44 protein-coding genes and 1 tRNA gene are annotated in these 57,671 nt (G+C 45.3%); 25 read left to right on the top strand and 20 right to left on the bottom strand.

Going from position 1 to position 57,671, the window contains the following annotated elements; all coding sequences use genetic code 11:
* Nucleotides 1-680 precede the first annotated feature (680 nt).
* The 5 genes from QUB61_RS14075 to QUB61_RS14055 form a co-directional block, all read right to left on the bottom strand.
* Complete coding sequence (locus tag QUB61_RS14075) at nucleotides 681-1,625, bottom strand: FTR1 family protein (RefSeq protein WP_333127203.1); 945 nt, start codon at nucleotides 1,623-1,625, stop codon at nucleotides 681-683.
* A gap of 409 nt (nucleotides 1,626-2,034) precedes the next feature.
* Nucleotides 2,035-2,469, bottom strand: coding sequence for a ferritin-like domain-containing protein (locus QUB61_RS14070; RefSeq protein ID WP_333127201.1), 435 nt, complete (start codon nucleotides 2,467-2,469; stop codon nucleotides 2,035-2,037).
* A gap of 116 nt (nucleotides 2,470-2,585) precedes the next feature.
* Complete coding sequence (locus tag QUB61_RS14065) at nucleotides 2,586-2,906, bottom strand: hypothetical protein (RefSeq protein ID WP_333127199.1); 321 nt, start codon at nucleotides 2,904-2,906, stop codon at nucleotides 2,586-2,588.
* Nucleotides 2,907-2,921: 15 nt separating this feature from the next.
* Nucleotides 2,922-3,290 carry a hypothetical protein gene (locus QUB61_RS14060; protein WP_333127197.1) on the bottom strand — a complete coding sequence of 123 codons (369 nt, stop codon included), beginning with the start codon at nucleotides 3,288-3,290 and terminating at the stop codon, nucleotides 2,922-2,924.
* A 641-nt stretch (nucleotides 3,291-3,931) separates the two neighbouring features.
* Nucleotides 3,932-4,072, bottom strand: coding sequence for a hypothetical protein (locus QUB61_RS14055; RefSeq protein ID WP_333127195.1), 141 nt, complete (start codon nucleotides 4,070-4,072; stop codon nucleotides 3,932-3,934).
* Between QUB61_RS14055 and QUB61_RS14050 the strand changes: the two genes are divergently transcribed.
* The 3 genes from QUB61_RS14050 (at nucleotide 4,067) to QUB61_RS14040 (ending at nucleotide 6,989) form a co-directional block, all read left to right on the top strand.
* Complete coding sequence (locus QUB61_RS14050; RefSeq protein WP_333127193.1) at nucleotides 4,067-4,996, top strand: energy-coupling factor ABC transporter permease; 930 nt, start codon at nucleotides 4,067-4,069, stop codon at nucleotides 4,994-4,996. The genes QUB61_RS14055 and QUB61_RS14050 overlap by 6 nt on opposite strands.
* Complete coding sequence (locus tag QUB61_RS14045; protein WP_333127191.1) at nucleotides 4,989-5,645, top strand: energy-coupling factor transporter transmembrane protein EcfT; 657 nt, start codon at nucleotides 4,989-4,991, stop codon at nucleotides 5,643-5,645. The genes QUB61_RS14050 and QUB61_RS14045 overlap by 8 nt, the downstream gene beginning before the upstream one ends.
* Before the next feature lie 609 nt (nucleotides 5,646-6,254).
* A complete protein-coding gene (locus tag QUB61_RS14040; RefSeq protein WP_333127189.1) occupies nucleotides 6,255-6,989 on the top strand; it encodes an ABC transporter ATP-binding protein in 735 nt (244 codons plus the stop codon).
* A 294-nt stretch (nucleotides 6,990-7,283) separates the two neighbouring features.
* On the opposite strand, the gene QUB61_RS14035 is transcribed toward QUB61_RS14040, so the two are convergent.
* Entirely contained in the window at nucleotides 7,284-8,288 is a 1,005-nt protein-coding gene (locus QUB61_RS14035) for an ion transporter (RefSeq protein ID WP_333127187.1), read from the bottom strand.
* 134 nt (nucleotides 8,289-8,422) lie between these two features.
* On the opposite strand from QUB61_RS14035, the gene QUB61_RS14030 reads away from it, so the two are divergent.
* Nucleotides 8,423-9,430, top strand: a complete 1,008-nt coding sequence (locus tag QUB61_RS14030) for a 2-hydroxyacid dehydrogenase (RefSeq protein ID WP_333127185.1) — start codon at nucleotides 8,423-8,425, stop codon at nucleotides 9,428-9,430.
* Between the two features lie 194 nt (nucleotides 9,431-9,624).
* Nucleotides 9,625-10,062: a CAAD domain-containing protein gene (locus QUB61_RS14025; protein ID WP_333127183.1), complete on the top strand. Its 438-nt coding sequence runs from the start codon at nucleotides 9,625-9,627 to the stop codon at nucleotides 10,060-10,062.
* 179 nt (nucleotides 10,063-10,241) lie between these two features.
* Here the strand turns inward: QUB61_RS14025 and aroA are convergent, their stop codons facing one another.
* The gene (gene aroA, locus QUB61_RS14020; protein ID WP_333127181.1) at nucleotides 10,242-11,597 is read right to left on the bottom strand and encodes a 3-phosphoshikimate 1-carboxyvinyltransferase; all 1,356 of its coding nucleotides are present in this window, start codon (nucleotides 11,595-11,597) and stop codon (nucleotides 10,242-10,244) included.
* Between the two features lie 554 nt (nucleotides 11,598-12,151).
* Here aroA and QUB61_RS14015 point away from each other — a divergent pair.
* Nucleotides 12,152-12,655 (top strand): hypothetical protein, encoded by a 504-nt coding sequence (locus QUB61_RS14015; protein ID WP_333127179.1) that lies wholly within the window; start codon nucleotides 12,152-12,154, stop codon nucleotides 12,653-12,655.
* 139 nt (nucleotides 12,656-12,794) lie between these two features.
* Here QUB61_RS14015 and QUB61_RS14010 read toward each other — a convergent pair whose 3' ends face one another.
* A complete protein-coding gene (locus QUB61_RS14010) occupies nucleotides 12,795-13,274 on the bottom strand; it encodes a hypothetical protein (protein ID WP_333127177.1) in 480 nt (159 codons plus the stop codon).
* A gap of 280 nt (nucleotides 13,275-13,554) precedes the next feature.
* Here QUB61_RS14010 and QUB61_RS14005 point away from each other — a divergent pair, with 280 nt between their 5' ends.
* The 3 genes from QUB61_RS14005 (at nucleotide 13,555) to QUB61_RS13995 (ending at nucleotide 15,844) form a co-directional block, all read left to right on the top strand.
* Nucleotides 13,555-14,232: a hypothetical protein gene (locus QUB61_RS14005; RefSeq protein WP_333127175.1), complete on the top strand. Its 678-nt coding sequence runs from the start codon at nucleotides 13,555-13,557 to the stop codon at nucleotides 14,230-14,232.
* A gap of 388 nt (nucleotides 14,233-14,620) precedes the next feature.
* A complete protein-coding gene (locus tag QUB61_RS14000; protein ID WP_332954976.1) occupies nucleotides 14,621-14,920 on the top strand; it encodes a putative quinol monooxygenase in 300 nt (99 codons plus the stop codon).
* Between the two features lie 114 nt (nucleotides 14,921-15,034).
* Nucleotides 15,035-15,844, top strand: a complete 810-nt coding sequence (locus tag QUB61_RS13995; protein WP_333127173.1) for an MOSC domain-containing protein — start codon at nucleotides 15,035-15,037, stop codon at nucleotides 15,842-15,844.
* Between the two features lie 417 nt (nucleotides 15,845-16,261).
* Here the strand turns inward: QUB61_RS13995 and QUB61_RS13990 are convergent, their stop codons facing one another.
* The 3 genes from QUB61_RS13990 to QUB61_RS13980 form a co-directional block, all read right to left on the bottom strand.
* The gene (locus tag QUB61_RS13990) at nucleotides 16,262-17,110 is read right to left on the bottom strand and encodes a Uma2 family endonuclease (RefSeq protein WP_333127170.1); all 849 of its coding nucleotides are present in this window, start codon (nucleotides 17,108-17,110) and stop codon (nucleotides 16,262-16,264) included.
* 40 nt (nucleotides 17,111-17,150) lie between these two features.
* The gene (locus QUB61_RS13985) at nucleotides 17,151-18,020 is read right to left on the bottom strand and encodes a calcium-binding protein (protein WP_333127168.1); all 870 of its coding nucleotides are present in this window, start codon (nucleotides 18,018-18,020) and stop codon (nucleotides 17,151-17,153) included.
* 84 nt (nucleotides 18,021-18,104) lie between these two features.
* Nucleotides 18,105-19,778 (bottom strand): methyltransferase domain-containing protein, encoded by a 1,674-nt coding sequence (locus QUB61_RS13980; protein ID WP_333127167.1) that lies wholly within the window; start codon nucleotides 19,776-19,778, stop codon nucleotides 18,105-18,107.
* Between the two features lie 369 nt (nucleotides 19,779-20,147).
* Here QUB61_RS13980 and QUB61_RS13975 point away from each other — a divergent pair, with 369 nt between their 5' ends.
* The 8 genes from QUB61_RS13975 to QUB61_RS13940 all read left to right on the top strand — a co-directional run bounded on the left by QUB61_RS13975 (nucleotide 20,148) and on the right by QUB61_RS13940 (nucleotide 35,116).
* Nucleotides 20,148-23,999, top strand: a complete 3,852-nt coding sequence (locus QUB61_RS13975) for a glycosyltransferase (protein WP_333127165.1) — start codon at nucleotides 20,148-20,150, stop codon at nucleotides 23,997-23,999.
* A gap of 319 nt (nucleotides 24,000-24,318) precedes the next feature.
* The gene (locus tag QUB61_RS13970) at nucleotides 24,319-25,068 is read left to right on the top strand and encodes a peptidylprolyl isomerase (RefSeq protein ID WP_333127163.1); all 750 of its coding nucleotides are present in this window, start codon (nucleotides 24,319-24,321) and stop codon (nucleotides 25,066-25,068) included.
* Nucleotides 25,069-25,200: 132 nt separating this feature from the next.
* A complete protein-coding gene (locus tag QUB61_RS13965) occupies nucleotides 25,201-28,206 on the top strand; it encodes a peptidase domain-containing ABC transporter (protein WP_333127161.1) in 3,006 nt (1,001 codons plus the stop codon).
* Nucleotides 28,207-28,264: 58 nt separating this feature from the next.
* On the top strand, nucleotides 28,265-30,265 hold the full coding sequence (locus QUB61_RS13960) for a chromosome partitioning protein ParA (protein WP_333127159.1): 2,001 nt from the start codon (nucleotides 28,265-28,267) through the stop codon (nucleotides 30,263-30,265).
* Nucleotides 30,266-30,537: 272 nt separating this feature from the next.
* Nucleotides 30,538-32,637, top strand: a complete 2,100-nt coding sequence (locus QUB61_RS13955) for a hypothetical protein (protein ID WP_333127157.1) — start codon at nucleotides 30,538-30,540, stop codon at nucleotides 32,635-32,637.
* A gap of 3 nt (nucleotides 32,638-32,640) precedes the next feature.
* Nucleotides 32,641-33,402, top strand: a complete 762-nt coding sequence (locus QUB61_RS13950) for a glycosyltransferase family 2 protein (protein WP_333081288.1) — start codon at nucleotides 32,641-32,643, stop codon at nucleotides 33,400-33,402.
* Nucleotides 33,395-34,459 carry an NAD-dependent epimerase/dehydratase family protein gene (locus QUB61_RS13945; RefSeq protein WP_333127155.1) on the top strand — a complete coding sequence of 355 codons (1,065 nt, stop codon included), beginning with the start codon at nucleotides 33,395-33,397 and terminating at the stop codon, nucleotides 34,457-34,459. The genes QUB61_RS13950 and QUB61_RS13945 overlap by 8 nt, the downstream gene beginning before the upstream one ends.
* A 393-nt stretch (nucleotides 34,460-34,852) precedes the next feature.
* The gene (locus QUB61_RS13940) at nucleotides 34,853-35,116 is read left to right on the top strand and encodes a hypothetical protein (RefSeq protein WP_333127153.1); all 264 of its coding nucleotides are present in this window, start codon (nucleotides 34,853-34,855) and stop codon (nucleotides 35,114-35,116) included.
* 93 nt (nucleotides 35,117-35,209) lie between these two features.
* Here QUB61_RS13940 and QUB61_RS13935 read toward each other — a convergent pair whose 3' ends face one another.
* On the bottom strand, nucleotides 35,210-35,827 hold the full coding sequence (locus tag QUB61_RS13935) for a hypothetical protein (RefSeq protein ID WP_333127151.1): 618 nt from the start codon (nucleotides 35,825-35,827) through the stop codon (nucleotides 35,210-35,212).
* Nucleotides 35,828-35,922: 95 nt separating this feature from the next.
* Nucleotides 35,923-36,528 (bottom strand): Uma2 family endonuclease, encoded by a 606-nt coding sequence (locus QUB61_RS13930; RefSeq protein WP_333127149.1) that lies wholly within the window; start codon nucleotides 36,526-36,528, stop codon nucleotides 35,923-35,925.
* A gap of 191 nt (nucleotides 36,529-36,719) precedes the next feature.
* On the opposite strand from QUB61_RS13930, the gene QUB61_RS13925 reads away from it, so the two are divergent.
* Nucleotides 36,720-37,265 carry a Uma2 family endonuclease gene (locus QUB61_RS13925; RefSeq protein WP_333127147.1) on the top strand — a complete coding sequence of 182 codons (546 nt, stop codon included), beginning with the start codon at nucleotides 36,720-36,722 and terminating at the stop codon, nucleotides 37,263-37,265.
* A 62-nt stretch (nucleotides 37,266-37,327) separates the two neighbouring features.
* Here the strand turns inward: QUB61_RS13925 and QUB61_RS13920 are convergent, their stop codons facing one another.
* Entirely contained in the window at nucleotides 37,328-38,002 is a 675-nt protein-coding gene (locus QUB61_RS13920) for a methyltransferase domain-containing protein (RefSeq protein WP_333127145.1), read from the bottom strand.
* Between the two features lie 50 nt (nucleotides 38,003-38,052).
* Between QUB61_RS13920 and rfbC the strand changes: the two genes are divergently transcribed.
* The 4 genes from rfbC (at nucleotide 38,053) to QUB61_RS13900 (ending at nucleotide 42,565) form a co-directional block, all read left to right on the top strand.
* Nucleotides 38,053-38,598 (top strand): dTDP-4-dehydrorhamnose 3,5-epimerase, encoded by a 546-nt coding sequence (gene rfbC, locus QUB61_RS13915; protein WP_333127143.1) that lies wholly within the window; start codon nucleotides 38,053-38,055, stop codon nucleotides 38,596-38,598.
* 2 nt (nucleotides 38,599-38,600) lie between these two features.
* Nucleotides 38,601-39,473, top strand: coding sequence for a dTDP-4-dehydrorhamnose reductase (gene rfbD, locus QUB61_RS13910; RefSeq protein ID WP_333127141.1), 873 nt, complete (start codon nucleotides 38,601-38,603; stop codon nucleotides 39,471-39,473).
* 207 nt (nucleotides 39,474-39,680) lie between these two features.
* Nucleotides 39,681-41,498 (top strand): hypothetical protein, encoded by a 1,818-nt coding sequence (locus QUB61_RS13905; RefSeq protein ID WP_333127139.1) that lies wholly within the window; start codon nucleotides 39,681-39,683, stop codon nucleotides 41,496-41,498.
* A 92-nt stretch (nucleotides 41,499-41,590) separates the two neighbouring features.
* Nucleotides 41,591-42,565, top strand: coding sequence for a glycosyltransferase family 2 protein (locus QUB61_RS13900; RefSeq protein ID WP_333127137.1), 975 nt, complete (start codon nucleotides 41,591-41,593; stop codon nucleotides 42,563-42,565).
* Between the two features lie 266 nt (nucleotides 42,566-42,831).
* On the opposite strand, the gene QUB61_RS13895 is transcribed toward QUB61_RS13900, so the two are convergent.
* The 6 genes from QUB61_RS13895 to QUB61_RS13870 form a co-directional block, all read right to left on the bottom strand.
* Complete coding sequence (locus tag QUB61_RS13895; RefSeq protein WP_333127135.1) at nucleotides 42,832-44,676, bottom strand: DUF6798 domain-containing protein; 1,845 nt, start codon at nucleotides 44,674-44,676, stop codon at nucleotides 42,832-42,834.
* 12 nt (nucleotides 44,677-44,688) lie between these two features.
* Nucleotides 44,689-46,869, bottom strand: a complete 2,181-nt coding sequence (locus tag QUB61_RS13890; RefSeq protein WP_333127133.1) for a hypothetical protein — start codon at nucleotides 46,867-46,869, stop codon at nucleotides 44,689-44,691.
* A gap of 81 nt (nucleotides 46,870-46,950) precedes the next feature.
* A complete protein-coding gene (locus QUB61_RS13885) occupies nucleotides 46,951-47,973 on the bottom strand; it encodes an SGNH/GDSL hydrolase family protein (protein WP_333127131.1) in 1,023 nt (340 codons plus the stop codon).
* A 290-nt stretch (nucleotides 47,974-48,263) separates the two neighbouring features.
* Nucleotides 48,264-49,280 (bottom strand): PRC-barrel domain-containing protein, encoded by a 1,017-nt coding sequence (locus tag QUB61_RS13880; RefSeq protein WP_333127129.1) that lies wholly within the window; start codon nucleotides 49,278-49,280, stop codon nucleotides 48,264-48,266.
* A 68-nt stretch (nucleotides 49,281-49,348) separates the two neighbouring features.
* Nucleotides 49,349-53,239 (bottom strand): chromosome segregation protein SMC, encoded by a 3,891-nt coding sequence (smc, locus tag QUB61_RS13875; RefSeq protein ID WP_333127127.1) that lies wholly within the window; start codon nucleotides 53,237-53,239, stop codon nucleotides 49,349-49,351.
* 139 nt (nucleotides 53,240-53,378) lie between these two features.
* Complete coding sequence (locus QUB61_RS13870; RefSeq protein WP_333127125.1) at nucleotides 53,379-54,632, bottom strand: transposase; 1,254 nt, start codon at nucleotides 54,630-54,632, stop codon at nucleotides 53,379-53,381.
* A 338-nt stretch (nucleotides 54,633-54,970) separates the two neighbouring features.
* Between QUB61_RS13870 and murA the strand changes: the two genes are divergently transcribed.
* The 3 genes from murA to QUB61_RS13855 all read left to right on the top strand — a co-directional run bounded on the left by murA (nucleotide 54,971) and on the right by QUB61_RS13855 (nucleotide 57,505).
* A complete protein-coding gene (murA, locus tag QUB61_RS13865) occupies nucleotides 54,971-56,389 on the top strand; it encodes a UDP-N-acetylglucosamine 1-carboxyvinyltransferase (protein ID WP_333127123.1) in 1,419 nt (472 codons plus the stop codon).
* Between the two features lie 186 nt (nucleotides 56,390-56,575).
* Complete coding sequence (locus tag QUB61_RS13860) at nucleotides 56,576-57,445, top strand: M48 family metallopeptidase (RefSeq protein WP_333127121.1); 870 nt, start codon at nucleotides 56,576-56,578, stop codon at nucleotides 57,443-57,445.
* A tRNA-Leu gene (locus tag QUB61_RS13855) sits at nucleotides 57,424-57,505 on the top strand. Before QUB61_RS13860 ends, QUB61_RS13855 begins: the two co-directional genes overlap by 22 nt.
* Nucleotides 57,506-57,671: the final 166 nt, after the last annotated feature.

Below are 57,671 nucleotides of genomic sequence, written 5' to 3'. Positions count from 1 at the left end.
GATGGGGGAGGCTACAGCCTTCTGGGGGTTCCAGGTAACTTTAACAAGCAATTTTTTAATTTTAAGCTTCATTTAAGAATTATAAGGTTGATTAAGAACTTTTTGAGCTATGTAAAAATTGTTGTATTAATTATAAGCGCCTTCAGTGGCTATCAGAAAGACTGTTCGCCAGAAATCTGGGCTGGGGTAGATTTTTTGTTTGCGGGCGCGACTTCTGTGGCGACGATTGATGATGGGATTTGAGATTTTAGAGGCACCCTGCGTTTGTTTGCTGGTAGTGGGTCATCGCCCCTCTTGTCGATCGACACCTTTGCGGGCCTGACTACCAGCAACTTCGGCTCTCTGCGAGTTACATATTTTCGACGATCGCCCACTCTACGACTTGTGATTTATAAAGTTGGTGAGGTTGAGAAAAATTTTGTTTTTTTTGAGGGTTAGCCCTTGCTTTTTTTAGCTCTTGACTGTATTATTAAATAATAGAAATCTAACTATTTTAAAAAAAAAAAAGCGCTGTTCCCATTATTAAATAATATCATACAAATGTCAAAGAGTCTATCCTGAAACCCTAAAATTTTGGGCTGATTTTGGAAAATCAGGCAATTTTTTTGGTGCCTCAGAAGCAGTGAAAGCAGGGAAATAATCTGTAACCATAGCCGACACAACTACTGAGAAAGAGTTGATTATTGAGCCGACTGAGTATTTTTTGGGGAAACAGTCGCCTGAGAGGCTAATTTTTGGAAATAAAGACGGCCGATGGTGGCTAAGAATATTGTGTAAGCAGCGGCTTGGACGAGATAAAGTCGATCTCTGTATCCAAACAGTGTTTTGAGAATCACTCCCGGAAATTGCCGATCGGGCAAACTGGACGCTGCATTCCACACCATCGGGCCTAAGATACAAGAGTGGAGTGGTGCGAGGCGATCGTAATAAAAACAAATCGCTGCATACTTGCTATTCATCTGCGACAAAATCCCAGCCGCTCGATCGAAATGTTTCAGCGCCGATACTGCCAAACCTGCTACGATTAACAGCAACAAAATCCCCATAAACTTGAAAAACAGTCGGATATCAATTTTTACGCCCCACTTGAACAGTAGCGCCCCAATTATTGCCGCCCCAGTCAAACCGCCCAAAGCTCCCAAAGCGGGACTCACACCTTGTTGAAACTGAGCGCTGACAAATAAAACTGTTTCAAAACCTTCGCGCAGTACCGCAATAAAAATTAAGCCAAATACGCCCCAGCCGGCATTGGTATTTTCTGTCAAAGCTGCTGTAACGGCTCCTTCAACTTCAGCTTTGAGAAAGCGCGCTTGCTGAGTCATCCAAATTAGCATCCAGCTTAGCATTGCGATCGCCACAATTCCCAACACGCCCTCTAATAGCTGTTTAATTATCGGTGCGTAAGGCTGCTCGGATGTTGATAGTGCTGCGAGCAATCCATTGAATATAACACCTACAATACCGCTAGCAGCAATGCCGGCTGCGACACCTGCATAAACCCAAGAATTGAGGTGACTTTGCTCGGCTTTTTTCAAGCAAGCTAGTACAATTCCGACGACTAAGGCGGCTTCTACCCCTTCGCGCAGGGTAACTAAAAAAGTCGGTAACGCTTCACTAAAATTCATTTTTTATAATTATGGGGTATGGGGTATGGGGCATAGACATCGGGCTTTGGTCACTGGTCATTGGAAATAAAAACTAACAACTAACCAATCACCAATCAACACTTCGGACAGTTTTTGATGGCATACCTGAGAATAAGGGTTTCAGGGCGCTCCAATAGCTGCAAGCAACGCTTAGGAAGCACACTATCAGGCGAAGTGAAAATCAAGGGTGTGATGCTAGGACATAAAAACGCAAGCGGGGGCGGACGCACGCAGACCTCATAAACTTGGTTTCTTCCTAAATTTCTCGTGACTCGTCGCAAATTTCTCGTGACTCGTCGCAAATTTCCTAGAAACCGGGTTTCTAGCCCCCCGATGGGCAATGAAACTGCCCGAAGTATTGACCAATAACAACTAACTAATGATTAAATCAACTATAATCCCGCAGCATTTTTTTCAGTTCTACTTGGTGCAGTTCTTCTTGTCCAATCAGATTGCGGGCATATTCTTCCAAATAAACGCTGGAGTCTGTCACGACTTCAAGTAAAGATTTATACTTTTTGAGCGCTTTTTTCTCGTGATTTAAACTTTCTTCCAACAAGTCTTTCACGGCGTGTTTGTAGGTTTCTTCGATGGGAGCAATTTTCTGACTGGGATGCCCCTCTAAACCGGTGAGAATTTCTCCTGCTTGTTGGGCGTGGAGTAGGGATTCCGTTGCTTGTGCTTTAAAAAACTGCACGATGGGAATCCGGTTTGGCCCTGTCACCATTAGTGCATAGTGGGTGTAGCGCACGACACCTGCTAGTTCCCATTCCATGATGGTGCATAGCAGTTCTTGGGTTTTTTTTTCGTCAAGTTCTTTCATTTGTTGTTTTAGATGTAGAATGCCTTAGAGGGCGCTGTTTATAATATCACATTTAAGTTAAAAATGAAAAGTAAGGTGCTGATGGCGCACCTTACCGGAGAGATGTTGTCTGTGAGTTACGGGTTAACTTCTAAGGTTCCAGTAGGAGCAAACACTACAGTAAACTTAGCGACTGGTGCTGCACTGTTGCTGCTAGTTTTGGAAGATTTGAGCAGATGTGGCAAAGGAGTTTCTTGGGCGTAATCCTTGGTTGGTTGATTGAGGGGCTCGAAATTGCCGATCGCCCCACCTTGACTGACGCTGACTCGATCGACTAGATTTTGAGTGAAGGTAGGGCTAGTTTGCCAACTTCGATCGATGCGATCGTAAACTTTCAGAGCTAACTCATCTAGTTTGAGGCGATCGGTAATTTCTGCTGTCTGATTTGTTCCATCCACCACCTGAACTTCCTGCTAGCCTGCTGATACAGGTACAGCTTGGACAGTCTTATCTGTAGGGCTACTGGCAATAGCCGTTTCAGTAGACGTATTAGTGATAGGTACAACCTCTGGAAAATTGTGAGGCAGCTTTTTTTTGCTGTCAAGAGCTAAATAGGAATTATTTGCAGCCGCAAGCGCACTGCTACTCGCAATAGCTGGTTGAACCAGCCCCTTAGCAACAGCATTAGCAACAGGATTAACGGGACTTTGCCCCTCGATTGTCAAAGACTTGATGTGAAAACCGCGAAACTTTTCTTTTTGGCTAGCGCGCCACATTGCGATGGGAAAAGTCATAAAGAAAAGAGTCAAAACTCCGACGCTAACCCAAACTATTTTGTGCATCTCCCTGGCTGGGACCGGCTTATTTTTTGTCTCCATTATCAAACCTCACATTACTTAAGTTAACGGCAAATAGGGAAATAGAGGATGCCAGCATATAGCTGTGGAAGCAACCAACAAAGCAAACATCCAGAAAAATATGGTGCGGCTTTTAAGATTCTTATTTTTCCATAAAACATGACGAATTAACCAACTGATCGGGCAACCCACAAGCAAGATAGTTTCTTTGCCTGTGTAACTGCCGATATTTCGCCGCAATTCGCTATCAGTTTTGTTTCCGGGAATCCAAGTACCGAGATTCCAAACAATTTTTTATGTGGCTTTAGATGTGTTTGACAAGTGGTGAGTCACCATCATTGTTACACAACCAATTGCTGCACTAATTACTGCGGCGGAGGCCGGCTAGGCCACACTAGGTGCTGTTTCCGATCCTAGAGATTTTCAGTTGATTCTTTATATTTTTTTTATATTCTTGTTTGAGCTTGACGGTGAATACATTTTGCGTGTGAATGTGTCAACAAATATTGATAATTTTTATCAAAAAGCTTCAAGGTGCGGGTTGTCGGTAAAATATCCGAATAATTCTTCAGGATTATTTAATGTAAAATTTCTGCTGCTCAAAATTCAGCCCCTGAGGCGCTAATCTATATCGAATAAGCGATCGCCCGCTGCCAATCTCCCGATCGCTCGATCGCAGCAATGCCCCCAGAGGGGATGGTAAATTTTTGTAAAAAATAGTTGACTAAAGGGCTGGAAGTTCTCTCGTTTGGGATACATGAATGCACATACCTGATGGTTTTCTTTCACCGCCAGTAGCCATTGCTACCGGCATAGCAAGTGCAGCAGTAATTGCAGTTGCCCTGAATCGAACCCGCGCGAGTCTTGGACTCCGACAAGCCCCAATCATGGGCTTAACCACAGCTTTCGTGTTTGCAGCCCAGATGATCAACTTTCCCGTAGCCGGCGGTACCAGCGGGCACTTGTTGGGAGGGGCGCTGGCATCCGTTGTTTTGGGGAACCCTTGGGCGGCAACTTTGGCAATGAGCACGGTTTTTATAATTCAGAGCGTCTTGTTTGCCGACGGGGGCATCACCGCCCTGGGAGCCAATATTTTTAACATGGGGCTAGTTGGCATTTGGGTGGGCTGGTGGCTGTTGCAGCCGTTGCAGCAACTCTTGGGAGGTTCCCGAAATCGTTTGCCCCTAGCCGCGGGCCTCGCCGCGGGCCTCAGTGTCGTTGCTGCTTCTATTTGTGTGGCGATCCAACTCGCAATTTCTAGTACAGTAGCGCTCAATATCGCATTGCCAGCAATGGTAGGGGTACATATTTTAATTGGGATTGGCGAAGGGGTAATTACAGGCAGCGTTTTAACTTATCTGGTCAAAGTGCGCCCGGATTTACTGCCGGGAGAACAGCCACAATTGCAGAAATGGGTAGTGCCTGTAATCGGAGTTTTATTAATTTCGGGGGTGCTTTCGCTGTTTGCTTCAAGTTGGCCTGACGGGTTAGAAGCGGTAGCCGAAAAATACGGCTTTAAAGATAAAGAAGCTGTGGCGATCGAAAATCCTACTCCTTTAGCAGATTACACAGTTAAAGGATTAGAAGAGCAGCCTATTGGTACTAGCATTGCTGGACTTTTAGGGTCTGCCTTCAGCTTCGGCGCTGCCTTTGGCATTGCTCAGTTGGTGGTAAAACCTAAAGATGTCTAAACTCTCTATACCTTTTCGATTGCGCCTGTCTTTGGTAATTGTCATCGGCATTGGTTTTATGAAGACTGGCGCTTGGCTGTGGCTGGGAATTTATGGGGCGATCGCACTTTTTTGGTCGTTTTGGCTCAGGGCTCCGGTGCGAACCCTAGCGCAACTGTTGGGAGCTGAATTGCTTTTTCTCTCCTTATTAGTGCTGCCCCAAGGTTGGGAACGCGCCAGTTTTCTGTTGCTGCGTTCCCTAATTTGCCTGCTAATTATGAACAGTTTTCTGCTAACTTTGCCACCCCACAGTTTCGGAATCGCCCTCAAAGGATTACCGCTACCAGCAGGTTTGCAAGAGATTGTACTTTTAACGGGACAATACTTAGAAATCCTGCTGACCGAAGTCAACCGCATGAAAATATCTGCCCAACTCCGAGGCTTGTCCGGCGCCGGAGGATGGCTGCGTTACGCTAGTGCTTCCATGATCGGAGCCCTCTATTTGCGAAGTCTCGATCGCGCAGAAAGAGTACACGCAGCTATGCTAATTCGGGGATATCAAGGAAGTTTGCCCGCTGACTCAAAATCTACACCTAAAGAGCGACTCTGGCTGACAATAACTATGTTAATGGCTGCCGGATTAACCATAGCTTCTTATGGTAATTTCTAAGGGGTTATTGGTTATTGGTTGTTGTAAATTTGAGGATAACAAATAACTAATAACAAATGACTTCTGATACCAAATTTCTCCTAAGATGATAGCTGTGTCCTCCCTACCATAATTTGTCCTAAGTTATTTGGGGAGTGGTATAGTTAGATTGGGATTTTTTTACCGCAGATATCAGCGGATGAACACGGATGAACGCTGATGCAATTTCTGAAGTGTTTATCTGTGTTTATCTGCGGTAAAAAAACTTTCATATTGTTTCCTATTGATTCGGAATCAATAATTCTAGGTTACTGTCAATAACTGCTCGGCCCTAAAAAAGAAGGATTACCTATTGACTTGGGTGGATTTTTTGTGGTATATTTTAGATAATGGGAGTGGTGGCAAAAAATAAAAAAATGCCACCACTCCCATTATTTAATGGTACTTGATTAAATGCTGAGAGTCAAGGGTTTAACTCTAAAAAAAATGGCTCTTTTTTTGATTTCAATCAAGTAAAATTACGATAGCAACCCGCTGGGCAGTAAGTAGCGTAGCGTCCGATCGACCTGCGAACGGATTTATTTGCGGTCGCAATTCTTTAATAATCTAAAATCTCAGATCTCAAATCGGATGACTAATCTCCAATCAGTGCCAACAATCGAAGTGCAAGACTTAGTATTCGGCTATCCGCAGCAACAACCTGTATTGGCAGGAATTTCTTTTACTTTGCAACCGGGAGAAAGAGTTGCTTTACTCGGGCTGACAGGTGCTGGTAAAAGCACTTTGCTGGAAAACTTAATCGGATTAAAAATGCCTCAATCCGGCGAGATTAGAGTGCAGGGAAAAAAGCTGGAACCGGCGACTTTATCCCAGGCGCGCAGGCTGATTGGATTTTGCTTTCAAGATGCTAACGACCAGCTATTTATGCCGACTATTTTGGAGGATGTAATGTTCGGGCCGCGCAATTATGGGGTGCCGCCGGGTGTTGCGCGCGATCGAGCTTTATCGCTATTAGACGAATTCGGTTTAGTAGAATTTGCCAACCGTTCGGCCCACGAACTTTCAGGAGGTCAAAGAAGGTTAGCAGCCTTGGCAGCAATTTTAGCATTAGAGCCGGCAATTTTAATCTTAGATGAGCCGACTAACGGACTCGATCCCTCGTGGCGGCGTCACTTGGCGTCAGTTTTGTCCCGATTGCCGATCGAGGTAATTTTGATCGCTTCTCACAATTTGAATTGGATTGGGAAAACGACTCAAAGGGCGTTAGTTTTGGCGGATGGTGAGATTAAAATTGACCGAAAAACTAAAGATTTGCTGGCAGATAAATCAACTCTAGAATATTACAATTTGCCGCCTGATTGGTAATCATATATTGGTTGGTAGGGAGGATTTTATTCCTCTCTACAAATTTGATAATGGTGATTTTACAGTACATGATAGGAAAGGTCATATAGCAATCCTTGCAGGAATCGTAAATTTTTAACCCCACCCCAACCCTCCCCTTGGTAAGGGGAGGGAGTAAGAAATTCACAAATGATTTAGGATTGCTATAGACTTATTACTACATAAATCTTTGAGGGATCGGGAAACCGCAGATGCAACGCAGATAATTTCAAGATTGTTGGCGATTTTTGCAAGAGGTATCATATCTAGCTCTAATTACAAATCGAATTTGCGAACGGCCTCCTTGTACAGATGAATAGCTAAACTGCAAAGAATTTGTTCATTTTGAAAATCACTTCCTAATTTCTGTTTCGCCGTTTGAACACACATTTTCATCAACTCGGATGAACTTTCGAGGTGAAGTGCGATCGCCCTTTGTTTTTGGTCAAACCCGACCTCGATTTCCGCCAGCCTTTTGACCGATTGATAATTCGCAGATTGCTCTAAATTTGCCGCCATTCTTTCCTGCTTTCTCCTTTGCACTTCCTCGGCAAAACCCGCAGCAATTATCCCCGCAGGTAACGCAAAAATTCCGATTCCCAAAAATGCTAATATTGAGCCTAAAAATCTCCCGATAGGAGTGATCGGATAAATATCGCCGTAACCTACAGTAGTTAGAGTCACAACTCCCCACCACATTGCATCTGGGATGCTCCCAAAAGATTGAGGCTGGGCTGATGATTCCAAAAAATACATGAGACTAGATGCAAAAATTAATAAGATAAAAACGGCAAAAGCGGTAGCTAGTAATTCCTCTTTTTCCGCGTATAAGACTGAACCCAAAGTTCGCACTGACTCAGAATACCTGCTGATTTTTATCAAGCGTAATAAGCGCAAAATGCTAATTATAGAAACAAAGCTTAAATTGGGAAATAACAACAATAAGTAAAAGGGTAAAATTGAAATTAAGTCGATCATACTCAGCGGTGTGAGAGCGTATTTAATTCTTCCCCAAATCGGGTGGCTGTATTTGCTATCGACGGTACACACCCACATCCTCAAAACATATTCTAGTGTAAAGACCAAAGAGGAAATAATTTCGATATATTCAAAAACGAGTTGGTATCCTAGGGAAAAGCTGGGAGAAGTGGAAGCAATAAAAGCTGTAAGGTTTAAAAAGATTAAGGAAGAAATAATCACATCGTCGGCTAAGCTGTAGAAATTAGTGCTGTCTGAGACTTCTAAAATTTCATATAGGACTGTTTTGAGTTGTTTACGCATTTGCTTTTCTCCTCGGTGATGGCAGATTAATGATTACGGCTTAGTCTAGTTTAATACATTTAATTAAAAAAACTAAGGTTTGGAGCTAAGCTGGGAAGAACTGCCAACTATTACTGGATTTGCAGGCAAAAATCATGAAGGTAGCCGTATTTAATACCAAATCCTACGATCGCACTTTTCTGACAGCAGCCAATGTCGGCGGTCAACACGAGTTGGTTTTTTTTGAACCGCATCTGACCCTGGAAACCAGCGTTTTGGCTGCTGGATTTCCGGCCGTCTGCGCGTTCGTGAACGACTGCTTGGACGCGAAAACCCTCGGGGCGATCGCCGAAAAAGGCGTCCGCTTGCTGGCCCTGAGATCCGCCGGATTCAATCACGTGGATTTAGCAGCAGCTCGCGATTTAGGCTTAACTCTCCTCCGAGTTCCTGCTTATTCTCCCTACTCCGTCGCGGAACACGCAGTCGCTTTGATGTTGTCCCTCAACCGCAAAATCCACCGGGCCTACAACCGCGTTCGCGAAGGCAATTTCGCCCTAGACGGCTTGTTGGGTTTTGACCTCCACGGGAAAACGGTGGGAATCGTCGGCACTGGCAGAATTGGCGCAATTACTGGCCAAATTCTGCACGGATTCGGGTGTCGCCTGCTGGGATACGATGTTTTCCAAAACGTAGATTGCCTCGCCCTAGGCATGGAATACGTCGCACTCCCGGAACTGTTCGCTGCCTCTGATATTGTCAGCCTCCACTGTCCGCTGATGCCGGAAACTTACCATTTGATCGGTGCAGAGGCGATCGAGCAAATGAAACCGGGGATGATGCTGATCAATACCAGTCGCGGTCAGTTGATTGACACTAAAGCTGTTACCAAAGCACTGAAGTCTGGTAAAATTGGCTACCTCGGCTTAGATGTGTACGAACAAGAGACGGATCTGTTTTTTGAGGATTTGTCAAATCACGTTATTCAAGACGACGTATTTCAGCGCTTGCTGACTTTCCCGAACGTCCTGATTACCGGACATCAAGCTTTCTTCACCGAGGAAGCTTTGAAAAATATCGCCGAAACTACGATCGGCAATATCACCGACTTTGAACAAGGACGCCCTTGCGCGAATCAAATCGACCTCGATCGAGTGAAAAGATGAGTCAAAAGACCGATTTGGCAACGAGGGAAATTGTTTACAATCAAGTCTTATCCTTATTTTTGCTTGCAATTTGTGAAGTTCTGCCTTAGTCTCATCAATTAGCCCCGGCAGCGCAAATGCTGTGCTAATTGCCGGAGAATTACTGGCAGCCACTCAAAGCCTGCAATTATACTTGACACCGGAGGAAGTATCAAATGACACAAGCTAACTTTTCTGACGAGGCACAAACAGTGACTGACGTCGTCACAGTAGACCTGGTGCCTGACCAACCGGGGGTCATGACTACAGTGACAACCGTAGAAACACCGACGAGCCAGTTCCAAGATATTAAAGACCAAGTTCTGAAAATTTTGTCGGAACTTCCAACCTATGTCTCCAATTTTTTTGATGACTACCAAAAGCCCCTCATAACTGTTGGTTTAATTCTGGCAGGCGGTATTAGTATTAAGGTAATGCTGGGAGTTTTAGGTGCTCTTAATGATGTCCCTTTGGTAGCTCCCGTTTTTGAGTTGATTGGGATGGGATATACGGGTTGGTTTGTTTACCGCTATCTGCTCAAGGCTTCTAACCGCCAAGAGTTGTTAACGGAAATTGATTCTTTAAAAGAACAAGTTGTAGGTAAAGATTCTTAAACGGATGTTGAAGGAAGAATGAAGAGGGAAGTTCGGCAACGGATTCTGTAACGGATGTAACGGATGTAACGGATGTCAGGAAGAAGGAAGAAGGAATAAAGAGGATTTTTCCCACTCTCCCCTTTCCTAATCTCCCACTCCTCCCTCTCCCCCTCTCCCCCTCTCCCACTCTCCCGCTCTCAATTTGGATGGCAAACTTGTTGCAAAGTGGCGGTAAAGTCGGGGTAGGAAATGGCAGCAGCTTCTGCCCGGTGAATGGTAGTAATACCTGTGGCGTTGAGGGCTGCGATCGCCAAACTCATCGCTATTCTGTGGTCGGTGTAGCTGTCAACATCCGCGCCGGTCAAAGGAGTTCCCCCGGTAATTTCTAAACCGTCGGGTAACTCGGAAATTTTGGCTCCCATGCGGTTGAGTTCGGCAGCAGTTACGGCCAGCCGATCGCTCTCTTTGACTCGCAACTCGGCCGCATCTCGAATTATTGTAGTACCCGATGCAAAGATTGCCGCTACGGCCAAAATCGGGATTTCGTCAATCAGTCGGGGAATTAAGTCGCCAGCAATGGTGCATCCCCGCAATTGCCCGGAACTGCGAACCAAAATATCCGCTACCGGTTCCCCAGCGGCCTCTCGCTGATTTTGCAGTTCAATGTCGGCGCCCATCATCTCCAAAGCTTCCAAAATGCCTGTACGAGTTGGGTTGACGCCGACATTTTCGACTACGAGCTCGGAACCCGGGACGATCGCCCCAGCAACTAGCCAAAAAGCCGCCGAACTAATATCCCCCGGTACGATCACATTCTGCCCTTGCAGTTGTGTCGGCCCAGTGACTGTCACGCTGCAAGTTTCTGGATCGACGCTCAATTGGGCTCCAAACGCTCGCAGCATCCGCTCGCTGTGATCCCGCGACAGGGCGGGTTCTGTGACTGTAGTTTCTCCGCTTGCCATCAAACCGGCAAGCAAAATGCAAGATTTAACTTGAGCCGAGGCGATCGGAGAATGGTAGTGAATCGGTTTTAACTGCTGTCCGAGTATCGCTAAAGGAGCTAAAGAATTGCTTTTTCGACCCCAAATTTGCGCTCCCATTTGTTGCAGCGGTTTAATGACGCGCGACATCGGGCGCGATCGCAAAGAACTGTCACCCGTTACCGCAAAAAAACGCCCCGGATGAGAGGCTAAAATTCCCAACATTAGCCGCATCGTCGTGCCGGAATTACCCGCGTCCAAGACTTCCACAGGCTCCTCTAACTCGCCAATTCCGACGCCCCGGACCCTCACCCGTTCCGCGTTGAGTTCAGAAACTTTGGCTCCCAGGAGCGAGAAACATTTAGCCGTGCTGCGGGGGTCTTCTCCTAGCAGCAGTCCCTCAATTGTAGTTTCACCTTGGGCGATCGCACCTAACATCAAAGCTCGGTGAGAAATCGACTTATCGCCGGGAACTCGAATCCTCCCCGCCAGGGACAAGCCCGAGGCAGGTTTTTGAATGCTTAAAGTTTGAGTTTTGTCAAGAAGCGAAGTAGTTATAATGTCAGCTTGCATTGAGATAAACTAGGATGGGATGGCGTTAGCTATCCTACCTTTTTCCCAGTCCTAAGTCAGTCGTCTTCTGGTATCCCTGCGGGTTTTTTCCCAATGTGTCCGGTTAACTCCAAGGCTGATTAAACTCGCCGGGACAGTGCGCTGTCAGTTGTCAGCGACAAGAAAAAGCGGGCGCAACTGCACGGATTTTACCTTAATTTCACCTTAATTTCACAAATAGTTCGCGATCGCACTTGCGACATCAGAAACCCGGTTTCTTCGTATATTTATCATTACTAAATGCAAAATTTCGTAGAAACCGGGTTTCTAGCCCCCTATGGGGGCCCTGACAAATACTATCTGTCTATCTGCCCTTATTTCATGTTCTGCTCTCAGTTATCGACCAGATGATTGAATTTTGACTGAACAATTTTAGATTTTCGATTGCGAGTTGTAGGTTTTTCATTTTTTTAAGCAAAAGCTCCGGAATTTGGAACCCAGCCAATCTAAAATCTAAAGTCTAAAATCTCAAATCTCAAACTACCCGATCCACAACAACCCCTACACTTTTGCTTATGCTGACCCATCACCGCAAGCCTGTAAGTTTATCGCTAGTATCCACAGATTTACCTTTGTGGTCAGTCGTTGAAACCGCTGGTACGCTTTATCAAAAAGACCGGGATCGCTTTCACTTGTTGTTGCACGAACCAGCAATAATCGATCGCGAATTTTCCGACGACTCCGACGAATCTGGCGAGCAAGTTACAATCTTACCCCCAACTACAAAACCCCGGTTGCTCTGGCTAGAAGTTTCACCCTATCGAGTCATTATGACCATGCAAGGAAACGGCAAATACAGTTACCGCCACTGCTGGGAACGAGAAATGTACGGGCTGAGCCGTTATTGGCTTCAGGGCGAATCGCTGGCGACTCCCGAACAGTTGCGACTCCGTAACTTCACTCGCAACTTGACGCTGACAGGAAAGCCGGAACCGGAACACCTGCGGTTAGAATATGAGTTGTGGTCGGACAAAGTGCAACTCGGTCGCTATATTTTGAATCTAGAAATTCATCACTAAAATTGGGGATGGGTAATTGGGAATGGGTAATTGGGAATTAGTAAATGCCCGGTGAAGGATCCGCCTTCCAAAACTCATGCACGGCGCAGCCTTGGAGAGCGGATCGCGTTGCAATCTCCAAACTCAAAACTATTAGCGTTTAGGAACGGCTGTTACAATAATTAATCAGTTTGTCAGTCCAAGCGTCTTGATTTTCGGCTGCTTGATTCGCCTGCTGTCCGGCTCTGATAAAATCTGCTTGAGCTGTTTGGATTTGCACTCGACCTTCTATACTTGTAGAAGCCAGATTTCCTGCCTCAAGAGTTCGGCCTATGTCGCCGAGTGCTTGACCCATTTCCTGGAAGGATTTAACCGACTGGCCCTGAATTTCTTTGAGGGTTTGATCTGTGATTCGCAGAGCCTCAAGTTCTTTCGCTGTTTGGTTCAAGTCCTTAGCTAAGTTCTTGGTCGTTGCAGCATCGTTGCGGTCTTTCTTAACATCAATGAGAGCGTTCCCTTTGGTGATAATTGCAGTAAATTTAGTACACTGGACAGCTCGGCTATTGCTGCAACTAATAGTCAGCGTACAGCAAGCAACAACTATCAGCAAGATGGCAATCTGTTTGCGAAAAAAGTACATGAACCCTCGGTTGCAAAAAAAAGTAGATTCTGGGATTGTGTAGTAGAGTGCGTCAGCCGATTTGAGATTTGAGATTTGAGATTTTAGATTGACTTCCAGCAATGAATCTAGATATTCAACAAAAGTCTAAAATTTGGGAATCACCACTCAAGGTCCTGGGGGGTCTGTATCCATTTTTGGGCGGATGGGCGATTAGCCGATCGATATATCGACAGTCAAAAAACTTTCGCGGCATTCAGACACGCTCTACTAAGCTAAACTACGTACCTGTTTGGGAACTATGGTCAAAGACAGCAATAACCTAAAGAAGGGAAGCATTTGGGGATATCTTACCCTGCTTTTGCCTATTTCCTTGACGGCGGTTGCCAGTTTCGAGTCGGGAAAGATGTTTTGGGCGATCGCCACCACAGCGGGCATTGCTTGGGCTTGCAGGTTCTATCAGCAGCAGCAAAAACATAAACTCGCTCATTTAGACTCGGTTTTCTACAAGTTGATCAAGGAAAATCAAGGGCGAGTGACGGCTTTGGATTTGGCGATGAATGCGAAACTCCCCGGAGAAAAGGTTCAAGAGTATCTCGACGAACGGGCCTCTGAGTTTGCAGCGGATTTTGAAGTGACGGAACAAGGCGGAATTTTGTATTATTTTCAAATAGCCCCAACTGTCAATCAAAGCGAAACACCTAATGCGGCAGTAGCTGTTCAAGAGCATCCCATCAATCGGGAAAAAACACAAGAGAAAAAACCAAATTTGTTCCCCATTGCTCAAACCCAGACTCCTGCAAAACCCAAAATCTCTTTTACCCAGACGGAACTCTCCCGCAGGTTCAAAGTTCACGCAAGTACGATCGGCAAGTGGAAAGTTAAGCCGGAGTTTGCTCAGTGGAGCCGCGAAAAAGACCCGGAAGCGATCGCCTGGGAATATTCTACAGAAAAAAAGCGATTTTATCCCAAAGATTGAGTTGCTCCAGTATTCGCCAAAATATACCAAGAAACCCGGTTTATACGACGATATGCGGTTGGTAACGAAGACTTCCCAAAAAAACCGGGTTGCTGAGATTTGAGCGCGTCCTGGACTAATTTTACTGCGGTTGACCGAAAGCATCCAGGATACAAGCCCCCGGATTCATCCGTCCAGAAATAAAAAACCTGTATCCGATGAAACTTGCCCCCCGAATTTCTCCGTGGGGTCAATGCTTCAATTCTTTAATCTAAAATCTCAAATCTCAAATCTAAAATCGATTGACCGATCGACCTGTTTAGGTTATTTTAAGTAAAATCGTGTTTTGTTGAGTTTGCCTCATAGCAAGCGGTAAATTCGCTCGTCATATCTGTTTCTTTTTTCTCCTATGTCCAAAACAACCTTGCGAGTAGTCGCCCGCCTTGCTGCCTTTCCCGACAAAGTAGCAGAACTTAAATCTCTGCTGCTGAGCATTATAGAGCCAACTCGCAAAGAAAAAGGCTGCATCACATACGAACTCCTGCAAAATCAAGCCGATCCCACAGATTTTACGTTTGTTGAAGAGTGGGAAAGTGTAGCTTTGCTCGAACAACATCTCGGTTCAACTCACATTCAAGACGCCGTGAAGAAATTAGACGGTTTGGCCGTTGGGCCTCCAGATATCCGCCGCTATGAATTGCTAGCTTAATCGGGTTTTTATCGCAATTTTATTAATGTGTGTGAAATAGCTTGGACCCCCCTAGCCCCCCTTAGTAAGGGGGGGACAAGAGTTCAGTTGAAATGGAAGCGCAGCTAAAAAAATATGACAGTAGCAACAATAAAACAGTTATTTATTTATCCAATTAAAGGGCTGACACCGCAAGAAATGTCGGAGTTTGCTTTAACAGCAGGACACGGAATTAAGGGCGATCGAGCTTTTGCCTTAATGTTTGCAGATAATCTGGAAGCTGCCAAGATGCCCGCCCAAAATATGCCTTGGATGAGCAAAAAATATTTTGCGGTTCAAAACGATTGGCCTCTGTTAGCAGCTTTAGAATGTCATTATCAACCGGAAACGGCCGTTTTAACAGTCCAGCGTCAAGGAGTTGCAGTGTTATCCGCAGAAACGAATACAGCAGCGGGGCGCGATCGCATCGGCACTTTTTTCACAGAATATCTGGCGGCAATTGAACCCACAAAAGAAGCGAGACACCCGCAGTTTGCACCTTTGCACTTAGTCGGCGACACCAGCGGCGAAACTCGTTATCCCGATCGAGAACCCGTACACATTTCTTTACTCAGTCAAGCCACATTAGACGAATTAACAGAAATCGCTCTTCAAAACATTGACGTGGGCCGATTTCGCCCGAACATTGTGCTAGAAGGTATGGCAGCTTGGTCAGAATTTGAGTTGATCGGAAAACAGTTTCAATTAGGCACGGCGCGCATAGAAGTTACAGCACGAATCGGTCGCTGCGTCAATATAGAAGTGAATCCAGAAACAGGCGATCGGGATATTTCCCTACTCAGTTTACTCCAAAAGGAATTCGGTCACGCACAAACTGGAGTTTTAGCCAAAATTATCAACAGCGGCACAGTTAAAATCGGCGATGTTTTAACTGCTGTAAAATAGTAGGACTTACGGGCGGGCTCTCCTGCCCACCCCACAAGAAAACTCATTATTTGTGGAACAGGCATCTTGCCTGTTCATGAGAATATCTTGCCTGTTCATGAGAATATCTTGCCTGTTCATGAGAATATCTTGCCTGTACATGAGAATGGTGCAAGATGTGAGATGCACCCTACAAGTCAATAGTCTCTTAATCAAAAGCAACATTAAGATTGTGAATGCTGCCTAACTTCCTCGATGTTTTAACTGCTGTAAAATAGTAGGACTTACGGGCGGGCAGGATGTCCACCCCACAAGAAAACTCATTCTTTGTGGAACAGGCATCTTGCCTGTTCCTGAGAATATCTTGCCTGTTCCTGAGAATGGTGCAAAATGTGAGATGCACCCTACAAGTCAATAGTCTCTTAATCAAAAGCAACCTTAAGATTGTGAATGCTGCCTAACTTCCTCTACTGATAAACCGAGTGCTTCTGCCACTTGCTGTGTATTCAATCCCATTGCCAACAACCGAGGGATGGCATCCCGCCGTGCTTGGGCTTCTACACTCAAAGCCTGCTCTGCTAAGGAAGCTCGTTGCTGTTCGACAGCAGCTCGTTCTGTACCTGTCAGCAGCAAATTGCCCTCGCTGTCCCACCACCGCAGCCACAGCATTGTCTGGTTTTGATAACTGCCTTGCCACAGTCCTAATTCTACGCCCATGGGCGCGATCGGATAATGACCGCGATCGTTCGGAAGCAACTGCTGGTAAAACCCATTGTTCAGGCTGTAAACCTCCAGCCTGCCACTATTGATCTCATAGATGCCATAATACGGAATCCGCACGATCCGCTCATAGACCCAAAACTTCCCAGGTCTTGGCGCCGATTCGACTTCTGAGTACGATAGTGGCGTTGTGTCCCGCTCTTGAGAACCGTCTCCCGATGCGAACTCCAAAGCAATCATCGGAGCCATGAATTCGCGCCACAGCACGTAAGAGCGACGAATCTGATTTCCTAGTCTTGGTGGCACGTTCGGCACGTAGAACCACTCAGGAGCTTCTGCTCCCTTTTCAAGCGGGTCTGTTTCTCGCCAATAGATGCCACAGTCTTGCCCTATAGCATATTGCCCATCGGGATGAAGCCGTTGCAATACCGACCCAATAGAATCAGTCAAAATAATGCTCTGGGGATGCTCTTGAAAATTCTTCACAAAAGTGCCGTCTTCCTCTGGCAGTTGAGTGTGGTCGGGGAAAGGAGAGGGAAGGACAATTTTTTCGGTTGCCGGGGTCATGCTACCTCTCAAGTATTGCAGCTTACCTGAATATCTTAACTCATCCTTCTTGTCGCACCCTCACCTTATTACCAATCAACTTCAGAAAACCCGCTCCAAAATGTTGAATTTCCAAAAAATTAGCATAAGCAGGAGTTGACTTGTAAACTCTAAAAGTCCGCATAATCCCTAAAGTCGCGGCGCTTTCCAGCGGGCCGATAAAGCTAGTATCCCTGTCCAAAAAATGAGACTGCTTAGCCCAGTGTGCCATCTGTTCGGCATTCAAAAAATAGCAGCCGGAATGAGGATTCAAAGCGCGCTCAAAAGCGATTGTTTGTTCCATAATTTTTCCCATTAACTGCCGCTGTTCCTCTACATTTTGAAACGGAGAAGTAGCTGCTTCCGCTAAATCACCATCAACATATGCTTTAAAAACAGCCCCTTGAGGCGATACTTCATAGCGATTAGGTTGCAGCAAATTCCCATTTCCTGCATGATGGGTAAACCACTTTAATTTACTAAAAAACCACGGATCGTGGAGAACTAAATCATCTTCCAAGTAACAGAAATAATCGTATTTGGCAAGACACGCTCGCAAAACTGCTTGACATTCAAACCCCAACAGCAGCGGTTCGCATTTTGTAGGGTGGTGCATAAAACATCTGGGCTGCACTGGCAGTTGAGGCAACAGATGATAGCCTTGAGTAGTGCAAATAACAATGTCAATTTCGTGCTGTTGAGATTGATTGGCTGGGATAGTTGCACATTCGCGAATGTCAATCATGGACTGAGATTTGCCGTACAAAGCTTGCAGCGATGTCACGCAACTGGTTAAAGCATTTAGTCGCGGTTGCGGATCGTTTCGCTGGGAAGCGTGTTTCCCGTCGCCGCTGGGATTGTAAAAGTGAGCAATAGTGAATAGAATTCGCATTGGTGTGGAGTAAGACTTAAAATTTAAACAATTAAACAATAAAACAGAAAGAGCGCACAATAACGCCTATAAATCTTACCGCATTTAGTCACCAAATAACTCGGGCAGGCGATCGCGCAACTCAGCATTTAAACGTGGCAACTCGTCCCGCATTTGTAAGTACCAATCTCGCCGCTGCCGGTAGTGCCCGCACAGCAAGCGGTTGTCGCGCACCCATTCGTAAGCATTCGCGGCTATTTCCCGGCGCCCAGAAGTGTCAGATATCAGCGAATTTAGTTTGGTTTCAAACTCGTTTTCATATCTATAAATCAATCCGGTTTCACCTTCGACAATCGAATTTTCGTACACGGTGGGACTTGCCAGCACCGCTACTCCCCGCGCTGCACATTCAATAAATTTTAAGTCGGATTTCATTTCGTTAACCGGGTTGGAAACGAGCGGCAACAGAGCGATATCACAACTGTACATAATTTCTTGATACCGTTCGTAACTGCAAAAGGGTTCAAATTCTTTTTGTGGTATTTTTAAGGATTCAAAAAATCTGCGATCGTGGATTACTTTAACTCGAATCTGGTGTTTGTGTGCAACTAAAACTCGATTTAGCGCTGCCATAATCGGCTGCCAATCTTTTTCGCGGTTGAGGGCACCAAAAAAAATTGTGACTGTATCTTCTGCCGGATAAATTCGCGGCGGAGGTAGATAAGCTAATTGATTGGGAAATACGGCGACATTGGGATTGTAGTGCCGTAAAATTTTTGCTAGCGGTTCTGTAGAAGTTTGAACGCAGTGACAGCCGCGATAGCTGAGGTAATTATTGTCGGCGTATTCGCGGCGGCGGGCGGGATTATCGTCAATTTCGGCTACTATTAAATAGCCTTGTTGAAGCAGTTCTTTGAGTTGGGGAATATAGGCGGGATATTGCATGATTGTCCGCTGCCAGATGAAGACTTTTTCTTCTCCAGACAGGGGCGGAATTAATTCTGCTGCTTTCACGCCGGATACGGTGCGGACACCGGGAATTGTGGCGCTAAATTTGTCCGGTTCCAAAACTCGCACGCGATCGCACCCTGTAGGAGCCATAATGATAGTCTGAATCAGCAGTCTGCGCGCAGGTACGGTCGATTTGGTCGATCGCACGATATAATATTCAGCACCCGTTTCCGTAGCAAAACTGCTCGATGTTAGCTCTAAAGCCTGTACCATTGGATGCAGCAATTGCTGAAAGTGGACAAAATTTTCGGTTTTGTGTCCCTTTCCTTGAAACTCATAAACCTGCAATCCGGCTTGAGCAAATAGTGATTTAATACTTTCTAGGGTAAACCAGTGCTGCATCTTGCTGTCGGGAATTTCCCAATGTCCGCGCAGCAGATTGACAATTCGCCGCCAGTATTGAACATTGGGGATTCTGGCGAGAATTTGCCCCTCTGGATTCAGCAAAGCAGTGTACTGCTTGAGGACATCCCAAGGGTTTTTGAGGTAGGGTAGCAAGTCGCCAAAAACCAAACAATCGACGGTTCCTGGGGCGATGTCGAGACTTTCGATGGCAATTTCTTCAATATTGGCGAACGTCACCCAGTTTAGGCGATCGACTGCAATTTTAGCTTTTTCTCGATCGCATTCAATGCCAATATACTGACAATGGGGATTGATCAGCTTGTACTCTTGGCCCGTCGAGCCCGTACCGCAGCCAATTTCAACAATGACTTTAGCATCCGGCGGTAGCAGCTTCAAGAGGTCGTGGTTGACGCGATCGATCACTTTCTCTAAAATTCCTGATTAGTTTATCGTAAAATAAAACAGAGCCACCCATGCCAACAGACGACCAGCCGAAGGTTAGCATTGCGATGCCAGTATACAATGGCGATCGGCACATTTGTCAAGCACCCAATTTTCTGTTGCCAACTCTTTCTCTTCCCTCTCTTCTCTTCCTCTGCGTTCTCTGCGCCCTCTGCGGTTCATTTAATCTCATTCACCAATCCTGCAAGGATTGCTATATCTTAGCAAATATTGAGCAAAATTATAATTTATTCTCAACCCATACCCTCATTTAGCGCGATTGAGACTCTCAATTAATTCGGCTTTTTTCCAAAAATTCAACCCAACAATTTGCTGAATACATTATAAACTATGAACTCAAATCTAGGAATTAACATCGCCGGCTACATCAGCGGCGAATTTGGCATAGGAGAAGGTGTCCGAGCCAACATCAGAGCCGCAGAAGCCGCCAACATTCCCTGCAATATCAACAATTTTACCCGCAGTCCCCACCGCAAACAAGAAACCACCTATCAAAATTTTAGCCAAGACAATCCCCACCCGGTAAACTTAATTCAAGTCAACGCCGATGAAGTTGCAACCTTTATCAAATATACAGGTTCCAGCTATTTTGAAAACAAATACAATATCGGCTTTTGGGCCTGGGAACTTCCCGCATTTCCTCCTGAATGGCAGCCAGCCTTTAATCACTTTCACGAAATATGGACTTATAGCAACTATTGCGCCGAGGCAATTTCCGCAGTCTCGCCAATTCCCGTTATCAAAATCATGCCCAGTATTGCTCTCCCCGCACCTTCCCTTAACAGAGAAGCACTGAATTTACCTAAAGATAAATTTATTTTCTTGTTTGTATTCGACTTTTACAGCCGCATCGAGCGCAAAAATCCTTTAGCGGTCATTCAAGCATTTAAACAAGCTTTTGGCGAAGATGACCGCGTATTGTTAATTCTCAAATCTTCCAACTCTGACAAAAATATTGAGCAGCAAAAATTGTTAAATTATGCCCTAGAAAATTCTTCAAATATCAAACATCTAGACGGGTATTTGTCCAAAAATGAAATTAACGGTTTGCTGTACAATTGCGACTGTTATCTATCCCTGCACCGCTGCGAAGGATTTGGCTTAACAATGGCTGAAGCGATGTTTTACGGCAAACCCGTAATTGCCACCGGCTATTCATCAAATACAGAATTTATGAATCTTGGCAACAGCTATTTAGTCAAGTATAAGTTAATCCCAATTGAGAAAGATTGCGGGCCTTACAAAAAAGGCAATGTTTGGGCCGAAGCGGATGTCGAACACGCTGCTAATTTAATGCGGTACGTCTTCAACAATTACCGGGAGGCTAAACAAATTGGAGCGATAGCTGCTGAGGAAATTAAGACTTTACTCAACCCGCAAGTTACAGGGAATAAAATTAGAAAACGTCTCGAATATATTGCCGAGATTACGGATAACTTTCAAAGCATACCTCTGTCAGGAACAGCCAAAGCGAAGTCTGCCAAAATTACGCCTAACTTGCCACAATCAAAGCAACAAACTCAATCAAAAGGAGAACTGCGAAACGAGCAGCCGAAGGTTAGCATCTGCATTCCGACATACAACGGAGAAGCATTTATTGGGGAAGCAATCAAAAGTGCTTTGGCCCAAACCTACTCTAACATAGAACTGATTATATCCGACGACGGCTCCACAGACCGCACAATTGCGATCGCCCAATCATTCCAATTACAAACCTCACTCGATTTCCGCATCGTACTGCACCGCAACTACGGCTTATCACAAAACTGGAACTTCTGCATATCCCAAGCAAAAGGTCAATACATTAAATTTCTCTTTCAAGACGACTTGCTCGCACCAGGATGTATTGAGAAAATGGTCGCAGTCGCCCAAGAACACCCAGAAATCGGTATGGTTTTCTCCCCGCGCGACATCACCATAGCTGAAGATGAATCTAACCCGATTTTGCGGAGAGCTTCCCAATCAATTAAAGATTTGCATAAAAGTTGGTCGAATTTAAAATCTATTCAGCCCGGAAAAGAGTTACTGGCAGATACTAACTGCTTGAGCAACCCCATAAACAAAATTGGCGAACCGAGTACCGTCTTAATTGCCGCCCGAGTCTTTAGCGAAATAGGATTATTTGATTCGGGATTATCTCAGTATGTAGACTTAGATATGTGGTGGCGAATTATGGGGAATTATCACATCGGATTTGTAGACGAAAAACTGTCGTCCCTGCGGATTCATCCCGAACAACAAACTTGGAAAAACTTCGCTGCTGGGGAAAATCATAAGGATGTAGTCAGATTTTACAATAAACTACTAAATAGTCCTGATTACAGCTTCCTGAATCAACAAATCAAACAGACAATCAGCCATAAATTGGCATTAAGAACCCAGCCTAGGACATCTGACTTGTCAGCACTGGTTGAGCAGTACAAAAAATCGCCATCAAACCAGTCTATTCTCGCGCAACTGCGGCAAGACCGCCAACAGATAGCTAGAAATTGGCTGAATTTCCCAGCGGAAAATTTAGAAAGTGCTTACTCGCAAGAAGCGGGGAAAGCTCATAAATTGCTACTAGATAGCGGTCTCAAAAATGAAACTTTAACTGAGTCAGAAGAAAGTTTTGTCCAGCAGTTATCCTCGAAACTTGCTGAAGCAGGGGAAATTGCCGATAAGATGCAATATCCCCTAGCAGCGATGCTGTACCGCGACGCTTATCAGTTGCCGCTTGAGTATAAAAATGCAGCGATTCCCCAGTGGTTTTTTGACGATTTTCTGAAATTCTTATTTCAGTCTCCCAGTTATTTTCAAGAAAAGTGGGAAGTTGAAAGGTACTCTGAATATTTCCAGCAGCTAATCAAGTACGTCGCTGCTAATATCGCCAGTTTTCCCGATTCTGAACTATGGCGTTATTTGGCAGCATTTATGGCGCAGAATGTTAGCTTCAAAGCTTTGTATTTGAGCGAGGCAAATCTGCTCGATATATTGACGCAGCGAGCTGAGATATTAGAATTTTATTTGAAAAATATGGGCTGTCGAATAGACTGGAATTATGCTCATATAGAAGCTGGAAAAACTAAAATTAGAGTAGGGTTTTTGCTCGATAAAATTAGTGATGAATCCGAGACTCGTGCTGCCATTTCGAGTTTTGAATATTTAGACAGAAGCAAATTTGAAATTATCGTGTACCATTTCCAGGTACAAGACGAGCGACTGGGGAAATATTGCGGGAATTGCGCTGACAAACTGGTGCAACTCTCAGAAGATTTGCCAAATCAAGTCCGAGAAATTCGATCGCACGATTTAGATATTTTGCTAATCTGCACCAATACCGCCGACACTTCCCAACCAAGCGCGCTGGTGTGCCTGCACCGACTAGCGCGGGTGCAAATAGCTACGAATGCGTCAACACCCGCAACCACCGGAACCCGAAATATCGATTATTTCATTGCCGGAGATTTGACATTGCCCGCAGGTGCTGCTGCGGAGTTTCGCGAAAAATTAATTACTTTAAAAGGCTCGGGAGTTTGTTTAAGCTATACTGTAGGCTCAGCACCTGCCACAGTTGAACCGACTCGCAGAAGTTGGGGAGCCACCGACGAATCTGTAGTGTTCGTGTCCGGCGCTCAAGCTTTTACAATTATCCCAGAAGTGAGAGAAACTTGGGCAAAAATTATTGCTGCCGTACCGAATTCTATTTTAGTTTTGTATCCCTTTAGTTCCGGCAATGGAAACTATCCGACGGTGCCTTTTTACAAACACATTCGATCGCTCTTTGCCGAATTTGGGATTGACAAAAAGCGCTTAGTTGTGATTAAAACGCTGCCATCTCGCGCCGATTGCATAAAATGTCTGGAATTGGCTGATATATATTTAGACTCCTATCCATACAGCGATGTCAGATCCTTAGCAGAAGCGCTGTTGGTCGGGTTGCCTGTAGTGGTAAGAAAAGGGCAAACAACTCGATCGCGACAATCAGCCTCCGTGCTCGAAGAACTGCTACTTCCGGAACTGGTAGCAAACAGCGAGAAGTCTTATGTAGAGCTGAGTACAGCACTGGGAACCCACCCAGAACTGCGCCGGCACTACCGCGCGCGAATCCAGCAAAAAATGGCGGCAAACCCCAAACATCTCGACACTCGCGCTTGCTCGACGCAACTCGGAACACTCTTTGAAAGACTATTCCGAGAGTGAAGCAAGAAGGAAGAAAGGCAACGAAACAGTGTACGGGATTTAACGGATGGATGTTGAGGGAAGAAGGAAGATGGCAGAAGAAAGATGGCAGAAGAAAGATTTTGCCGCTCGGACATTCTCCCACTCTCGCCTTATCCCGGTACCATTGTGAGGCGGGCGGGGAACCCCTCCTTCGGCAGATCGTCAAGAAATAGACAGCAATAGCGCTAGCCCACTGACGGCCTGCTATCATCGGGGAATCGACGGGTTAGTGGTTGTCGCTCTTTTCCTGCCACAGCTAAATTAAAAGGGGAAGCGCAAGTCAGTTGGAGATAAAAAAATGACAGGACTTTTTCAAATAGGCGATAAATTACTGCAAGCTCAGGATATGCCATCGCTCCTGAAGCGGTACCAGTTGATGCCGCAATTCTTGCGCGGTGTAATAGTAGACCAAGCGATCGCATCTTTTAGTTGCAGCGACGAAGAACGCCACTCCGCCGTCGAGAACTTTCTGGCACAACACCAACTGACAGCCCCCGAAGCGAAAGAAGCTTGGCTGCGCAGCCAAAACATGACGGAAGAAGAACTTCAAGAGATGGCAGTTAGGCCCTTGCTGATCGAAAAATTTAAGCAAGCCACTTGGAGACCTAAAGTAGATAATTATTTTTTAACCCGCAAAGCCAGCCTAGACCACGTAGTCTATTCTTTGATACGCACCAAAAATCCAGCGCTGGCAAACGAACTTTACTTTCGCATCCTCGAAGGAGAACAAACCTTTGCCGAAGTGGCTCGCGACTTTTCCGAAGGGCCAGAGTCCAAGTCCGGCGGCTTGTTGGGCCCCGTACCGCTCTCGCAGCCGCACCCGGCAATCAGCAAACTTTTGTCCGTCAGCCAGCCAAATCAACTCTGGACGCCGCGTCCTCTGGCAGAATGGATGGTGATTATTCGACTAGAAAAGTTCATGCCGGCCCAGCTCGATGAATCGATGCGGCTGCACTTGATTAACGAACTCTTTGAAAGCTGGCTCGCCGAACAGATATCGCAAATAGGCCCGCTACAGCCCCTCTCCTCCGTGTCTTCAATATCATGACGATCGAGCAATTTGGTCAGGGGCCCCCGGATTTATCCGTGGAGACTTGAAAAAGCGTAGCATCCTGACAAAAACCCCCTGGATTCATCTGTGGATTCAATCTAAAATCTAAAATCTAAAATCTAAAATTGGATGACTTCTTCCGCTGTTTCCCTCTCCCAGATTCAGGATTTCCTAGCTAAAACACCTCCGTTTGACCGACTCTCAGAGACGGCTCTGTCAGCCTTGGTGGCTAAATGCCAACTCCTCGGCTACCGGACGGGGCAACCCCTGTTTGAACGGGAAAAAATGCCCACTCAGGTGGCAATTATCTATCAAGGCCAGGCCAGGCTCCTCGGCTTTGACCAGCGCTCGCAGCGCCACGTAAGTTTGCGCTTGGTGCAGTCGAAGGAAATTCTCGGCTGGGCTGGCTTGCTCAGGGGAGTTCCCTGCGAGACGGCGATCGCCTCTACAGATGTGATCGCGATCGTCCTACCTGCCGAAGATTTCCTGAGCGTACTGGAAAAACAGCCGACATTTGGAGAAGCCTTTCGCGAACACAGTTCCTTGAGCGAAGTATTTGAACTGTTGAGCCTGGAGTTGCAGCGCCAAGCCGACGGCACTTCCAATCTCAAGGAACTCACCCTGCAAGCTTGGCAAGACGCGACAGTTGTCAACGTGCCAAACGGCAACAAAAAAACTCAAGACCTCGCCAAAGAGCTAGATGCCGATCGAGTTTGGCTCGTCAGCAGCGGCGTCTTGGGCGACTTTCCCACCGGCAGCCGCTTCTCTGTAGAAAACGCAGCCAAATCGTTAAAAGTAGAAGGTCGCCTCGGCGCCCGCTTGGTCGGCTTCCGGGAACCCCCAGAACCCCAACCAGAGCTAGACCCATTAAATGGGACGACAGAGCCTGCTGTCGACAGCCAGAATCCGGCCGTCCAATTGCTCGACATTAAGATAGCCCCCGATCGTCCCCCAGAACCAGGCACCGACCAACCAAAGGATTCGGCGAGATACCCAGTTTTCCGCGCCAAAGGGCAGATTGAGGGCCCGCTAGCTTGCTTCCAGATGTTGAGCAAGTATTTCGGTCTAAAATTTCGTCGAGATATCATCCGCAAAGTTCTAGAAAATCAGTTAAAAACGGCTGGTTCTATCAGTATGCAAGCCTGCGGGGCGATCGCCCAAAGCATCGGCCTAACGCCTCAATTAGCGCAAGTGCCAGCAGAAGCCATCAACCGCATCAAAGCCCCGGTAATGATTAAATGGCAAGATACCTTTGCCATTATTTACAGCATCACCGAGCAAGAATTGGTGATAGCCACGCCCGAACAGGGGCTGATGCGGAAACGGATACCTCAGTTTAAAGAAATCTGGGGAGAATCAGGAGAAGTCCTGCTGCTGCAAGCTCCGCAAGTCGAACAAAAAGAGCAGTTCAGCTTCTGGTGGTTTGTGCCGGCGCTCATGGAACACAAGACAGTGTTTTTTGAGGTGTTGCTCGCTTCGTTTTTTGTACAGTTATTTGGTCTGGCTAACCCATTAATCAGCCAAGTAATTATTGATAAAGTATTAGGTCAGCGCAGCATTGACACCTTGGATATTTTGGGGGCATTTCTGTTAGGTGTTGCTCTGTTTGAAGGACTGCTCAACGGTTTGCGTACCTTTTTGTTTATAGACACCTCAAACCGCATCGATGTCAAATTGAGTGCGGAGGTAATCGACCACTTGCTCCGGCTGCCCCAGAATTACTTTGACAATCGGCGCGTGGGAGATCTGGTTTACAAATTCAGCATGATGGGCCAGATTCGGGAATTCATGACGAGTACAGCTCTGACAGTGGTTCTCGATGCGGTATTTTCGGTGGTTTACGTCGCCGTTATGCTCTCTTACAGCGTGCAGCTAACCTTTGTATCTTTGGCAGTGGTACCGATACTGGGGCTGATGATTATTCTAATCAATCCGCTGGTGCTGCGCCTGATCAAACAGAGAAATATGCGTTTTGCTGACTCTCAATCTTATCTAGTGGAAGTAGTCAGCGGGATTCAAACTGTTAAGGCTCAAAATATTGAATTGAAATCCCGCTGGGAATGGTCGAGCCGCTACGCAAAATACATTACAGCCAGTTTTAAAACAATTATCACGGGGACTGCGGCCGGTACGATTAGCGGGTTTTTAAACCAGGTGGGTAACTTAGCTCAGTTGTGGGTGGGAGCTTATTTGGTACTGGGAAATGAGATTACTTTGGGTCAGTTGATTGCTTTCCGAATTATTTCCGGGAACGTGACGGGTTCGCTGCTGCGTTTTGTCAGCGTGTGGCAGAGTTTCCAAGAAGTCTCGATGTCGATCGACATGCTTAAGGATGTGGTCGATACGCCGACGGAAACCAGCGAAGAAGACCGGAGCAATATCCCGCTGCCGGCAATTCAAGGGCAGGTTACCTATGAGGAGGTTTCCTTCCGATTCCTCGAGAGCGGCCCACTGCAACTGGCGAATGTGAATTTGGAATTTCCCGCTGGCAGTTTTGTGGGAATTGTGGGGGGAAGCGGTTCCGGTAAAAGTACGGCGATGAAGCTTTTGCAGCGTCTATATCCGCCGCTGTCGGGCCGGATTTTTATTGACGGGTACGACATTGCCAAGGTGGAATTATATTCGCTGCGCAGCCAACTTGGGGTGGTACTGCAAGATACTTTGCTGTTTAACTGTACTGTGCAGGAAAATATTGCTCTGAGCAACCCCGATGCGAGTACGGATGAGATTGTGCGAGCTGCGAAATTAGCGGTGGCTCACGATTTTATTATGAGTTTGCCTGCTGGGTACAATACGGTGGTGGGAGAGCGGGGTGCGTCGCTTTCTGGGGGTCAAAGGCAGCGTTTGGCGATCGCCCGCACGATTTTGCAAAACCCGAAACTGCTGATTTTGGACGAAGCTACAAGCGCCCTCGACTACCATTCCGAACGCCAAGTTTGCAATAACTTAGCAGAAGCTTTTGCCGGCCGCACGGTGTTTTTCATTACTCACCGCCTGACTACAATCCAAAACGCCGACATAATTATTATGATGGATCAAGGTTCTGTAGTCGAGCGGGGAACTCATAAAGAATTAATGGCTCTTAAAGGGCGTTACTACTGCCTCTTCCAACAACAAGAGTCATCGAATACCTGATATCTAAAAACTCACAACCGATCGCTAACGCTTAACAACTGACAACTAACAAATGGCTATGAAATCGTTAATACTTTCTGAGCAACCAGTCATTCTCGAAAAACCAGCGATTTGGTCGCACTTGTTTTTGTGGATGATCATGCTGATGACCACTTCTGCTGTAGTTTGGGCTTATTTTGCTAGCGTAGAGCAAGCTGTCCCCGCTCTGGGCCAATTAGAGCTAAAAGATGGTGCTAGAGACATCCAAGCACCTGCTACGGGCGCTGTGGTGAGACTTCACGTTGAAAATGGCGATCGCGTGGAAAAAAACCAGCCTCTGCTCACTTTCAACCCCCTTGCACCCAGTGCCGATTTAACATCGATTCAGAAAACTAAAGAAGCTCTGGAAAAGGAAAATAAATTTTACGAAGATGTTGTGAGCGGCAAAATTCAAGGCGCTGTTCCTTCTAACCTAGAATCAACAATCAAGGACAGACAGAGCCTGACGGCACAAAATCAAGTGCTGCAAGCTTTGATTGACGAGCTGTACCTCAACAGGGGAGCCAGCGGAAATTTTGATGCTGCTCAGCAAGGACTTTATGTTAATTATCGATCGGAGTTTCTGTCTCGCGTAGCCGCAGCCCAAGGGCAAGTTCAGGAGTTGGAAAAACAACAGAAGCAAGCTGAGGATGCTGAGAAAGCCGCCCGCGATCAAATGGGCGTAGCACAGCAACAATTGGGTTTTGCCGTAAACCAATTAAATTATGCCAAGCAGCAGTTAGCTTCATCCGAAGAGCAAGTAAAATCGGCCCTGGCCCAGAAAGATTTAGCCCAAGAACAGTTAGCGAAATCCCAACAAGTATTGAAGTCGAATCAAAACATTCTAGGCAGACTCGCCCCCCTGGTGGAGGAAGGAGCCATCGCTGAACTGCAAAAAGAACGTCAAGAACAAGATGTTTTCAGAGGCCAAAGCGACGTTCTCAAACAGCTCGATCAAATCAAGCAGCGCGAAGGTGAAATCAACTCTCGCAAAGGCGAAATTAACACGCGCCTCGGTGAAATCAATACGCGCCGAGGCGAAATTAACGCGCGTCAAGGTGACATCCAAAAAATTACTGCTGAAATACAGCGTCAGCAAGGAGAGCAAGCACGCATTCAGGAGTCGATAGACCGGGCCCAAGAACAGTTAACAAACACCAAGGATGCCTGGGCAAAAGAACTTTACACCAAAATTGCTGAAAACCAGAAACAAATTGCCAGCAGCGATTCTCAGCTAAGCCGCTTCAAAGTGGAAAACCTGAAAAAGTTGTCCGAGGTGAACGCTCAGCTAGAAAAGGCTCAACAAAACCGCGATACTCAAGTGATGAAGGCTCCGGTATCGGGGGTAATCTTCGATTTGAAACCTTCTAAGAAGGAGGAAGCTAAGCTGGATATAGCGAAAGATCCGATCTGCCAATCCATTATTAATACGGTGCTGAAACCGGGCGAACCGCGCCCACAACGCTGCGAAGAAGCTTATTACGAAGCGCAGCAAACTGAAAAGCTACTCAAGGTTTTGGATGACGAAAACGGTCTGGAAGCAGTTGTTTACCTGGAAAACAGCAATGTGGCTCTGGTATTGGATGCTTTGAGACAGAAGCGGGAAAAATTGGAGCCGTATCACGGCAAACAATTAGACGGAGAAAAGGTTGACTGCGAACAAGGTAAAAGTTGCGTTTGTCCAGAGAAGGAAGTTAACAGAGAGAAACTGGGTTTGACCAAATACCAATGCGTTCCTGTGGAAGTGAATGTAGAAGCTTTCCCGGCTCTGGAGTTTGGTACTGCTGAGGGTGAAGTGAAAGAGATTAGCAGCGATGCTGAGCCTCCTACTGAACTGCGGAAATACTACGCTTTCAAAACCAAAATTAAGCTCAAGAATCAGAAGTTTCTTTTGAACAAGGGCAAGGCAAATGAAGTGGCGGTTAACTTGCAGTCGGGAATGTCCGTGAGTTCTAATATCAATATCGGCAAGCGGACTGTTTTGCAGATGTTTATCAACCGATTTACTGGGAAACTGGATACGTTCAAGACTGTTAAGTAGCGAACAGTTGACGGTTGACGGTTGACGGTTGACGGTTGACCGTTGACCGTTGACTGTTGAGAGTTGAAAGTTGAGAGTTGATTGTCAGTTGAAAAGCTGATGATATCATGTCCGGTCGAGGGACCGCGATTTTTGTAGGGGCTCCCCTCACCAACAATACCTGCCAACAATCTCCCATCTCAAAAACCCGCCCCGACCGGGATATTATGGTTAATCGTGAGGACATGATATGACTAGATTTTACAATTCCGATGCTACCGGATTTGATATTAATGAAAAAATTAATCTTATTTACTTTATATCTAATTCCTGTCCTCTTATTAATCGGATTTGTAGCGAATTTTAGCGTTAACGTTCCCGTTGATGACGAGTGGAGGTTAGCTAGCCTTTTTCAAAAAATAGCTCAGGGAAATGTAACTTTTAACGATTTTTGGGCTTTGCACAGCAACCACCGCATAGTTTTCCCTAAAATAATTATTGCGGTTCTGGCTTTTGCTTCCAGATGGAATATTAATTATCAGTTGTGCCTCAGCATAGGTTTGGCGGCGATAACTTTTATCGCTATGTACAAGTTATCCTCGATGCAAGTTAAGAAGGTCGCGGATGATTTGTGGCATTTAGCTAATATTTTAACTTGTATTTTGCTTTGCTCTCTAGTTCAGCACGAAAACTGGCTTTGGGGATTTCAATTAGCGTGGTTTTTCGTAAATTTTTGTTTTGTAGCTGCGGTTTATGCGCTGGTTTCAACTCACAAATTATTGCCTAATATAGCAGTTTTCAATCGGATGAAACAGAGATGTTGCATCACGATCAATAAGCTATTTAGGAACGGGCAAGATGCCCGTTCCACAAGAACATTGAATTTTTGTGGAACGGGCAAGATGCCCGTTCTTGAGAATTATGCAACATCTCAGATCAAACAGAGTAGGGACACGGCAGTGCCGTGTCCCTACGATATTCAAATATTGATTGCGGCTGGATTCTGCTTTATTGCGAGTTTTTCCCTGGCCCAAGGTTTGCTTTCTTGGTTGGCTGCAATTCCGGCTGTGGCGGCTGTAGAAGGAAATGCGGCGCAGAAAAGAAAAAGACTTATTGTCTGGATGCTGCTGTTTTTGGCAACTTGTGCTGTTTACTCAATTGATTATCATCCTAGCCGGAAAGCAAGTATTATTTCATTGTTGAGCAAGCCGCTTGCGGTTATTGATTACTTTTTGAGTCTGTTGGGTTCGCCAATTGTGCGATCGCCTGGAATTTCAGCATTAGTTGGATTGCTAATATTTGCAAGTTTCTTATTTTTGGTATTCTATTTCTTTGTCATTGGGAACCCTGCGAAGCAATCTCCAGCCCCTGCGATTGCTTCGTTCCTCGCAATGACAGATAGGAATGATATTTCTGAAAGCTATAGCAATCCCAACTCAGTTATGAACGTGGTTCAGACTGCGACGCTGGACGGGCAAGATGCCCATCCCACAATTCATTTAGGATTACGGCAAGATACTCATTCCAATATTGATTTAGGAGTGCAATATCAGGCTTTACCTTGGCTGGCAATAGGTTTTTTTTCGGTTTTATCGGCTCTGTTTATTACGGCGGGAAGGGCAGAATTTGGGGCAATTCACGCGCTCGAATCGTCGAGATATACGACTAATTCGATTTTGCTATTAATTGCTGTGGTTCAGCTAGGGCAATTGTTTGTCCGAGGTAACGATCGAGAAACAAAAGCAACGTTAAAACGTAATTATAAATTTATTTATCGGGTAGTTGCAGGGCTGTTAATTGGTACAATTATTCTTAACTCTCAACAGGCGATCGCCCAATCTCGCTCAGCACTTCTTTACAAACAAGGCGCTCAAGATTGTTTGCAGTTAATTAACTATCTGGAACCATCGGATTTTTTTAATAGTTCGCCGGAAAGCTGTTTGAGGGTGCTGAGCAAAAAAACTTGGCTGGTGAGAGAAGGCGCTGCAATTATCGACAAAATAGGTTGGATGGCGTTCGCGAAAAATGTAGAGTTTATGTCTAATACCGAGAAAGTTTACGGCTATTTAGACAAACCTCAAACCAGCGAAAAATCCTTGACTGTTAAGCAAAATGATGCTGTCAAGGCTGCTGGTTGGGCGGTTTTGCCAGAAAATTTGCAACAGCCGAAAGTTGTACTGCTATCTGTCGGCGATAAACAATCTTTTTTTGCTAACGCTTATGTCAACTCAGACAGTCCCGACATTGCTAAGAGTTTAAAATCTGAGTTATACAATAATGCCAGGTGGGCTGTTGATTTGTCTGGTAATGATTTGCCGATCGCCCAAACAGAAATTAAAGCTTGGGTGTATAATCCTGTTGACAACCAGTTTGTCCAGTTGCGCGGAGGATGAGGAGTGAAAATTTCTGTGATCATACCAGCCCACAATGAGGAGGGCTGTTTGTACGGTACTGTGCGGGCGATCGCCCAGACGCTCGATTTAGAAGGCATTCCGCACGAAATTTTGATTGTGAATGACAACAGTGTCGATCGAACAATTGATATTTGCCAGGAGTTGTCAGAGACTTTTCCCACCGTTAGATACATCAACAATCAACCTCCCAACGGTTTCGGATTTGCCGTGCGGCGGGGATTGGCCGAATTTGACGGAGATGCTGCGGCAATTGTGATGGCCGATGCTTCCGACGATCCCATCGATTTGGTAGCAGGATACCGCAAGTTGCAAGAAGGATATGATTGCGTTTTCGGTTCCCGCTTTATCAAAGGCGGCTTTATAGTTGATTATCCAATTCACAAGTTAGCAATTAACCGCTTAGCAAACTGGTTTGTCAAAAGTATTTTCGGCTTGCGGTACAGCGATGTCACCAATGCTTTTAAAATTTACCGCAGAGAAGTGATTGAAGGCGTGCAACCGATTTTGAGCCATCATTTTAATTTGACAGTGGAACTGCCTTTAAAAGCAATTGTCCGGGGTTTTTCCTATACGGTGATTCCTCTGAGGTGGTACAATCGGACTGCTGGTATTTCTAAGCTGAAAATAAAAGAGATGGGCAGTCGGTATTTGTTTATTGTCTTGTATGTCTGGCTGGAAAAACATCTCTCTCGTGGCGACTACCACCGGACTAGAAAGATAGCAAAGTTAAAAGTGAATGCCTGAGAGAATTTTAATTGTTGGTGGTGCGGGTTTCATCGGCAGTTGTTTGGCAATTGGCCTGGAGAAACTGCACCCCGAATGGCAAATAATTTGTTTAGATAACTTGCGTCGCCGGGGTTCAGAATTGAATCTGCCTCGGCTTAAAAGTTGCGGGATTCAGTTTGTTTACGGGGATATTCGCACAACGGCAGATTTAGATCCAGTTGCACTCAATGCTGACTGCATTATAGATTGTGCTGCAGAGCCTTCTGTGCTGGCTGGTTTTAGTTCGCCACAGTACGTTTTGCAGACGAATTTACTGGGCACTGTGAATGTTTTGGAGTTGGCGAGACAAACGGGTGCGAGTTTGCTGTTTTTGTCTACGAGTCGGGTTTATCCGATCGCCAGTGTCAAATCTGTTAAGCTGTTAGAGTTGCCGAATAGATTTGCGATCGCCCCTGAGCAAACATTACCCGGTATATCCGAGTTGGGCATATCAGAAGACTTCCCATTAAAAGGACACCGTTCGCTGTACGGAGCAACTAAATTAGCTTCGGAATTGTTGATTGAGGAATACAGGGAAGCATACAATGTGCCGGCAATTATTAACCGTTGCGGGTTAATTACTGGTGCTTGGCAAATGGGTAAAGTAGATCAGGGTGTTTACGGTTTGTGGGTGGCGGCTCACTATTTTCAAAAGTCGCTAAGTTATATCGGTTTTGGTGGCAGCGGGAAGCAAGTTAGGGATTTGCTGCACGTTGAAGATTTGTTAAGGTTAGTTAATTATCAGTTAGAACATTTTGCTGAATTTGACGGCGAAGTTTTTAATGTAGGCGGCGGTTTGAGCAATAGTATTTCTTTGGTAGAAGCGACTGATTTGTGCCGCAAAATTGCGGGAAAGTCTATTCCGATTAATCCTGTTTTGGAGGAACGCCCGGGGGATATTCCGATTTTTATTACTGATTCTTCTAGGGTGATGGAACGCACGGGGTGGCAGCCTGTTATTGGGCCGGAAGCGGCTTTGCAGGATATTTATGATTGGATTGCGGCTAATGAGGTGGTTTTAAGTTCGATTTTGTAGGGATTTTTTGCACCGTAGATGTTTTGTGCAATTGGGTAATAAAACCATTTCATCTGTGGTATTGAAACGGCACTGCCGTGTCCGGCATTAGGGCGCGGCGCCGTGCCCATTGGTGTCAACTTAAGACTGAAATCCTTGATAAATATCGGTTTCACCTGAGTCTAGATCCCCCTAAATCCCCCTTAAGAAGGGGGACGCGAGAGAAGACTCTTCCCCCTTGCCAAGGGGGGTTAGGGGGGATCTAGACTCCGATACAAACAAGAGAGACGGTTGGTTTGACGTTAAGTTGACACCAATGGGCAGTGCCGTATTCCACATTTACCAGAAATAATTGCCGTTGCAATTAAGCGGATACCAGGTTTGCGAGGGGGGCTCGCTAACTGGAAACCTCGTTTGTTAGAAACACTTTTTAACTATTCCCATTTAGAGGCTCAGTATCTTATAGAAAATGATTATTCATGTCGTCAGCTAGATGAACCTGACATCAGTAAGATTTGGCAGTGGGTTCAGTTTTCGAGAATTTTACTGCCACAGCTACGGGTTAAAACCCAAGGAGATGAAGAAAAATCGGGTATTAAGGGTAGATTGAGAAAGCTGGTTCAAACTTTGATTCAAGCTTCATTACAAAACGCGCTATTAAATATGTATAAAGGCTAAATTATGGCAATCTGCCACCTTGGATTAAGTAGCTATAATAAATGTTTGGCAAAAGTTATCGCTCCTAATTCTTACTGTTAATATTTGAGATAATTATATTACCACACCGTCTAAAATTCCCACCATTACCTTAATTAAATCTTCTAAATCATCAGGCACTCTAAACAAATTGACATCTTGAAAAATTGTCTGCTGACTTGGATCTAACTTGCCAAATCGCCAGACATCTCCCATTGTCACCGCCCCATAAAAAATATTTTTGTCGGCAACGTGCGACATAGCAATTAATTGTACAGCTAGTTGAGTAAATCCTCTAGTCATATCGTCGTTTGTGGCTGCAATAACTAGCAAGTCTTGGTTTGACTGCACGAGATAATCTAAATTTCCTTTTAACCAGCTATTAACGTTTAGAGTATACTCAAATCGCAGTTGACATTGGCAGTATCGAACGAGATCCAGCAAAACAGGCGATACTAAAGATTCTCTTCTAGCTGTTTCGCTGCTAAGACTGAGAAAAGGCAAAGTTGCTCTAATTCTTTGTTTGAGAGAGTCTATTTCTCCTAGTTCTCTAGCGGTATGTGGCAGACATAACTCAGCTTTAATTAGCGAGTAATCAAATTCTGCTAAAATTTCGTCTGTTTCGTAAGGTAATTCAAAGTATGAACGAAAGCTATATTCTCGACATTCTTGTAAGATTTTGCGATCGATCATAATGTGTTTGTTTGTATATTATATATCAAATTTTCCTAGCTTAGAAGATGAGGTATGCCCGATCGCGCGATCGCCCATTTTTAACACCTCAGCATTTATCCCCAAATTTCTGTCAAATCCAAAACAAAGCCCGGCAACACATCTTCACCCGACAAAGTTGCAGGATTGTCCAGCACTTCCACTTCCTGATTTTGCCTGTAAATCTCCACTTTTCGATTTTTCCTATCTATCAACCAACCTAAACGAACCTGGTTTTCCATGTATTCTTTCATTTTCTCTCGCAGTGGCTTCATATTGTCACTTTTAGAACGAAGTTCTACCACGAAATCAGGACTTAAGGGAAGAAAGCCTTCTTTTTGTTCTGGGGTGAGTGCGTCCCACCTTTCTTGACGCACCCAAGACGCATCAGGAGAGCGATCGGCCCCATTTGGCAGGTGAAAACCAGTAGAAGAATTAAATGCTTTACCGAGTCTAGTCTGCCGATTCCACAGCCAGAGTTGCCCTTCTATATCCAGATTCCGATATCCTGTGTCGCCTCCGGTTGGTGGGTTCACGATTAATTCTCCTGTTGCTGTGCGTTCTAATTGTAACTCTCGATTGGCGATCGCCAATTCAATGAACTGTTCGCGGGTAACGGTGAGTGTTAGTGTTAGTGGAATATTGACTGCAAGGGCGGCATATGATTGAGTTTGTGTCATCATGTTTGTCCTCAAAGTGATGCTTTTATGGGAGCTTCATCCTCATTTGGCAAAGCCCGAAATCCTGGATACTTTGTAAATTTTATGATAACACTTAAAAGTCTAATCTACAAAGTGCGATCGCCCTTTTGTCAACCAAAGCTCGATCGCATCTGGTATCATAGAAAAAAAGTTCCCCGCCCAGACGCAAAAACATGATAACTTCTACAGTTGTTGCCCAATCGGAAATCTACTCTCTAGAAGCATGGATGGAAAGTCCACCGGATCTGCAAGAGTGGGTTGATGGCGAATTATTGGATAAAAATGGCATGACTCTCAAGCATAGCGAAGTACAGGGAAATCTTTACTTTTGTTGGAGAAACTACAAAGAATCCAGCGGACAGGGAGGAAAAGTTTATACTGATGTTCCCTGCCGCACAAACAAGCAGGGGCGCTATCCTGATGTTGCCTACCTTCCCCCGGAATTAGCAGCACAATTTGGCAATCTCAAAGTGCTGCCGCAAAGTTTCCCTTTATGTGCTGAAATTGTTTCGCCAACAGATTTGGCGGAAGATGTAATTGCTAAAGCTACAGAATATTTAGAATCGGGAAGTGAGGAAGTTTGGCTGGTATATCCTGAAAACCAATGGATTATTGTAGTAACAAAACAAACCAGAAGCATCTTTATTGCTGGGGAAGCGGTTAGCACTCAAATTGTTTTACCAGGTTTTAGCATTCCAGTAGCTGAATTATTAAAATGAGCGATTTCCCTACATTCTCATTTTCTGCCTCTGACGGCAAGTGTCGATCTTGAGGAAGATGCTCAATTGTTTGGCTTCGATGCTTTAACAAACATTTGCCCTCCCAAAAAACGCCACAAAAAAGGCAATTTTAAGTAAACTTTTAACAGTAAGGGCGAGGCCGGTCTGCCTTTCGTCGAAAAGGGTAAAAATCTCGGTACAATCAGGTCAATTTCAAACCCGACAGTTTGTAAAAGCTCTTGCAGCGATAAATGCGTTATCGGTAATTGATGGTCGATAAAATCGTAGTATTCCTTGTAGGAGTATTTAAAATTAGGCTGGATTACCAGCAGAGAACCGCTAGGCTTGAGAGCCCCGAAGCAAAAGGAGATAATTTCTACAAGTTCCTCTTTGTTGCGGAGGTGTTCAAAAAAATTTGAGATGAAAATACGATCGAACTGTTCGGTAAAAGATGTGTAAGCGTCAAAATTCAACACATCAATGTTAAGCACATTCACATCAGCATTAGCAAATAACTTTGAATCGGGATTAAGGTCAATTAAACATTTTTTTTCAGCCATAATTTGATTAATAAACTCGCAGTAACCGCCACCTATATCTAAAACTGCTGATTCGGGAGGAACATAATTTTGTAAAAAATCGTCAATTAAAACTTTCCAGAGTACCACCTTCGCTTGCATTTGTCGGGAATCAAATCGATTGGCGTACAACTTTTTGAGATATGTGTCAGTTTTCATAGTAAAATAGCCTTGACTGAGTATGAGTTTATCACGCGATACAGCCCACTATGAATGTTATATCTACTGAAATACCGGAAGTTCTGATAATTGAGCCGAAAATTTTCGGAGACGATCGCGGTTTCTTTTTTGAGAGTTTCAATCACCGAGCTTTTGTCGAAAAAACAGGTGTGACAGCAGCATTTGTTCAAGACAATCATTCCAAATCCTCTAAAAATGTGTTGCGCGGTTTGCACTACCAACTGCAGCAGCCTCAAGGCAAATTGCTGCGGGTAGTTGCTGGCGAAATATTTGATGTAGCGGTGGATATTAGACAAAGTTCGCCGACTTTCGGAAAGTGGGTGGGGTGTTTGCTGAGTGCAGAAAATAAACGGCAATTTTGGGTGCCTGCGGGATTTGCTCACGGTTTTTTAGTGGTTTCGGAGACGGCTGAAGTTTTGTATAAAACTACAGATTATTATGCACCGGCACACGAGGGGTGTATCCTGTGGAATGACCCCGATTTGGCGATCGACTGGCCGCTAGATGGTTCCCAACCAATCTTATCAGCTAAAGACCAAGCGGGACAAACCTTCAAAAAAGCTCAAGTTTTTTAACAATGAAAATTCTACTCGCAGGTGGCAGCGGACAGCTAGCTCAAGAATTGCAGCCGATTTTATTATCTTCGGGAGAGGTAATTGCGGTCGATCGCACTCGCCTCGACTTATCCCGACCCGAAAGCATCCGTCAAGCAATGGCTGAAATTCAACCGGATTTAGTCGTCAATGCGGGTGCTTACACTGCGGTAGACAAAGCGGAAAGCGAACCGGAATTAGCAAACGCAGTCAACGGCATTGCACCCGGAATTCTAGCAGAAGAATGCGAAAAAGTGGGAGCAAGTTTGATTCACTTTTCTACTGATTATGTATTTGACGGCAGCCACGGTTCTGCTTATCAGGAAACAAATTCTACGAACCCGCTGGGGACTTACGGGAAGTCGAAATTAGCAGGCGAGGAAGCAATTCGGAAAGCGGGAAACCGACATATTATTATTAGAACCGCATGGGTTTACGGCAACGGCGGCAAAGGTAATTTTGTCAAAACCATGCTGAGGTTGGGAAAGGAAAGGGAAGAAATTAGAGTAGTAGCAGATCAGATCGGAAGTCCTACTTGGACTCGGGATTTAGCCGAGGCAATTTCGCAAATTATTCCTCTCCTTGGGTCAGAAACTTTTGGGACTTACCAGTACACTAATAGCGGTGTTTGTAGTTGGTACGATTTTGCGATCGCCATTTTTGAGGAAGCAGCAAAACTCGGCCTTCCCCTAAAAGTTCAGCGCGTAATTCCCATCACCACCTCCGAATATCCGACACCCGCAAAACGTCCGGCTTTTTCAGTCCTCTCTACGGTAAAAATATCAGCACTTCTAGGCACGCATCCTCCCCACTGGCGGCAAGGGCTCAGACAAATGCTGGCAAGAGAAGTGAAATGAAAAATTGAGGAAAACTCAAAACGCGAGGGCGAGTTTTGTTCAGAAATCATCTGTTATAAGTTGTCCCGCATCTTGCGTTGTATTTTTCGGGCGGGCGGGACACCCCACAATAATTTCACCAAACTTGACTGTAAAATTTAGATCTGCTTCAGCTTATGCAAAGTTTCTCACCTAAACTAGCCCCTACCAATTAATAAAAATCTCCCCATGTTTGAATCCATGAAAGTCAAGCAACAATATATTTTAATTGCCGCATCAGTTCTCGGCATTCTAATACCAGCGTCATATATTTTGTACCTGATATCGCAAGCGGGAGACTTGTCTAATTTTGATTATTGGTGGATGACGTGGAATTTTTATTCAGTAGACGGTTTCTCTACAAATCCTTTTAATTGGATATTTCGGGCGAACGAGCATTTTGTCTTGATTCCGGCGATTATTTATGCATTAAATATAGTTTTCACCCAAGGTTCAAATATTGGTTTGTGTTTAGTTGCCTGGTTCTTGGCTTGGATTCAGTGCCACGTATTAATTGCTCTGCTGCCGTTAAATTTGAGGCGTTTTCCGCTGCAATTTATCTCGCTACTGCTTTGCATTTCTATTTTTAATTTTACTCCGGCGGCGGCTCACAATTGGATGCGGGGATTCAGCGGCGTTCACTGGATAATTGCTAATTTATTTGTGATTTGTTCGATATTTTGTTTGCAATGCTATGTGACCCTTTTGTCAAGTAAGAGGGAGGCGGAGCCTCTGGATATTCATTCCCAGGCAGAGCCGGGGAACGAGTTTGTAGGAGCCGTGCCCCCCTGCCCGCCGCATTTACAAAATAAGTGGGTAATTGGCAGCATTGTTTTTGGCGTTTTAGGCTGTATTAGTTACAGCACTCCTTTAGCTTTGTGGCCGATATTGTGTGCTGCTGCTGTTGTACTGCGGTTTCCTCAGCGAATAACTTATTTGTATTTCATTGCTTCGATTGCAGTGATAGGCATTTATTTTTTAACTTATAAAACTCCATCTCATCACCCTTCTTTAACTAAGATTAATCCGCTCAAAACTCTCGAATATATTCCCACTTATCTCGGCGGAATATTTAGCGAAAATATAATTGTTGCTTCAATTATTGGTATAATTGGTTTGGTTGCAGCGACGGGTTTTGTGGGTTATTGGCTATTTGTAAAAAAGGTCGATAGCCCGGATTGGCTGCCTTGGCTATCAATCCAACTTTACACGCTGCAAACGGCGTTAATGGCCGCGGTTAGCCGATCGGGATTTGGCGTCGAACAAGCCACCGCTTCCCGCTACGCCACACTCCCAGCTTTGTTTTGGATGAGCACAATTGTGCTGACAGTATTGTGGGTGCGCGAGTTGCAGCCAACACCAAGAATTCAAGGGCGTTGGCTGACACCGCTGTTTGCAGCCGCCACAGTCGCGATTATTTTAATGTACGGGGTGGGAGGCGAAACTGCAATGGCGATCGCCCGCAGAGCAACCTATCAACCCTTAGTAGCATTATCACTCCAATTAGGCATCACCGACGTAACGCTAATTAAAGACCGCGTAGGCAACAAACCCGCCGCTTTTCTCGGGTTAATCGACGCCTTAAAAACTAACAATTTAGTGCCATTTAACCGAGATATCAAAAAACACAATTTCTGTGCAGCATTAGCCACAAAAATCGCTCCAAACTTACTGTCAGCACCCAAAGAGGGAGTCCCCGGATATTTTGATACAGTCACCAAACTTGTACCAAAAGCAGCGAGAGTAACTGGCTGGGTAGGAGACCCCGAAAACAATGTAAAATGTATTGCCATTCTCAACCAAGAAAATGTCGTTCGAGGTTTTGCCATGTCAGGATTTCCGCGCCCAGATTTAGTTAACTTGTTTGGCCATTCCTACGAGTTCGCAGCTTGGAGAGGATACATTCAAACATCACCAACAGATAAATTATTGACAGCTTATGCCTCATTTAAAAACCGCAAAGGTTGGGTAGCTTTGCGGACTTCCCAAGTTATCGAGAAAAACTAAAAAACCTCTCTTTCTCCTCCTCTGCGCCCTCTGCGCCCTCTGCGGTTAATAAAAAAATCTCATTTACAACACAAATGAAATAGAATAGCCCTATGCCAAAACATCTCAGCTTCGTAATCCCCGTTCACAACGAAGAAGCCACCCTCAAAGTGCTGTTTGAAAAAATCCAACTTGTCATGTTTCAAACAGAAATTGACAGTTACGAAGTCATTTTCATAGATGACGGTAGCCGCGATTATTCCTGGCAAGAAATCACAGATTTAGCCAGCCAACATCCCAAACACATTAAAGCGATTAAACTGCGCCGCAACTTTGGCAAATCCGCCGCACTTTCAGCAGGATTTCGCAATGCAGCAGGGATAATTATCTTTACTCTCGATGCTGACCTTCAGGATGACCCCGCTGAAATTCCCAAGTTTTTACATCATTTAGAATCGGGATTTGATTTAGTTTCTGGTTGGCGAAAACAGCGGAACGACCCGCTTTCTAAAACTTTACCTTCCAAGCTGTTTAATGCCGTTGCGTGTTTGCTGACAGGGGTGCAAATGCACGATATGAATTGCGGCTTTAAAGCTTACCGTAGGGAAGTTTTGCAGTCGATTAAATTGTACGGGGAATTGCACCGCTACATTCCAGCCTTAGCAAACAATTTAGGGTTTAAAATTGGGGAAGTAGTTGTGGAACATCATCCGCGCAAGCACGGAAAATCGAATTACGGCTGGGAACGTTATGCGCGGGGATTTATTGATTTGTTGACGGTGTTAGCCACGACGCAGTATTTACACAAACCGGGTCATTTGTTTGGGGGTTTGGGATTGTGTTTTGGCTTGGTTGGAACTGTTTCTCTAAGTTATTTGATAGTTATTTGGTTTCTGAATTTGGCGGGGATGAATTTTGGGCCTATCGGGAATCGACCTTTGTTATTTTTTGGCATTTTGTGTACAATTCTGTCGGTGCAGTTGATTTCTTTGGGGATTTTAGCTGAGTTGATTGCGCGGAATGTGGATGCTGATTATGTGGACAAGCAAATTAGCGAAATTATTGATGATTCGGGTTTTGATATTTAACCGCAGATTAAGGCTGATTAACGCTGATTAACGCAGATAATATCAATTCCGGTTACACCGGAATGATGGGGAGTGGGGAGTGGGGAGTCGGGAGTCGGGGAATGTGGAATTAGTGACCTTGACTTTATCATTCCAATGCAACCGGAAACGATATAAATCGGATCTTGAAATTGCTTCTACACAAGCAAAGTCTGCCTCCGCAGACTAAGATAAAAGTCATATTTGGATTTAACAAGTTTTACCAATTACCTATTAGCAATTATTTATTACCTAATTTTATACAGTATCCATTTGCCTTGTTTGTCTGCGATTTCCCCTTGAATGTTTGGGTGCCAGTCAGTACGAGTCAGGATATAATCGGCATGATAGTTTCTGGCTACTTTGACTAAATCCGCACTGCTGCGTCGGATGAATAAGTCATTTCCTCCCCAAATCATTTGCGGGTTTAAGGGAACCCCTAAAACAGCTTCCATGCGATTTTGCCATTCTTTGATGCCTTTTTCTGTCAGGGGAGAGTTCTTGAAATTAACTACTATAGCTCTCTGAGAGAAAAACTGGAAGCTGGTAACTGAAGGTGGAATTAATACCAGTGCATCTTGACTGCTAATTTGTGAAAATCGCACAGCTAATTTGTTTAAGTCGTCGCTGGGAACGGCATTAATATTAACTTTTTTTTGAAATAGGTCTAACATTGGTTTTGGTAAAATTCCTGCTACCCCAAAAACTAAGATGGCGGTAGTTGCTAAAGCTAAGGCATGGGTGAGAATTTGTTTTATTGGTTGAGAAATGGATGTTTTTTCTAAAATAAAAGGCAAGGCAATAATTGAGAAAAGGATAGGTATGCTAATTATACGATCGCCTATTATTTCTCCTGAATTAGTCAGCGGATATATCAAGCTGAAAGTTAATGTTCCTGCCGTGAAAATCCACGGCAAAATAGTGTATCGTTTGGGAATTATATATTTTTGGGTTTGGCAAATTGATAAAAATACAAATAAGGCTAAAAATAAAATACCTCGGTTAGGTAAAGTGAGGATAATTAACAGCAGCAAACCAATAGCTAGCTGTTTTGCATGGTAAAGTCGATCGACTAGCAAGCTGATGGCAATAAATATAATTATTTGAGCAAAAGGTACGGTTCTAGCTAACTGGAGTTTGGCAATTAAAGCCAGTGGGTAAACTTCTACAAATATGTAATTCAGCAGCAGCGCAAAAATTGAGGTACTAATAATTACATAAAAGTTAACTTTGTCTTCTTGGCGCAGTAAATCGGCATTTCTGATGCACAATAAGCCACCAATGATGAAACATATAAAGTTGAACCAACTCCCAATATGCCAATTTGACGGGAGGATGTGGTGAGGATTCCGTACTTTTGCGTGAATGTATACAAACTCAGCATTCTCAATAGTTTGAGTGCCGGTAGTACCTGTTAGTAACATTGGCAAATAAACGATACTTGCCATTGCTGCTAAAAGTGCGATCGCCAAAATCAATGTTTTAAACTTCCGCAGTTTTACAGATTCAATAAATAAAACGGGAACCATCATCAATCCCGGCAACAAACCCACTAAGAATTGCAGCAGACAAGCCAGTCCAAAAAAGAAATACCCTGTCAGCCATTTCTGACGCAAACTAAAGTAAATTCCCCAGATTGCGAAGGCCATCGCGAAGGTACTGGGTACTGATTTTGTGGAAAATATCAGCGTGTTACCAACATCTGTAAATGAAGAGGCTATACATAAAAAAGCCATCGCTGCTGCTGGCAGTTTGGAATTAGTATAGATATTGATAATTGCGTAGCAAGCTAGGATAAAGGAACCGAATGCTAGGAATTGATAAATAAAATGCACCAACGGGATACTTAACCCTAAGTTGGCTAAGAAATAAATGATATAATAATAGTAGGATCTCGGATTAAATTTCACCATTTCCTGAACATGATAGTCATTTTTGTAGAGTTCAGGATTTAGCAGCGATAGGATTTGTGGCAATTCTGGAAAGTTGCCTCCTAGGGGAAAAATATAGCCAGTTGCTATCAGGGAGCCGATGATGACAAAAGTATAGAGAGATAGATTAAAATACCATTTAGATTTTTGATGTTTCTGCATTGAGGGTTCAATTTACCTATTGACAGCTAAATTATTAATCTCCAGTTGGCATTGGTTTGTTAAATCCTGTTTGCTGCTATTCAATACCTCAAGCAGCAGATAAAGTGGATTTTTGCCCTCAACAAATAGATTTAAGCCGATCGCACTTTTTTGACTGTAAGCCATCTCTGCTGAGTCTACTAATTTACCTTGCTTGTCCCACAAAGTCAAGCGCAGGGCAATTCCCGGACATTGTTTGTTAGGTAAATTGAGTTTGCCGGTAACTTTCGCTTTGTCTGAGATGGAACCTAAATACAGGAAAGATGTATCGAGTTTCTTGCTGTTTTTAATTGGATGAGTTACAATATTATATAGGTTATCCGATTCTTGACTGACTGAATAATTGGCACTTGTGTAGATTGATTGATGCAAACTAATCCAATCTAACTGCGTGCCCGGTCGATCGACTATTTGCCGCTGCATCGCATCCAGAGTCCTAACTGCCGTTGCTGTATCAGTCGGCCGCATCCTCCGGTAAACGCTGACTGTCACGCCGTTTTCTAGCTTAAACTGTTCCGGTAGCACTTGGAAATCCCGGGCAATCTCCCAGTTTTGAGTAAAGGCATCGTACACAACTTTAACAACATCTTGTTCGTGCGATCGCAAAACTTGTTCGTCTGTCGGTAACACCTGCTGAAAAGGTACAGCAACCACCGCATATTGTGACTGCAACAACTCCGGTAGCGGGTAAGTATCGCGCGAGTCAATTTGCGGTCTCCCGATTGTATTTAATTTCCACCAACCCTCCGGCGGGTTTAATTTTCGGTTGGCTTGTCTGAGGATGTTAGCATTGAAATTGTTAGAAGCACCGACCATATAAATCGGTTCTTCGTTGGGTGCTAATTTTCGCAGAAACTCTACTAATTTTACAACTTCGTCGTAGTCCGATCGCACTAACGGCGGAAAATTAGCGATAAACAGTCTTGACAAATCAATTTTGACAGGAATTAACCCGACTGCGGCATTCAAAAGCAGGTACAAACCCGCCGCGCCCAGCATGAAATACCGGACTTTTCCCTTGAGTGTCAGCCAAGTTGTCCAGAAAAATGTGGATATTCCTAAAAGTGCGATCGGTGTAATATGAATTGTATAGTGCAAGTAGCCGTAACGCAAGACTAACAGCCATTCAATCAGCGACAAAACCCCAAACAACGAAACAAAAATAGCCGCCGCCGGAACCAGCATTCGGGTGAGAATTCCCGCAGAAAAACCAATCAGTACCAGCAGCCAAGTCCCCAAACCGTAAAAATCCGCATAACGAGTTAAAATATCATTTACAGGCAAACTCCAAGCGACATACAAATTGCGGTAGTCAACCGTCAGAGCACTGCGAGTAAAATCTCCCGCTACCAACATTAAAATAGTCAAGCTAGTTGCAGCTATTAACCCTAACTTTACACCGGATTCAAACAAGCATCGGTAGGGAAACGGCACTGCCACGTCCTTGTCTTTTGGAGACGACAATGCCGTTTCCCTACGGTATATTAGTACAATAAACTCGATGAAAACCTGTAAAGTCGCGGCACCAAAAAATGCGATCGCACTATAAGCAAAATGGCGCCGCCACAGAATAGCCGCCGCCAGCAAAAACCCAATCAACGGGATTTTCCACCAAGATTTCAGCTTAACATCCTGCAAATAAACCCAAATTGCCAAGGCTACAAACACACAGCCGCCAGTATCCAGATATCCCCGCAGAGTCGGTATCCAACTCATAGGAATTAATAAACTCAGCAGCACAGTTGACCAAAACACCCGGCGGGAATAAACTGGAATTAGCTTTGCAGAAATTGCCCCCAGCAACAGGCGAAACGGCAGCACATAAATCAGGGATACGCTGAGAATGTAACTCAGCCGAGACTCGCCAAATAAGAGAATAAACGGCACTAACGGCAGAGAAATTAACAGGTTTTTTTCCTTAGATAGCGATTCTATAACTCCGCGCCATGCTTGATATGGCGAGTCTCGAAACAAATTTGCCGTGTTGACTGTAGCCGTATAGTATCCCGCGTAATCCCACCAATAAAAAGTATGTTCGCTAGATACATAGATTGATGTTACTGCAACTGTTACGAGAACAACTAAAAACAGAAAAAAAACATCAATCAGATACTTGCGAGGCAACTTAAAAGAAACAAAATCCAATAATGCCATTACTCTCGTAACCCTAAATAACTTCTAAACTTCCTCTTTCTCTCTTCCTTCGCGCCCTTCGCGCCTTCGCGGTTCGTTAACTTACCTTAAAACAGTACCTTGCAAAAAAAACTGTAACTTTTCTGCATATTGCCGATTCGCGATCGCACTTGGATGAAGGTCATGAGGTAAATTATTATTGGCAGGTATTTTCAAATCAACCGAAATATCCGCGGTAGCAATTCCCTCCTGACTTAACTCCTGCAACATCTTAGCAGAACCGCTATTAATTCCCACCACAACTAACTTAACACCCTTAGCCTCAGCCACACGGTTAAACTCTTCAATAATTGCCTTAGAAACCTCATGGCTTCTATACAATCCCTCTTCAAATTGATTGTAATTAACCTCCAAAAAATGGCTTAATGCAGAAAGGCGCATCAGGGGGAACTCGCGATATTCAAGTTTTGCCATGCTGTAGGTAAAATTATTTTCTCCATTCAGCCTAGCATCAGGCTGCAACAGAATACCGAGTTTATTCCAAGCAGCCATTTGCTTTCTCCTCGCCCTTAACAAAGTATTGCGACGGTCGTGAAATCCCGCATAAGCAATCACCGCAATTTTTGGTTTATTTCCTTGTTTGAGTGATTCTTTGAATTGAATCAACGAGTGCAGCGTGCCGTAGCCGTTAACGCCAAAATTAACTATTTCATATTTGGGTAATTTCTCTTGCAGCAACCAAGCATAAGTTTGGCTGTCATTCAATGACCAACCGTAGGTAAAAGAACAGCCAAATATCCAAATCTCAGGTTTTTTTGAGGATTGATTGTAAGTATTGAGTGGATGTGTTATTCTGAGACTATTATTGAGGTGAATTGCATTAAATGAGTAATTGCCGTTAAGTGTTACCTTAAATTTTCCCGGCAAATGTTTGTAGCCGAGTTCCGAGTCTTTGGTAAAAAAGTTACCTTTTGGTTCGACGGCAACATCAACATTTTCTATTTCCCAGGGTTTGTATCCCGCAACTCGCAAGACGATTTCTGCACTGGTAGCAGATAGAAATATTGGAAAAATTAGATAAGTTATTAACCTAAAAATAGAGCTTTTAATAAAATTTTTTTTCATAATTTATCGTAGGGGCGGGTTTCACCAACCATATCGGCGTAAGACCAACAATACAATCAACCCGCCCCCGCCCAACGAATAATCGGAATCTACATTTTTTTGGATGAGCTCGAACCTGAGGTTAATCTAGATTATCGGCTGTGTGGGTGCGGGTTTATCTAAATTGTGTGTGAACCTCAAATATTGTTTTTAAAACCCGCCCCCCAGAGCCATTCTAGGGGCGGGTTTCACCAACTATCTATGTCTAAAACACACAATCTCGTAAACCCGCCCAACCGATGGATTAATTTCTAATAACCAGGCTCCTCCTCGTACTCAGGAGTCTTAGTCTTCTCAGGGATATTCACCCGAGGAGCCTTGTAAGGCTTCGGCGCCTCATCGTCAGCCCAAGCATCGGCCTCCACATCATCTTCGTACTCGTACTCCACCACCGGCTGCTTCGGGCGAGAACTCTCAGACCGAGTGTACTGTGGCTTCTCCTCGTACTCCTCCTCGTAATCGTCCTCCTCGCCGCCCCAATTATCCTCTTCGTAATCCTCGTAATCCTCGATAATCGGCTCAGGCTGCACCGCGCGCATCGGCTGGCGCACCGGAGCCCGATTCCACTGCAAATCCTCATCCCAAGGAACTTCCTCCACCGCAGGCGCCGCTACCTTGCTGCGCATTTCCGGTGCAGGTATCCGCACGCCCGGGCCCAATTGATTTGCTGTAGCCACGGGTTTCGGATAATAACCTTGCTCGTCCTCTTCTCGTTCCCAAGGTGCTTGACCCAAACCGACGCGCTCGAGCAAACCCACACTAAGCTGCCTGAGCCTTTCCTCGGAACCTTCAAAGACAATCAAGCGATTCGGACCGCTGCTGACAATTTCCTCAATCCCTAACTCGTAAGTGCTGAGAACTTGGTCGGGGATTTGGGGGATTCCTAGGGAAGCGATAATTATAGAAACTAACTTACCGTCTTCGGGGTCGAACCTAAAGCCCCGCACTCTACCCAAAAGTTCGCCGGTTTCGGTAATAACTTCGCTGTTAATCAAAATGCTGTAGACTTCAACATCAACATCATCTTCGATCGCGCTCTCATCTTCCACCAACAGCACGTCGCCGATTTCGCTGACATTGCTGAGGAACATAAACCTCGGCATTCCAGCGACCGCGAATATATTATCTCGCAGACCGATCGCCACAACTTCCCGCCGATCAATGTCCACCCACAATTGACTAACCACCCCCAAGCGTTTACCTCTGTCGCGGGTGATGACTTGAGTGCCGAGAATGTCGGAGCGTTGGCAAATTTGTTCGGATGTCATTGTAAGTTTAATCCTGATTTATTAAGTACATATATCACTCAACACGATAGTTAACAGACACTCCGGGACTATAGCTTCAGTCCTATGACTTGAGTATAAGCTCCCCGTGCTTGAGTAACACCTATTGTACGCTGTGCCGATTGAATCATAGGTCGCCGCAAACTCACAACAATAAACTGGGCTTGTTCAGACTGTCGTTTTATCATTCTAGCTAATCGCTCCACATTTGCCCCATCCAGAAACATATCCACTTCATCAAAAGCGTAGAACGTAGATGGGCGGTAGCGTTGCAGCGCAAAAATAAAACTCAGCGCCGTCAACGACTTTTCGCCTCCAGACATGGAAGCCAGCCGCTGTACGGGTTTGCCCTTCGGGTGAGCAACCAAATTCAAGCCGCTGCTGAAGGGGTCTTCCTGGTCATCTAGCTGGAGATAGCCATCGCCTTCGGAAAGTTCCGCAAAGATAGTCTGAAAGTTCTCGTTAACCGCGTCGAAAGCTTCCTTAAAAGCGCGCCGCCTGAGCGTGGTAAAGTTTTCGATTCTCAACAGCAGTTCAGTGCGTTCTCCTTCTAATGTTGTCAATTTTTGACTCAATTCAAGAAGGCGTTCTTGAGTGCGGTTGTACTCTTCCAAGGCTAGCATATTGACCGGTTCTAGGGCTTGAATGCGTTTGGCGATCGCCTTTACTTCTTGCTGCAATTCCGTTAAATTGGCTTTCTCGACATTTTCAGGAATCGACGGCACGGGGTCGGGCATTTCCGCGCGCTGCGTTTCCAATAGAGTGCGGACTGCGGCTAATTGTTCCCGGCGTTCTTGCTGGGTTTCGTGGAGTTTTTGCAACTGCCATTGTAACTGCTGTTTGGCTAAATGCTTCTCTCGCAGTTGAGATTCCGCCCGATCGCGCTCTCCCTTCTGCACGCCCAATTTTTCCTCAATTTCCCCCAAAGCGGCCAGAGCTTCGGCAATTTGCCGGTCGAGTTCTAACTCCTGCGAAACAATGCGATCGATCGCATCCGCCCCCGCGTTTTGCTGCACTTGCCATTCCTGCAACTTCTCGCTGCCTTCCTTAATTTTCTCTGACAAACGCCCGAATTGATTTTCCAAGTCTCCTTGGCGCTGCTGGACGTTTCTCAGAGCCAATTCTCGCTCTTGCAGCTGCGCTTCTAGAGCGCGCAAACTCGATTGCATTTGCTGCCATTCGCTGTGACTGTTCGACTCTTCCAACTGCGCCAAAGTTTCCCGGTACTGCTGCAATTGAGTTTCCTGTGCGGGCAATTCTCCCTCCAGCAACTGCAATCTCGATCGCGAATTAGTTAATTCCTGCGTGTTTTTCGCAATTTGCGATCGCACTTGTGCCTGTTGCGCTTGCAAATTCTTAATTTCTGAATCCAACTGTTCCAAGCGCAACTGATTTTCGCGTAAATTCTGTTTCGCTTCCATCAATTCTTGGCTGCGAGTTTTGACTGAAACAGACACGCGGTCGATCGCAATTTTGCACCTTTCCAAAATCCGCTCAATTTCCTCCAACCTTTCTTGCAAAGAGGCAATCGTCCGGGCTTCACTATCCGCCTCGCTAGCATCAACCGTGCCAAAATGCAAGGTTGATCTGTTAGTAGAACTTCCCCCTGTCATCGCCCCGCTACTTTCCAAAATTTCCCCGTCCAAAGTGACAATCCGGTACTGTCCCAAATAGCGGCGGGCGTCGCTGAGGTTGCTAAACACAACCGTACTGCCAAAAACGTAAGCAAAAATTTCCTGATACCGCGAATCGCAATCAATTAAATTAACAGCCGCATCCACAAACCCAGCCGCGCGCCGCAAATTTTCATTCACCGAAAACCTGCCGCCTCTAATCTTATTCAAAGGCAAAAACGTCATCCTTCCCGCCCGTTTTTGTTTCAGCAATTCGATCGCAGCAGCAGCCACGCTGTCATCTTCCACCACCATATTTCCCATGCGGCCGCCCGCCGCTATTTCCAGCGCCAACTGATAGCGCGGTTCTACCCTGCCCAGTTGAGCCACCAAGCCGCAAACTCCGCCAATTCCGCTTTGCGCGACAATTTTTGCAGTAAACGTTCCCGTCGCTTCTTGCATTGCTTGAAACTGCACTTCTAGTTTGTCTAATTTGCGCTGTCTTTCCCGCTGTTCTTCCAACAAACGAGTTTGCGTTTCCTGTTGCAGTTGCAATTCTTGTTCGGCTTCGACTAAAATCTGATTCAGCGATTCTACTTGCAAAGATGCAAGGCTTTTGGTTTCCACAAGGCGGGATTGCTGAGTTTTTTTCGCTTCAATTTCCTGTTCCAATACTTGCAGCGATTGGTTTTGTTCTTGAATTTGGCTTTCCAGGCGATCGGCTCTTTCTCCGATAGTAGCTTGTTCTGTACGCTGCGGTTCCAAAGTTTGTTGAATTGTTTCGATTTGGCGGTGCAGTTCCGTTTGCTGCTGTACCCAAACTTCGGCCGTCGAGGCGATCGCATTTGCAACTTCCCGATTTTCATCTAAACTTTGCTGGGCTGCCTCCCGCTGTTCCTGAAAACTCCCCTGCTGAGACTTAACATAAGATATTTCAATCTCAATTTGCTCCAAACTTTGCCGAAATTGCCGAACTTCTGACTCGGTTTGTGCTATATTAGCCGCCATTTGCCCAGCAGTTATTTCTAAATCCTGTTTGCGGTTTTGCAGTTGCCGCCGTTCCGCTTCCTGAGTCGCAATCGTCGCTTGCAAAGCCAACAGTTCCGACTCTCCCAAAGCTTTAACGCGGGCATTCAGCGCGTCAAGTTCGGCGGTTGCTTCTTGAATTTGGGTACTAATTGTTTGCAGTTGTTCGGTGAGAGAGGCAGAAGTGCGATCGCCCGTTTCGATTTGTTCTCGCAGTTTCCATTCTTGCTGCTGCAAGTGGCGGAATTTCAGCACAATTTCCCACTGCGACTTTTCTTGAAATTCCGCCCGCAATTTTTGATATTTTTCCGCTTTTGTGCGATCGGAAGCAAGTCGATCCCGCTGAGAAATCAGCTCTTTTTCCACAATCCGGCTGCGTTCTTCCACCTCCTTAACTTCATCCAACTTCTGCCTAGCTAAAGAGATTTTGCGATCGAACTGAGCCACCCCAGCCAATTCATCAATAATTTCTCTGCGTTCCTTAGAATTCATCGAAATAATGCTGGTAACGTCTCCTTGCAGCACGACGTTATAGCCTTCGGGATAAATTCGCAAGCGGTTGAGTTGTTCGTGAAGTTGAGTCAGGGTGCAAGGTTGGTCGTTAATGTAATAAGTTGAAGTGTAAGTACCTTGGCGAGTTACCCGAAGTTTGCGCGTCACACTCCACTCATCCGATTTTCGATTTTCGATTTTCGATTTTCGATTGGTAGCGAGTAGTTGTCCGTTGTTGTCTTGAGTTGCTGCGATTTCAATCTCTTCGACTTCTTCAACAGATAACTCTTCCGATTTTCGATTTTCGATTTTTGATTTTCGATTGACAGGAGATGATTGGCCGTTGTTGTCTAGAGTTTCGGCCGTTTCTATCCCTTCGGCTTCTTCAACAGAGAGAGGCGGTTCTGGATTAGCAGCAGGTGATTGTCCGTTGTTGTCTAGAGTTTCGGCAATTTCTATCCCTTCGACTTCCTCTGCTTCAGAGGATAACTCATCTGCTGCATTTTCATCCTCATCTTCATCCCGGGCGAACCATTCCTCCCCCACATCTTCCAGCGCAAAAGTCGCAGTAACGCTAGCTTCGATCGTACCGCGCTTGTTTTGGGCGCTGTTGACCAAATCCGGCAAACGTTCGGCCCGCATTCCCTTAGAAGTCGAAAGCCCCAGACAAAACAGCAAAGCATCGAGGATATTGGACTTGCCAGAACCGTTGGGTCCGGAAACCACAGTAAAACCCGGCAGCACGGGAATGGACGTTGTGCCGCCAAAAGATTTAAAGTTAGTCAGTTCGATCCGTTTAATGTGAACCATATGCTAGGAGTAGCTTTGGCTCTAGGTTGTAGTCACAGGGTAGCACAGGCAATGGGGTGATGGACAATGTGTTAACTTTCTGGCATGGTCGATCGAACCGATATCTTACAGTTCACAAAAAACCGGGCAATGCTTGACATTACCGGACTTTTTGTGTTTTTTTTCGTACAGGATTGACCCGCACAGGTGAAACTGCAAACACCTCTAAACGGTTGCTGCACCCCTCAAAGGGTGAGTTTCCGCTTACTTTTCTAATCATATTTAATGCTGCATTCACATCAGCATTAATCGGAGTCCCACTCACTGACCGAAACAACCCGCGAAACACTCTCTTACCCTGGTAAGACTCTTGCTTACCGACAGGCTCTAAATCTAAAAAACTGCACTTACTTGTATAAGATTCTTCTGTAACTGTTACCTCGATACCCACTAACTGAGCTTTGTAGGCGATCGTGTCTATTAGCTTGGCATGAGGAATTGAACAAAATGTCTGGTTAGTTTTTTTTCCTAACTCTACATTTTGTTTCCATTTCTCATTTTTGCCAATTACTAACTGCCCTATTTGCTCCTCCACCAAGCGCTTGACAATTAAACTGCTGGTTTGATGAAGGTAGTTTTCTACTCGCTTGTTTCGCTTTAAGGTGATTTGCTGGATTTGGCGGGTGGTATATTTTCCTGTTTCTAGTTGCGACTGTAGAAAGCTGGCGCGCTTGTTGAAACCTTGATTGATTGATTTGAGATGCTTTCCGTCATAAATAGTTGGCCTAAATGTGGGCTTATTTGATGCCATTGCCACGAGGTTATCAATCCCTAAATCTATACCTGCTATGAATTTGGGGTGGAAATCCGCCAGGGTAACGGGCTTTTCATAAACTACCTCAACTATGTAGGTTGCGGTTTTTGGAACTATCCTTACCTCTATGACATCTTGTGCTTTGGTGGCAATTATTATGTCGGTTCCCGATAAATGAAGTCGCCCGTTATTTTTCTGTCTCCCTCTTTGTCCTATGGATTGGTTATCGTAAATTAATAAGTTCCTTCCGCAAGTTTTATGTTTATATTTTGGAATTTTGGGGCGGGATGAAAAGTTCGGGATCTCCCGGCGATCGGCTTTTATTGACTTTTGCCAAGCTGACCAATCGTGAATAACTTGTTTGAGAACTTGATTGCTAACTTTGGCGGGTAAGGATTTATAGTCGGAGGTGGGTTTGACGATAGCATATAACTGTTTGAGACTTGAATCCGAGTCCGCGCTCGACCCAGACTTAAAGAAGTGTTGCCTCATCCAATAGTTAGAATGATTGTAGAGGTTTTTTGACAGGAAGGATAAGCGATCGAACTGTTGAAAAAACTGATGCTGTCTGTCTATGTAATGTCTTTCAACAACCATCATATTTTCTTGGGGGAGAAAAGTTTTTTTGGTTTAAGTCCGGTAATGTACGGTAAAATCCCGGGATTTTGTTATCTAGTGTAACACCTTTGTCAACAACCCAGCCGGCTTTTACTTAAAAAGTTCGTTGACAAATGTACAACATCTGTGATGCGAGCGACCGCCACAAAGGAACGTAAATTTTGATACAGATAACTTCATGAGACTCGATCGGCATTATTTGTGCGATCGTACCTGAAAGCCTCACCCAGACTCAATGGCAGGAAATATAATGCCTGGAATTACTCATGTGCCCCCTAGACATATAAAAACTTTCCGGTAAAATCGAACCAAAATTAATAATGTATAAAGTAACGAAGCGCATTATGGAGGCCAAACCCATTACACCAGCTCAGAACTCGTCTAACCTGCCAGCTTCACCTGAAAGCGACGAACAAGTATTACAAATTTGGGGTCGGGAGCCCCTTAAAGGACACGTCAAAATCAGCGGCGCCAAAAACTCGGCTTTAGTAGTCATGGCAGGAACCCTGCTATGCCCAGAGGATTGCCGTCTCCGCAACGTTCCCGGTCTAGTCGATGTCGCCCGCATGGGGCAAATTCTCTCGGCTGTAGGAGTCAACTTACAGCAGAACGGAGACGTTTTAGACATCAACGCCAGCAACCTCATAGACGCTCAAGCCCCCTACGAATTAGTCAGCCAACTGCGGGCGAGCTTCTTCATCATCGGGCCACTGCTAGCGCGTTTGGGATTTGCCAAAGTACCCTTGCCCGGTGGGTGCGCCATCGGCGCCCGACCCGTTGAACTGCACGTTCGCGGTCTGCAAGCCCTCGGCGCCGAAGTCCACATCGACCACGGCACGGTTCACGCTTACGTCAAAGGGCCGAACCGCCGCCTGAAAGGAGCCAAAATTTATTTGGACTACCCCAGCGTTGGCGCAACTGAAACTTTGATGATGGCGGCGACTCTGGCTGAAGGAGAAACCGTGATTGAAAATGCGGCTCAAGAGCCGGAAGTCGCAGATTTGGCGAATTTCTGCCGCGCTATGGGAGCAAAAATTCGAGGCGCCGGCACGAATACGATCGTCATTTCGGGAGTTCCCAAGCTGCACGCAGTAGACTATTCCATTATTCCCGATCGCATTGAAGCCGGAACATTTTTAGTAGCAGGAGCCATCACTCACTCCGAAATCACTTTGTCGCCGGTAATTCCCGACCACCTCACCGCAGTCATTGCCAAATTGAAGACAATTGGGGCGAAAATTATTGCAGAATCCCCCGAAATTTTGCGGATAGTTCCCGGCCAAACTCACTCGGCCACAGACATCGAAACTCTGCCTTACCCAGGTTTCCCCACAGATATGCAAGCTCAGTTTATGGCTTTGCTGACCCTGAGCCAAGGAGACAGCTTGATCAAAGAAACCGTGTTTGAGAATCGCTTGCGCCACGTAGCAGAGCTCAACCGCATGGGCGCCGACATTCGCCTTAAAGGTAATGTAGCGATTGTGCGCGGAGTATCCATGCTGTCGGGTGCGCCAGTAGTGGCAACTGATTTGCGGGCTTCGGCGGCGTTAGTGCTAGCGGGACTGGCAGCCGATGGTGTCACCACCATCAGCAGCTTGCAGCACTTAGACCGCGGCTACGAGCAGTTAGAGGTGAAACTGCAAAAATTGGGAGCTAAGTTGCGGCGCGTCAAAGAGGGCACAGACCCGGCGACTGCTGAGGCTCCTGTCAATCCCGTGCGATCGGGTTTAAACTGTTAATTAGTCATTAGTCAGCAGTCATTAGTCATTAGGAAGAAGGAAAAAGGAAAAAGGAAAAAGGAAGAAGGAAGAAGAAACAAAAATAATTCCACCTTTTTCAATTGCCAATTGCCAATTCATAATTCCCACTTCCCAATGACCAATGACTAACGACCAGTGACTATTGACTAATGACTCAGGATTAAAATGTCGAACATACCGCTCATCGGTTTGAAAGCAGACCAATTTCGCCACCCGCTAGACTTGGAAGCCACCAGCACTCTCAAACAACTGCCCGGCCTGGATTTGATCGTGCGGCAGTTGCTGGGACAACTTGGCGAACAGTTTTTCATGCTCGAAAATCTAGCCTCCAGCGTCCAAGTCGGCGAAAATCAATTGCCCCACCTGCATCAATTGCTGTTGTCAGCCTGCACAACTCTGGATTTGGAGGTGCCGCAGCTTTATGTCCGCCAGCATCCGATGCCGAATGCTTACACCTTTGCGATGCGGGGAAAACAGCCTTTTGTGGTGATGCACACTTCTCTGATTGATTTGCTCACAGACGAGGAAGTTAAGGCAGTAATCGCTCACGAGTTGGGGCATTTGAAGTGCGAGCACGGAGTTTACCTGACTCTGGCTAATTTAATTGTGTTGGCCGCCGGTCAAATTTCGCCTGTGGGAACCGTGCTGGTGCAGGGTTTGCAGGCGCAAATGTTGGAATGGTTGCGGTGTGCCGAATTTACGTGCGATCGCGCCGCCTTGCTCGCCACCCAAGACCCAAAAGTGGTAGCATCGGTGCTGATGAAACTGGCCGGAGGTTCGCCGACTTTAGCTCCCAAACTGAATGTAGATGCGTTTTTGGCGCAGGCCCGGGCCTACGACGACCTCAGCAGCACTCAACTCGGAGAACTGCTCAAACAAGCTCAGACGGCTCAGTTGTCCCATCCTGTACCAGTATTGCGCGCCAGAGAGATCGATCGCTGGGCAAGTTCAAAAGATTATGAATCTTTGCTTGCAGGAAATCGATCGGTGTGTTATGATGGTGAAACCCAAAAGGGCGGGTGGCGAAATTGGTAGACGCATCAGACTCAAAATCTGACACCGAAAGGTATGAGAGTTCGATTCTCTCCCCGCCCACTGCTAAAAAAGCTTAATAAATCTAGGGTTCCAGATGATAAGTCTGGAACCCTAATTTATATGGCATGGGGAATTAGTCATTAGTCATTAGTCATTAGTCATCAGTCATCAGTCATTAGTCATTAGTCATTAGTCATTAGTCATTAGTCATTAGTCATTAGTCATT

The organism is Microcoleus sp. C2D2 (assembly GCF_036702495.1).
Taxonomy (GTDB): domain Bacteria; phylum Cyanobacteriota; class Cyanobacteriia; order Cyanobacteriales; family Microcoleaceae; genus Microcoleus.
This window is presented reverse-complemented; position numbering and strand designations above follow the sequence as displayed.

Coding starts and splice junctions, on each gene's coding strand:
- QUB61_RS13885 (WP_333127131.1), bottom strand. CDS start 47,973: ATGAAAAAAAATTTTATTAAAAGCTCTATTTTTAGGTTAATAACTTAT.
- QUB61_RS14040 (WP_333127189.1), top strand. CDS start 6,255: ATGACTAATCTCCAATCAGTGCCAACAATCGAAGTGCAAGACTTAGTA.
- QUB61_RS13970 (WP_333127163.1), top strand. CDS start 24,319: ATGACAGGACTTTTTCAAATAGGCGATAAATTACTGCAAGCTCAGGAT.
- QUB61_RS14075 (WP_333127203.1), bottom strand. CDS start 1,625: ATGAATTTTAGTGAAGCGTTACCGACTTTTTTAGTTACCCTGCGCGAA.
- QUB61_RS14035 (WP_333127187.1), bottom strand. CDS start 8,288: ATGCGTAAACAACTCAAAACAGTCCTATATGAAATTTTAGAAGTCTCA.
- QUB61_RS14045 (WP_333127191.1), top strand. CDS start 4,989: ATGTCTAAACTCTCTATACCTTTTCGATTGCGCCTGTCTTTGGTAATT.
- smc (WP_333127127.1), bottom strand. CDS start 53,239: ATGGTTCACATTAAACGGATCGAACTGACTAACTTTAAATCTTTTGGC.
- QUB61_RS13960 (WP_333127159.1), top strand. CDS start 28,265: ATGAAATCGTTAATACTTTCTGAGCAACCAGTCATTCTCGAAAAACCA.
- QUB61_RS13935 (WP_333127151.1), bottom strand. CDS start 35,827: ATGATCGATCGCAAAATCTTACAAGAATGTCGAGAATATAGCTTTCGT.
- QUB61_RS14000 (WP_332954976.1), top strand. CDS start 14,621: ATGTCCAAAACAACCTTGCGAGTAGTCGCCCGCCTTGCTGCCTTTCCC.
- QUB61_RS13930 (WP_333127149.1), bottom strand. CDS start 36,528: ATGATGACACAAACTCAATCATATGCCGCCCTTGCAGTCAATATTCCA.
- QUB61_RS14060 (WP_333127197.1), bottom strand. CDS start 3,290: ATGCACAAAATAGTTTGGGTTAGCGTCGGAGTTTTGACTCTTTTCTTT.
- QUB61_RS13905 (WP_333127139.1), top strand. CDS start 39,681: ATGTTTGAATCCATGAAAGTCAAGCAACAATATATTTTAATTGCCGCA.
- QUB61_RS13900 (WP_333127137.1), top strand. CDS start 41,591: ATGCCAAAACATCTCAGCTTCGTAATCCCCGTTCACAACGAAGAAGCC.
- QUB61_RS14030 (WP_333127185.1), top strand. CDS start 8,423: ATGAAGGTAGCCGTATTTAATACCAAATCCTACGATCGCACTTTTCTG.
- QUB61_RS13895 (WP_333127135.1), bottom strand. CDS start 44,676: ATGCAGAAACATCAAAAATCTAAATGGTATTTTAATCTATCTCTCTAT.
- QUB61_RS13945 (WP_333127155.1), top strand. CDS start 33,395: ATGCCTGAGAGAATTTTAATTGTTGGTGGTGCGGGTTTCATCGGCAGT.
- QUB61_RS13995 (WP_333127173.1), top strand. CDS start 15,035: ATGACAGTAGCAACAATAAAACAGTTATTTATTTATCCAATTAAAGGG.
- QUB61_RS14050 (WP_333127193.1), top strand. CDS start 4,067: ATGCACATACCTGATGGTTTTCTTTCACCGCCAGTAGCCATTGCTACC.
- QUB61_RS13985 (WP_333127168.1), bottom strand. CDS start 18,020: ATGCGAATTCTATTCACTATTGCTCACTTTTACAATCCCAGCGGCGAC.
- rfbC (WP_333127143.1), top strand. CDS start 38,053: ATGAATGTTATATCTACTGAAATACCGGAAGTTCTGATAATTGAGCCG.
- QUB61_RS13965 (WP_333127161.1), top strand. CDS start 25,201: ATGACTTCTTCCGCTGTTTCCCTCTCCCAGATTCAGGATTTCCTAGCT.
- QUB61_RS14025 (WP_333127183.1), top strand. CDS start 9,625: ATGACACAAGCTAACTTTTCTGACGAGGCACAAACAGTGACTGACGTC.
- QUB61_RS14005 (WP_333127175.1), top strand. CDS start 13,555: ATGGTCAAAGACAGCAATAACCTAAAGAAGGGAAGCATTTGGGGATAT.
- rfbD (WP_333127141.1), top strand. CDS start 38,601: ATGAAAATTCTACTCGCAGGTGGCAGCGGACAGCTAGCTCAAGAATTG.
- QUB61_RS13890 (WP_333127133.1), bottom strand. CDS start 46,869: ATGGCATTATTGGATTTTGTTTCTTTTAAGTTGCCTCGCAAGTATCTG.
- QUB61_RS13925 (WP_333127147.1), top strand. CDS start 36,720: ATGATAACTTCTACAGTTGTTGCCCAATCGGAAATCTACTCTCTAGAA.
- QUB61_RS13870 (WP_333127125.1), bottom strand. CDS start 54,632: ATGATGGTTGTTGAAAGACATTACATAGACAGACAGCATCAGTTTTTT.
- murA (WP_333127123.1), top strand. CDS start 54,971: ATGTATAAAGTAACGAAGCGCATTATGGAGGCCAAACCCATTACACCA.
- aroA (WP_333127181.1), bottom strand. CDS start 11,597: ATGCAAGCTGACATTATAACTACTTCGCTTCTTGACAAAACTCAAACT.
- QUB61_RS13920 (WP_333127145.1), bottom strand. CDS start 38,002: ATGAAAACTGACACATATCTCAAAAAGTTGTACGCCAATCGATTTGAT.
- QUB61_RS13955 (WP_333127157.1), top strand. CDS start 30,538: ATGAAAAAATTAATCTTATTTACTTTATATCTAATTCCTGTCCTCTTA.
- QUB61_RS13880 (WP_333127129.1), bottom strand. CDS start 49,280: ATGACATCCGAACAAATTTGCCAACGCTCCGACATTCTCGGCACTCAA.
- QUB61_RS14015 (WP_333127179.1), top strand. CDS start 12,152: ATGCTGACCCATCACCGCAAGCCTGTAAGTTTATCGCTAGTATCCACA.
- QUB61_RS13975 (WP_333127165.1), top strand. CDS start 20,148: ATGAACTCAAATCTAGGAATTAACATCGCCGGCTACATCAGCGGCGAA.
- QUB61_RS14010 (WP_333127177.1), bottom strand. CDS start 13,274: ATGTACTTTTTTCGCAAACAGATTGCCATCTTGCTGATAGTTGTTGCT.
- QUB61_RS13860 (WP_333127121.1), top strand. CDS start 56,576: ATGTCGAACATACCGCTCATCGGTTTGAAAGCAGACCAATTTCGCCAC.
- QUB61_RS14070 (WP_333127201.1), bottom strand. CDS start 2,469: ATGAAAGAACTTGACGAAAAAAAAACCCAAGAACTGCTATGCACCATC.
- QUB61_RS13990 (WP_333127170.1), bottom strand. CDS start 17,110: ATGACCCCGGCAACCGAAAAAATTGTCCTTCCCTCTCCTTTCCCCGAC.